35 protein-coding genes and 1 pseudogene are annotated in these 42,969 nt (G+C 42.1%); 28 read left to right on the plus strand and 8 right to left on the minus strand.

What is annotated here, in order from left to right; genetic code table 11:
- Positions 1-425: 425 nt before the first annotated feature.
- The 6 genes from JC606_RS16190 (at position 426) to JC606_RS16215 (ending at position 8,172) form a co-directional block, all read left to right on the plus strand.
- Complete coding sequence (locus JC606_RS16190) at positions 426-2,537, plus strand: LruC domain-containing protein (protein WP_137409106.1); 2,112 nt, start codon at positions 426-428, stop codon at positions 2,535-2,537.
- A 13-nt stretch (positions 2,538-2,550) separates the two neighbouring features.
- A complete protein-coding gene (locus JC606_RS16195; RefSeq protein ID WP_198778972.1) occupies positions 2,551-3,066 on the plus strand; it encodes a hypothetical protein in 516 nt (171 codons plus the stop codon).
- A 229-nt stretch (positions 3,067-3,295) separates the two neighbouring features.
- On the plus strand, positions 3,296-5,059 hold the full coding sequence (locus JC606_RS16200) for an ABC transporter ATP-binding protein (RefSeq protein WP_198778973.1): 1,764 nt from the start codon (positions 3,296-3,298) through the stop codon (positions 5,057-5,059).
- Positions 5,053-6,837 carry an ABC transporter ATP-binding protein gene (locus tag JC606_RS16205; protein ID WP_198778974.1) on the plus strand — a complete coding sequence of 595 codons (1,785 nt, stop codon included), beginning with the start codon at positions 5,053-5,055 and terminating at the stop codon, positions 6,835-6,837. Before JC606_RS16200 ends, JC606_RS16205 begins: the two co-directional genes overlap by 7 nt.
- A 586-nt stretch (positions 6,838-7,423) precedes the next feature.
- On the plus strand, positions 7,424-7,690 hold the full coding sequence (locus JC606_RS16210; protein ID WP_171731831.1) for a hypothetical protein: 267 nt from the start codon (positions 7,424-7,426) through the stop codon (positions 7,688-7,690).
- 47 nt (positions 7,691-7,737) lie between these two features.
- Entirely contained in the window at positions 7,738-8,172 is a 435-nt protein-coding gene (locus tag JC606_RS16215; protein WP_198778975.1) for a hypothetical protein, read from the plus strand.
- An 83-nt stretch (positions 8,173-8,255) separates the two neighbouring features.
- Here the strand turns inward: JC606_RS16215 and JC606_RS16220 are convergent, their stop codons facing one another.
- Entirely contained in the window at positions 8,256-8,771 is a 516-nt protein-coding gene (locus JC606_RS16220; RefSeq protein ID WP_198778976.1) for a cytochrome b, read from the minus strand.
- Between the two features lie 276 nt (positions 8,772-9,047).
- Between JC606_RS16220 and JC606_RS16225 the strand changes: the two genes are divergently transcribed.
- On the plus strand, positions 9,048-9,887 hold the full coding sequence (locus JC606_RS16225; RefSeq protein WP_004742431.1) for a tetratricopeptide repeat protein: 840 nt from the start codon (positions 9,048-9,050) through the stop codon (positions 9,885-9,887).
- 144 nt (positions 9,888-10,031) lie between these two features.
- Positions 10,032-11,288 (plus strand): peptidoglycan DD-metalloendopeptidase family protein, encoded by a 1,257-nt coding sequence (locus tag JC606_RS16230; RefSeq protein ID WP_198778977.1) that lies wholly within the window; start codon positions 10,032-10,034, stop codon positions 11,286-11,288.
- A 147-nt stretch (positions 11,289-11,435) separates the two neighbouring features.
- On the opposite strand, the gene JC606_RS16235 is transcribed toward JC606_RS16230, so the two are convergent.
- Together JC606_RS16235 and JC606_RS16240 are read right to left on the minus strand one after the other, a co-directional pair.
- Positions 11,436-11,756 (minus strand): heavy metal-binding domain-containing protein, encoded by a 321-nt coding sequence (locus JC606_RS16235; protein ID WP_004730185.1) that lies wholly within the window; start codon positions 11,754-11,756, stop codon positions 11,436-11,438.
- A gap of 45 nt (positions 11,757-11,801) precedes the next feature.
- Positions 11,802-12,728, minus strand: a complete 927-nt coding sequence (locus tag JC606_RS16240; RefSeq protein WP_198778978.1) for a LysR substrate-binding domain-containing protein — start codon at positions 12,726-12,728, stop codon at positions 11,802-11,804.
- A 91-nt stretch (positions 12,729-12,819) separates the two neighbouring features.
- Between JC606_RS16240 and JC606_RS16245 the strand changes: the two genes are divergently transcribed.
- Positions 12,820-13,827, plus strand: coding sequence for a DMT family transporter (locus JC606_RS16245; RefSeq protein WP_004742434.1), 1,008 nt, complete (start codon positions 12,820-12,822; stop codon positions 13,825-13,827).
- Positions 13,828-13,844: 17 nt separating this feature from the next.
- On the opposite strand, the gene JC606_RS16250 is transcribed toward JC606_RS16245, so the two are convergent.
- On the minus strand, positions 13,845-16,859 hold the full coding sequence (locus tag JC606_RS16250; RefSeq protein ID WP_198778979.1) for an HD domain-containing phosphohydrolase: 3,015 nt from the start codon (positions 16,857-16,859) through the stop codon (positions 13,845-13,847).
- A gap of 312 nt (positions 16,860-17,171) precedes the next feature.
- Between JC606_RS16250 and JC606_RS16255 the strand changes: the two genes are divergently transcribed.
- From JC606_RS16255 to JC606_RS16270, 4 genes are all read left to right on the plus strand, one after another.
- Positions 17,172-17,918 (plus strand): phosphatase, encoded by a 747-nt coding sequence (locus JC606_RS16255; RefSeq protein ID WP_198778980.1) that lies wholly within the window; start codon positions 17,172-17,174, stop codon positions 17,916-17,918.
- 145 nt (positions 17,919-18,063) lie between these two features.
- Entirely contained in the window at positions 18,064-18,459 is a 396-nt protein-coding gene (locus JC606_RS16260) for a cytochrome b562 (RefSeq protein ID WP_198778981.1), read from the plus strand.
- A 302-nt stretch (positions 18,460-18,761) separates the two neighbouring features.
- Positions 18,762-19,112 (plus strand): hypothetical protein, encoded by a 351-nt coding sequence (locus JC606_RS16265; RefSeq protein WP_198778982.1) that lies wholly within the window; start codon positions 18,762-18,764, stop codon positions 19,110-19,112.
- Between the two features lie 111 nt (positions 19,113-19,223).
- On the plus strand, positions 19,224-20,759 hold the full coding sequence (locus tag JC606_RS16270; RefSeq protein ID WP_198778983.1) for a PepSY-associated TM helix domain-containing protein: 1,536 nt from the start codon (positions 19,224-19,226) through the stop codon (positions 20,757-20,759).
- A gap of 127 nt (positions 20,760-20,886) precedes the next feature.
- Here the strand turns inward: JC606_RS16270 and gloA2 are convergent, their stop codons facing one another.
- Entirely contained in the window at positions 20,887-21,270 is a 384-nt protein-coding gene (gloA2, locus tag JC606_RS16275) for an SMU1112c/YaeR family gloxylase I-like metalloprotein (protein ID WP_137408380.1), read from the minus strand.
- Positions 21,270-22,202, minus strand: a complete 933-nt coding sequence (locus JC606_RS16280; protein ID WP_137408381.1) for a LysR family transcriptional regulator — start codon at positions 22,200-22,202, stop codon at positions 21,270-21,272. Before JC606_RS16280 ends, gloA2 begins: the two co-directional genes overlap by 1 nt.
- Before the next feature lie 373 nt (positions 22,203-22,575).
- Here JC606_RS16280 and JC606_RS16285 point away from each other — a divergent pair, with 373 nt between their 5' ends.
- The 8 genes and pseudogenes from JC606_RS16285 (at position 22,576) to JC606_RS16320 (ending at position 31,355) form a co-directional block, all read left to right on the plus strand.
- On the plus strand, positions 22,576-23,169 hold the full coding sequence (locus JC606_RS16285; protein WP_102431495.1) for a cysteine dioxygenase: 594 nt from the start codon (positions 22,576-22,578) through the stop codon (positions 23,167-23,169).
- Between the two features lie 185 nt (positions 23,170-23,354).
- On the plus strand, positions 23,355-24,488 hold the full coding sequence (locus JC606_RS16290) for an efflux RND transporter periplasmic adaptor subunit (RefSeq protein WP_055319410.1): 1,134 nt from the start codon (positions 23,355-23,357) through the stop codon (positions 24,486-24,488).
- Positions 24,481-25,809 (plus strand): TolC family protein, encoded by a 1,329-nt coding sequence (locus JC606_RS16295; RefSeq protein ID WP_102431496.1) that lies wholly within the window; start codon positions 24,481-24,483, stop codon positions 25,807-25,809. The genes JC606_RS16290 and JC606_RS16295 overlap by 8 nt, the downstream gene beginning before the upstream one ends.
- Positions 25,802-27,016 carry an ABC transporter permease gene (locus JC606_RS16300; protein WP_137408382.1) on the plus strand — a complete coding sequence of 405 codons (1,215 nt, stop codon included), beginning with the start codon at positions 25,802-25,804 and terminating at the stop codon, positions 27,014-27,016. Before JC606_RS16295 ends, JC606_RS16300 begins: the two co-directional genes overlap by 8 nt.
- 2 nt (positions 27,017-27,018) lie before the next feature.
- Positions 27,019-28,302, plus strand: coding sequence for an ABC transporter permease (locus JC606_RS16305; protein ID WP_137408383.1), 1,284 nt, complete (start codon positions 27,019-27,021; stop codon positions 28,300-28,302).
- 25 nt (positions 28,303-28,327) lie between these two features.
- Positions 28,328-29,032 carry an ABC transporter ATP-binding protein gene (locus JC606_RS16310; protein ID WP_137408384.1) on the plus strand — a complete coding sequence of 235 codons (705 nt, stop codon included), beginning with the start codon at positions 28,328-28,330 and terminating at the stop codon, positions 29,030-29,032.
- Positions 29,033-29,245: 213 nt separating this feature from the next.
- Complete coding sequence (locus tag JC606_RS16315) at positions 29,246-30,490, plus strand: MDR family MFS transporter (protein WP_198778984.1); 1,245 nt, start codon at positions 29,246-29,248, stop codon at positions 30,488-30,490.
- 53 nt (positions 30,491-30,543) lie between these two features.
- Positions 30,544-31,355: pseudogene (locus JC606_RS16320) on the plus strand (helix-turn-helix domain-containing protein).
- A 25-nt stretch (positions 31,356-31,380) separates the two neighbouring features.
- Here JC606_RS16320 and JC606_RS16325 read toward each other — a convergent pair.
- Positions 31,381-32,112 carry an EAL domain-containing protein gene (locus tag JC606_RS16325; RefSeq protein ID WP_198778985.1) on the minus strand — a complete coding sequence of 244 codons (732 nt, stop codon included), beginning with the start codon at positions 32,110-32,112 and terminating at the stop codon, positions 31,381-31,383.
- A gap of 379 nt (positions 32,113-32,491) precedes the next feature.
- Between JC606_RS16325 and JC606_RS16330 the strand changes: the two genes are divergently transcribed.
- Together JC606_RS16330 and tdh are read left to right on the plus strand one after the other, a co-directional pair.
- Positions 32,492-33,685 carry a glycine C-acetyltransferase gene (locus tag JC606_RS16330; protein ID WP_004742452.1) on the plus strand — a complete coding sequence of 398 codons (1,194 nt, stop codon included), beginning with the start codon at positions 32,492-32,494 and terminating at the stop codon, positions 33,683-33,685.
- A gap of 107 nt (positions 33,686-33,792) precedes the next feature.
- A complete protein-coding gene (tdh, locus tag JC606_RS16335) occupies positions 33,793-34,824 on the plus strand; it encodes an L-threonine 3-dehydrogenase (RefSeq protein WP_004742453.1) in 1,032 nt (343 codons plus the stop codon).
- Between the two features lie 111 nt (positions 34,825-34,935).
- Here tdh and JC606_RS16340 read toward each other — a convergent pair whose 3' ends face one another.
- A complete protein-coding gene (locus JC606_RS16340) occupies positions 34,936-35,973 on the minus strand; it encodes a phage integrase (RefSeq protein ID WP_198778986.1) in 1,038 nt (345 codons plus the stop codon).
- A gap of 131 nt (positions 35,974-36,104) precedes the next feature.
- Between JC606_RS16340 and JC606_RS16345 the strand changes: the two genes are divergently transcribed.
- From JC606_RS16345 to JC606_RS16365, 5 genes are all read left to right on the plus strand, one after another.
- Positions 36,105-36,479 carry a hypothetical protein gene (locus tag JC606_RS16345; RefSeq protein ID WP_198778987.1) on the plus strand — a complete coding sequence of 125 codons (375 nt, stop codon included), beginning with the start codon at positions 36,105-36,107 and terminating at the stop codon, positions 36,477-36,479.
- Positions 36,480-36,633: 154 nt separating this feature from the next.
- Complete coding sequence (locus tag JC606_RS16350; protein ID WP_198778988.1) at positions 36,634-37,683, plus strand: ComEC/Rec2 family competence protein; 1,050 nt, start codon at positions 36,634-36,636, stop codon at positions 37,681-37,683.
- Complete coding sequence (locus JC606_RS16355; RefSeq protein ID WP_198778989.1) at positions 37,680-39,065, plus strand: ABC-three component system protein; 1,386 nt, start codon at positions 37,680-37,682, stop codon at positions 39,063-39,065. Before JC606_RS16350 ends, JC606_RS16355 begins: the two co-directional genes overlap by 4 nt.
- On the plus strand, positions 39,055-39,624 hold the full coding sequence (locus JC606_RS16360; protein ID WP_198778990.1) for an ABC-three component system middle component 1: 570 nt from the start codon (positions 39,055-39,057) through the stop codon (positions 39,622-39,624). The genes JC606_RS16355 and JC606_RS16360 overlap by 11 nt, the downstream gene beginning before the upstream one ends.
- Complete coding sequence (locus JC606_RS16365; protein WP_198778991.1) at positions 39,614-42,781, plus strand: AAA family ATPase; 3,168 nt, start codon at positions 39,614-39,616, stop codon at positions 42,779-42,781. Before JC606_RS16360 ends, JC606_RS16365 begins: the two co-directional genes overlap by 11 nt.
- The last annotated feature ends 188 nt before the right edge of the window (positions 42,782-42,969 follow it).

Consider the following 42,969-nt stretch of genomic DNA (forward strand, 5'->3'; position numbering starts at 1 on the left):
GGAATCACCACCATGAAACCAAAGCTAGTGAACAGGATTGCACTCGTTTTGATTACATCTTTATTCGCTTGGAATCTACTTCTCTCACTCCTATCTATGACAAGCTGTCAAATTGAGTTACTTCATTCATCAAATTGATTCCTATTTTGAAGTTAGTGTTTATTGGGTCTAGAACCTAAGGAGAATGTAGGTAAATAAATTAATACTTTCATGATGTTAGATTTGTTTTCTAAGTTTAAAAAAACTTGGCTTCACTCTTGCTTAACCTACTTATGCAACTCGTTTTGTCGGCGCCAAAATAAAAAAGTAGACATCCTTTGTCTCGTAGCATCAGATTTTAGGGACACATTTATTTAGCTTTGCCGTTCAAAGTTTACGTACTTTTCAAGGAAATCGCCTAAGCGAAGAAGAAGTCGAGGTTAACTATGAAATACAAGCAAATTATTTATCTCATCGGAGCAATAGTTAGTGTCCCGGTCCACGCAACCATAGTGGACTTGGATTTTTCAAATCACATAGAATCAACAAATGGCAGTAGCAGTTGGGCAGGGCCGACCTACGATGGCGCCTCTATGCATTTTCTAAATGTCGGTACACACGATGGAAAAACCATAGATGCAAAGGTATCCAGTAGCGTATTTGGTGATGCGACATTTTTGTTTCATGCACCCAATTACAAAGTAGGCGCAACACAACCGTCAGGTGATATTGGTTTTCTCTACCAAACTAATTCTGCTGGTTCTGCGGGGCTGATTTATACGTTCGAATTTTTTGATGGTACTGACGGTCTCTCAGGTACGTTCTCTGTTCCTTACACCATTCCTGAATTTGAAATGATTGGCTATGACATTGATGGTGAGCCCGTTCAGTCAGAGCAAGTTCGAGTATTTAAAAGTGAAGGTTTTTACAGTTACCAGCTAGGTAGTGCGAGTGCCAGCTTGACTGCTGAAGAGAGTGCTGATGGCAATTCAGTTCTCTTCACCGGACCAGGCACCAATTATTCTGAAACTGATACGTCAGGTGCGGTTAAGTTTACCTACAAAAATACCTCTATTGTTACCCTTCAGTTTGAAACTGTTACAACGAGTGGCAGTGGCTTCCCTAACCCAATCTTTTCAGCGTTTGATGGTAACTGGGATTTAAGTGGTTTTACGAATCCGATAGAGAGTTCCAATGAGTCTGATTTCGGCGATGCGCCGGATACCTATGGAACATTACAAGCAAGCAACGGTGCGGAGCATGCTGTTTCTTCAACGCTCTATCTCGGGGCTAATATCGATGCTGATTCTGACGGACAACCGGGCGCCTTATCAAACGGTGATGACTTGGATGTTGACGGGAATGATGACGACGGTATTACGCTACTTACTAACTTAGAAATTGGGTTGGATAGTCTCATCAACGTTAACGTTGTGGGTAATGGTTACCTACAAGCTTGGGCTGACTGGGACTTGAGTGGTACTTTCGATGATGATGAACAAATCTTGAAAAACCATTCGGTTGTTGAAGGGGGCCAAGTGGTTCCAATTCGAGTGGCTGATGATGCGAGTGTGGGGACTGTACAAACACGTTTCCGTCTAGCGAGCAGCCCTAACATCCCAAGTGATGGTTACGTTGGTGACGGGGAAGTCGAGGATTACGTGTTCAACGTGACTGATCCGGGAACCACAATTCAACACTCTAACTACTACACTGCAGCGTTCGAAGATAACTGGCCTGAAGTTGGTGACTTCGATTTAAACGATGTTGTCGTTTATTACCGAACCACCATTCTGAGTAAAGACGATGCTGTATTGCGTATGGATATCAGCGGTAGCATCATGGCCTACGGTGCCTCTTATGGTAACGGCTTAGGTTGGAAATTGAGTGGCTTTGATGAGTCGGATGTCGACTTGCAGACCGCCAGAGTGCAGAAAAACGGCGCAACTCGTGTGAATATCTCACCGTTTACGGGCGAAGACAAATCGGTTGCATCACCAGGAGGTGACCTTGTTGTTGTCGCTTCGTTGAACTTAAAAAATGATATCCCTATTAACGACGAGTGTATGTTCCACCGTACCAACCCATCTTGTAATCCGTCTCTTGAGTCTGACCAAATGACGTTTAGCATCTCACTACCGTTTAACGATGACGATCAACCAACGGTGAGTTCACTTCTGCCATTAAGTGGTTTCGACCCATTCATCTTCGGTCCGGGTGAAGGGTATTACCATGGCTCTAGCTTTACTGGCTCTCCGGGTAAAGATCTTGAAATTCACACAGCGGATCTTCCACCAACGTCACGTGGTACGTTAGTAAGCGACTTTTACGGTGTGGCACAAGATGATTCAGATCCAGATAGTGGAAAATACTACAGAACTACGCAGAACATGCCTTGGGGTATCTTAATTTCATCTCCTTGGAATCACCCATCCGAGTACATTGATATCAGTGAAGCGTTCCCAGACTTTGCAGAATGGGCGACGTCTGGCGGTTCTTCTAAACCGACTTGGTATCTAAACCCTAACTCAGACAAAACTTGGTCTACTGAAGATTAATCAAGGAGGATTTATGAAACTATCAAAACTAATGCTAAGTAGTGTGACTCTTGTCTTCCTTGCAGCGTGTGGCGGAGGCGGCGGTGGTGGTGGCTCTACCACATCAGCTCCAAGCTCTGTCCCACCAGCGGATGATTCCTCATCAGGCAACACGTCATCTGCTGGCAATAACACAGTGACGTCTAGCGTCGCGCCTGCGGCACAAGTGTTGAGATCGGTTGAGCTGACCATACCGGAAGGCTTTGGTTTCTCAACTGAGAGGGAAGTCGCTGTGACGGTCGATGTCGCAAGTTCACAAAGTTCGCGGGGCTTTATGAGCTTGTACACTGAGTTTGATGGGGACGTTGTCGACTACACCTCACAAGTGTTAAGAATGCCTATTAATGAAGACACTGACTTTTCAACAACGCTATTGTTGCCCAACCATGTTGATAAAGTTTGGGTCGAAGTGTGGTACCCATCAGCATTGGGTAGCGAGGTGAGAAACTCATATAGCATAGAAAATGACCAAGTCGATGTGATTCTCTAACATGGTATGAGTGTTAGTTAGCGCTTCATATTCGAACCATTAATATCTTTGCCGCCATATTGGCGGCAAAGTTGTTTCTGCAATACAAAAAATGAATAGGACTGACGAATAATGGAATGTGGTTGATATTGTCAACTAAGTATTTTTGGTGTATCTTTACCATCGTGATACAACCCTAATTAAAGAGTATCACTATGTCGCTTTATGTCTGCCCTCAACAAAGAACGTTATGAATAAAAGACAGTTTATTGCCCATTACTTGCGCATGAATCGCACCTCGTACTTACTTGCGGTTGTGTTCATTTTTCTCGTTAACTGGTTACAAGTAGAAATCCCTCGTTATATTCAATTGGCAATAGATCTGATTGATGACGCCTCTTCAAGTGGACATCAACAGTTGCAGTCCTATGTGTGGATCGTTGTTGGTATGTCGGTTGCTATGGTCGTTGTTAGGATTCTGTCTCGCATTTACGCGCTTAACCCCGGGCGAATTACAGAAGCTTCACTTAAGACCACTCTTCTACAAAAACTGAATCGCTTGCCAAACAGCTTTCACGAGCGCTTTGCTTCTGGCCGTTTAATCTCAATCATTAACAATGACCTAAGTGGTATTCGTTTGATGTTTGGTGTTGGCTTTCTGCAATTCTTTAATGCGTTGCTCGCTCTATCGCTAACGCCGCTATACATGTGGCGTATATCGCCAGAACTAACCCTGTATTCGATCATTCCGATTTCAATCGCTTTCGTGATTTTCCGAGTTGGCTTTAAGCGCATGAAAACGCTCCATCTAGAGCATATGAAGCGCCTTCAAAACTTGTCTGCGCAACTGATGAGTTATCTGTCTGGGATTGATCTGATTAAAAGCCAGCAGATGTCACCCTGGGTAAAAGAGGAGACTGAGAAACTGAATCAGTTGTTACTTGAATGCCGCCTTAAAATCACACGTATCCAAGTCTTCTTTATGCCGGTTCTCGATTACGCCAATGACCTGATGAAAATTATTATTCTAGGTCTCGGTGGTTTTATGTTGATGAGACAGGAACTGACCCTAGGTGAAATCACTGCATTCCTAACTTACTCAGTTTTGCTCGCCATGCCGCTTATGCAATTAGGACGAATCGCGACGATTTATCAGCGTGGCATGGTCGGTATTCAAAGCGCACAAACTATTCTTAATGCCAAGATACCAGAGTTGGATGAGCAGAAACTGTCTGAGCTCGATGTGGATTCCTTAAAAGGAAAAACGTTCTCCGTTCGTAACCTTAGCTTTAGCTATCCGGGCGAGGAACGTCTGATTCTAGATGACATCAGTTTTGATATTCCCGCGGGGAAGAAAGTCGGTGTGTTAGGTGGTATCGGTGCGGGAAAAACGACGTTGGCGAACTGTTTGAACCATCACTTAGACACTCCACAAGGTTCAGTACTGCTTGGTGAGAGAGATATCACTAGCTTCTCGCGTAGCGATTTACGTCGTTACGTTAAAACGGTCACCCAAGACCCGTATTTGTTTTCAGCCACTGTTGAAGCGAATATTCGTTTTGGTAGCGCCGATACCGAGCTAGCAAAAAGCCAGGTTGATGAAGTGTTAGAGCTTAGCCAACTAGCCAGTGATGTGACGCGCTTTGAGCAGGGCGACCAAACTTTAGTCGGTGAGAAGGGCATCATGTTGTCAGGGGGGCAAAAACAGCGCCTGAGCATTGCTCGTGCTCTATTACAACCAACCGATCTCATCATTATGGATAACGTTCTGTCTGCCGTTGACTACGAGACTGAGAGAAAAATCTTAGAAGGCCTATTTAAGCGATTGGAAAATCAGTCGGTTCTTGTTGTCTCACATCGTGTTAATGCACTTGAATACATGGATGAAGTTATCGTGTTGAATGAAGGCAAAGTGATTGCTAAGGGCGACCATAAAACCCTAATGAAAACTTGCGATTACTACTACGAGACATGGCTACTACAGCAAAATGAAACGGAGGCAGCAGCATGTTAAAAGGTGTTGACCTCAAGTACCTCAAGCATTTCTTTAAGTTTGCTAAGAAATACAAAGGCTCGGCGATTTTGGGCATTGCGATGCTTCCGCTTTCTGTCATCACAAGCTTGTTGTTCCCTTGGTTGATTATTCAAGTGATCGACGTTCAGTTGAGTCATGGTGATATGGACGGGCTGTTAGAATACGTTTTCTACCTCGTTGCTGTACTAATCGTCAGTTATGTAGTGGATACCACTTACGCATATAACCTACGTAAAACAGGTCAATACACGATTACTGACATGCGCTCAGTTCTGTTTGCTCGTGTTTTGAAATTGCCACGCAGCTACTTTGACAATACACCAATCGGTGTCACGCTCTCGCGTCTAACCAGTGATTTAGAAACCATCGGTGAGACGTTTGTTCAGTCGGTTGTCGGTTTGGTAAAAGACAGCATTAACACCATTGCGCTGTTGGTCATGATGTTCTTAATTGATTGGAAGCTGACGCTGATCGTATTGATCATCATGCCTCCGGTCATGTATCTGACTGTACATGTTCGAAATCGACTTCGTGCTCTGTATAAGGTGACTCGTTCGTCACTGGCTCAAGGTATTGGCTTCTTGCAAGAAGTGCTGTTTGGTATGAAAACCGTACAGATGTACCGAGCAGAAGAGCAAGTCGAACAACGTTACCAAGGCTATACCGACGAGTTTTTGAGAGCGCAGAAAAAGATCAATAAATACGACGCTATTCTGTTCTCATTCATTTCTGGTATTACATCCATCACCATCGCGGTAATGATTTGGTACGGTTCTGAGCAAGTGATAGAAGGGGTGCTCACCTTGGGTGTGCTGATTGCGTTCATCAACACCTTAGAAAAAGTGTTCGTACCGATTCGAGACTTCACCTCACAGATTGCTTCGATTCAGAGCTCATTTGCCGCGTTCGACCATATCGAAGAGCTGTTTGTTGAACCGACCGAAGAAGAGGGGCGCAACCTGCTGCCATCAGAGAAGGTTGCTAAACCGTTAGAGCAGTTTGAAAGCCTCGAGTTTAAGAACGTAAGCTTCCGCTACAAAGATGATGCTCCGTACGTTCTAAAGAATGTCTCGTTTGTATTGGAGAAAGGGCATCAAATCGCACTGGTGGGCTCTACAGGCTCAGGTAAGTCAACGATTCTGCGTTTGATCTCGAAAACCTACCAAGACTATGAAGGCAGCATACTGCTGAATGGCATTGAGCTGTCGCAGATCTCTAGTGAAGACTCGGCACATTTGTTCTCGATGATGATGCAAGATGTGCATTTATTTGAAGAGACGATTGCGTTCAATATAGCACTAGGTAAAGAGCATCTATCAATTGCCGAGATTGAGCAGGCGGCGCGTTATGTTTATGCCGATAAGTTTATTGAACAGCTGCCTCAAGGGTATGACTTCCAACTAGATAAGAGTGGAGCGAACCTATCGGTAGGGCAGACTCAGCTTATCTCGTTTGCAAGAGCTGTTGCTCAAGGTGGACAACTTATGATGTTGGATGAGGCAACCAGCTCGGTAGATTCGATTACCGAGGATCTCATTCAAAAAGCGATGCAGCGTCTGTTTAAAGAGAAAACCGTGATTGCAATTGCTCACCGCCTGAGCACGGTACGTCACTCAGACACCATACTCGTGTTGGAAAAAGGTGAGATCGTTGAAAAGGGTAATCACCAGCAGTTAGTGGCGCACAACGGTATTTACGCCGGCTTATTGAAAGAGTCGATAGTGGAAACCAATGAGCCAAAGGCAGCTGAAGCCTAGGCTCGAATACAATCGATTTATTTGTTGCCAGCGTTCCAATAAGCCCCAGTCATCGCACTGGGGCTTATTGTTTTGAGTTGAGCATAACTTTTGTTTATAGCCGATATAACTCGCCTCACACCAAAGATTGATGTGAGTGATATAGATTCTGTATAGGTAACAAACGATAATATTAGGATACGCTTTCATTCTCAGTAAAGGACTATCGAGATGTGAGTAATAACATAACTCTATAGTTTTAGTAGAGCATGAAAAATACCGATTTTAGCTTGATCCTCTATTTTGTTGTGATGATGGAAAAGCTTTCTATCTCCAACACCGCCAAGCTCAATGCGCCCATTGCAAGCACGGATTAACCTTGAGGACTACAGGGTATAAATTCTAGTTAACTACCTGAGTAGCGTAAGGAGTGTAGGGAAGTTAGTTGTGATTTTCGGTAAATGAGTCGCTGAAAATATACATATTTTACGATCATTAATATGTTATCATCTCCCTACTACTTAAGGGGTGTCTTAAGGCATCGGGATGTATGCGAGCAAACTTACGTGCTTGTGTCAGTCACTTTCTGGCGAATATGGAATCGAAAATGTTGTTGGAAGAAGTTGTAGAAATCATTGAATTAACCGACTCAGACCATTTATCTCACGCAATGGACCTGTTTAACGAACATGGCTTTGTTTCCGCAGAGCATTTACCTTTCATGTCGGTGGTTTTTGAAACCGCACCTGAGCATCTTGCGAAGAAACTGTCGCAAATTGGCTTCAAAGGTCTAGTGCAAGTAGAGAAAAGTGAAGATGCAGCTGGCTTTATCATCGTTGACGCTGAACGAGCTCAGCTTAGCAAAAGTGCGTAATCAGAAACGCTCAATAATATCCGTTATGACAATTTGAGGTTAACACAGTGACAACAGCTACCGTTTCAGCAACAGAGCAACAGATCTCCAATGAACATGCACTTTTGGGTGTATCGTTACTAGCGTCCCAAAAAGTAGAGTTGGCGCTGTTTAATGTGATCTCTAAATTAGCAAAAACCTTGTCGAAAGATGCTCAGAAAGAGCTAGGTTTAGACTCAGAGACTTTTTTGAGAGAGAAGGGGAGTCACCAAGAGGCTACACTCAGCTTGTATGAGCAGGCGTTCGGTGAACAACTACCGCTGAAAAAAAACGAACTTAACGATTTTATTTATCATAGAAACTTAGTGACTCGCAGTTTTTGGCGAGTGACTGGTGCGGATGTTAAGGGTGGCGAAAAGCTAGCTAACCCAGAACTCTACCTAAAAGAGTTTCTTGCTAAATGTGAATACTGGCAAGTGATGCTGGATAACCAATCCAAATAATCACGCCGAAAAAGAAAGCCATAGCAGAAGTGCTATGGCTTTTTTGTTAGCCGCGATTTAAGCCCAAAGTCTCACAGTATTATTTAAATCATCATTTTTAATACATAGTTCTTAGAGACGAAGTGGTGTTTAAGTGCTGCACTGATGTGTAAAACAATTAAACAAGCTAGGGCAATACAACTGGCACGATGTAAATAAAAGAAGAAGCTGTTGATTGCTGGGTTGGTAATTAGGTTTTCGACAGTGGTTAACCAGAATAATGGGTAAGGTTGTTCCAGCATCAAATAGCCTGTACTGAACACCATAAACATGGCGAGGTACATTAAAGAGTGAGCAAGCTTAGCCACACACTTTTGCCTCTCTGGTATTGATGTTGGCATGGTTGGAGAAGAGCGAAAGTGACTCCAGATATAACGAACCACGAGCAATGGTGTCGCAACGGTCGCCAATGACATGTTAAGCACTGATAAGAATGAAAACAGCTCTGGATGACTGGTAACATAGTGCATCACATAACCAGCGATTGTGGCATAAATGATTACTGAAGCCATTACCCAGTGCAGTACACGGCTTACTAAATCGTATCTTGGATTATTCAAATTAACCTCGCTCTGATCGTTATTAATATAAGTTTCATCTCGATGCAATAAATCAAATGACTCTATATTCGCATCGCGAATTAATTATATAGAACAGTATTACTTGGTATTTTTATAATTTAGAAATTAATGATGTTGCTTCAGGTGTTTTATAATTATCAATGATGTTTTAGAGTGTTAATTCCAATATGGATAAGGCAAACTTGCCCACTTCCTAGCTTGTATGCCTATTACGAGATACAGTTAGGTTAAAGATAAATATATAAGGAATGTATAATGCTTCGAATCTTATTGATTGCAGTTATCTCAGTGTTCAGCACAATGAGTTTTGCAAGCGAAGAAGTTAAGTACTCTGAGAAAGAGTATTTGGATAGACCATTGATGGAACGCTATATCCTTGATGAGTTAAAACAACTGAGAATCGAGCAGCAGGATCTTGAAAGGCGTCTCACCATTCAGATGACGGATCGTGAGCTGGCTGTGGCGGATAAGTCACTCAATTATGCCAATGTCACCGTTACCTATTTCTTCTACATTATTGCAGGCGTGGCGTCTTTAATCGCCTTAGTGGGTTGGCAGTCGCTCAAAGAGCTAAAACACACCACCAAAGAGATGGCAGATCAACGACTCAATACTATCGCTCAAGAGTATGAGAAAAAGTTCAACGTGCTTGAGAGAGACTTGAAGCGTAAAACAAGAATCATTTCAGAGAACAACCGAGAAATCGAAATCATCAATGAGATCCACAATCTATGGTTGAGGGCGCAGAATGCTCAAACCGCGGAACAGAAAATTGAAATCTATGATGAGATTTTGAAGGTTCGTCCTGGGGACTTGGAAGCATTGACATACAAAGCAGACGCAGCGATGGAGATTCAGGAATACCATTGGGCGATGAGCTTATGTAATCGTGTGTTAGAGGTGGATGACCAGAATGCACACGCCTTGTATCAACGAGCTTGTGCTTACGCAAGGTTAGGGGCAGAAGGACAAGCTATTGACGACCTAGAGCGATCTGTCGAAGCCAGTGGCTCAATGCGAGAGTTGTTGGCTGAAGAGCCAGACTTCGAAATGCTTCGAGGCTTAGAGCGTTTTGAGGCGCTTCGTGAAGAATAAATGTTTGATGGTATGGTGGGTTTCTTAAGCCCACCATACTTTTATGCTTTATAAAGAACGGTTTCTTAACTTTCGTTTGTTTTTTTGAATTGATTGTTATGTTATAACACTTTTAAGTTCCTTGTTATAACTGCTAAGTAATTTATGAAGTACCTCCGCATTAGCCTGATTTTTGTCGCTATCAGTGCATTTTCACTTGCCGCATTGCTCTCTTTCCATCCGGAGCCGGAAAAAGAAGTTTCAATAAAAGTAACGCCTTATCAAGAACTACACATGGACGGTGAGGAACAGGCGCACCCACAAGCTAATTCGAGCTCATTGATCAAAATTCACTACTTTGTAAAAGTAGGGGACACACTGAGTAACATATTCGAATCGTGGAATCTGCCTTATGAAACGGTTCATAAAGTAATGGAAGCGGATCTTGAATCCTTGAAACTCGATACCATAAAACCCGGTGACCACTTAGAGTTGCTTTTAGATAGTGACTCCAAACAGCTTGTTGAGTTGGTGTTCCACGAAAGTCTGGTTGAGCAAGCTGCCTTTACTCGAAATGATGATGGGAGCTTCACCTATAAATTCCACGAGATACCAGGCGAATGGAAAGAAAAACTCTACGCGGGCAGTGTTCATGGTAGCTTTTCAACATCGGCATACAAAGTTGGGCTTACAACAGCTCAGATTGCCAATATTACTCGTACGCTGAAAGATAAAGTTAACTTCGCTCGTGAGCTTAGAGCCGGTGACAGCTTTAATGTACTGGTAAAAGAGCAGTACACAGACAACCACTTAACGGGAAAAACAGAAGTTCAAGGCATCTCCATTCAATTAAGAAACCGAGAAGTAGCAGCGTTTTTGGCGCCTGATGGTCTCTTCTACGATAGAGAAGGCAATAGCCTAGAACAAGCCTTCGATAGATACCCTGTCGACAGAAAGTTCCGAAGAATTACCTCATCGTTCAACCCGAAACGAAGACACCCTGTGACAGGCCGAATCTCGCCGCACAATGGTACTGACTTTGCGACGCCAGTGGGCGCTCCGGTATATTCAACGGGTGACGGCCGGGTTGTAGCGCTTCGTGACCACCCTTATGCCGGTAAATACTTGGTGATTGAACACAACAGCGTATACACCACGCGTTATCTTCACTTGAGCCGCTTCTTAGTTAAGAAAGGGCAACAAATTAAGCGAGGCCAAAAAATTGCGCTATCGGGTGCGACTGGTCGTATTACTGGCCCTCACTTGCACTTTGAGGTGTTGGTTCGTGGTCGAGCTGTTGATGCGATGAAGGCGAATTTACCGATGGCGAGCTCGATTATGCCAAAAGATAGAAAAGAGTTTTTGGCTCGAATTGCCTCTTTTGATGCCATGATCTCTGAGCCCGCAGAACGCGCGAGCTAGAGATATTTAAACCGAACTTGGCAACGCATACAAAAACGCCCCTTAGCTAGCAATTTAGCTAAGGGGCGTTTTATTGAGAATCACATCATTGGTTTCCGGGCTGCGAGGTTTGGTGGTTAGCCGGGCTCAGAATCAACCTGCAATTAGTTAAGCAACAACTACCGCTGTGCCACTGGCAGACACCATTAGCATGCCGTTACCTGTTCCAAGTACTTCGTAATCAATATCGACACCGACCACTGCATTTGCACCAGCTTCAATGGCTTTCTGTTCCAGCTCTTTGAATGCATAGTTACGGGCTTTTTCGAGTTCCTTTTCGTAGGTGCCAGAGCGCCCACCAACAAAATCACGAATGCCAGAAAACATATCCTTGAATACGTTCACCCCTAAGATAGCTTCTCCGGCAATAACTCCTTTGTAGTCGACAATGCGTTTGCCTTCGACAGATTGTGTGGTGGTAATGATCATAATGGCCTCTTGTAAGTAACGGTTCTAGTGGACGTTGTCGTTATTCTAATCTTGTGTTGTATCGCTAAGTGTCATGTCTGAATTGGCAAATTCATGTCTTAACCATGTTCTCAGTTGTAGCACACTTTCTTGTTTTAACTTGTTTTTTGGGCAAACAAAATAGAAATCTTGATGTGGGTTAGCAACGGGGGCACCAAGCTCAACCAGCATGCCGTGGCTAATGTCATCTTTTACAAACAAGCGATGGGTGACTAATACACCTAGTGAACGAATCGCGGCTTGTACCGCTTGAATCGACACATCAAACGTTAGGTTGCTGTGAAAATTTGGCATCGGGATTTGGTAATGATCACACCACACTTGCCAGTCGTGTTTTCGCCTTGGGTTAAAGACACCAATCGTGGAGTTTTGCTCAACAAGCTTTTTGACGCTTAAATTCTCATTACTTTTGAGGAGCGCAGGGCTACACACCAACACCAGATCATCATCGCCCAGTTTTTCGCTGTAGTACTGCTCCCACTCATTGGACTTGCCATGCACAAGGGCAATATCAACCCCTTCTTGTTCAATATCGAAAGGACCCGTGAGTGTTGAAATACGAATATCAAGTGAGGGAGCGAAAGCTTGAAAGTCGGGAACGCGGGGGATCCACCAGTGCATTGCAAGCGAATTCACCATATTGAGGGTGATGCGATGGTCATTGGGCGTCTTTGCTAGCTCTTCAGTGGCTTCTATCACTTGCTCCAGTGCGGGAGCAACTTTGCGATAGTAGCGTTTACCTGCGGCATTTAGAACAACACGACGACCTACTCGCTGAAATAGAGGCTTATTGACCTGCTGTTCTAAGGACTTGATGGCTTGGCTTACCGCAGAGTGGCTGACATACAATACACGAGCGGCATCGGTCATGCTGCCTGTCTCTGCGACAGCAATGAAAGCGTAAACGGATTTAAGCGGAACGAGCTTTTTCATTGGTAAGTTTTCCTTACAGTTATGGTTAATATTACTCGCTATTTTTAATGACGTCACGCTTCTAAAATAGACAGCATAGGAGGTGATAATTATGTCTGATATTACCAAGGCGACGACTTTCATGTTGTTGTCTACATTCAGTTTGTCTTTAAGCGGTTTAGTGGCGAAGTATCTATCGGAAGCGATGCCTATTTCATTACTAAGCTTCATGCGTTTTTTCTTACCTAGTTTGCTCTTATTCTTATTTCTTATCTTCTCTAAAATCAGCAGGCCGGCAGGAAGTATGTGGAAGCCATTGGTCATGCGGGCGATATTCATGGTGGCATGTCAGTGGTGTTTTCTTACGTCGTTACAAACTTTAACGCTTGTGGAAGGTGTGGTGCTGTTTAGTACTGGGCCGCTATTCATTCCTTTGTTAGAAAAATTAATGTTTGGGACCAAGATTCATACAACAACCATATTTTGTTTAGCGGTAACCTTTGTTGGTGTTGTGATGATGGCAGGAGATTGGTCGCAGTTTAAATTTGGCTCTGAGTTCTTGAGACCTGAATTGCTGCTCGGTTTGTTGGCTGGAGTATTCAACTCAGCGTCACAAGTGAGTTTGTATCGCGCTTCTAAAACCAGTCTCACGCCTGCAGAGCTCAATGCTTGGACATTTTTGGTTGCGGCAATATTGGTTATCCCAATGTTGGTATTCACCTCAATAAAAGGCACTTCTGGAGTGCAAGCAGACTCAAGTATTCTTAATACTTTAAAGACGATTGACCAAATCGGCTGGATTGGAATAGGTGCATTTGGATTGGCGTTATGTACTGTTAATACACAGATCTTCCGTTCAAAGGCTTACAAGCTTACAGAAAGTGGTTCTCAACTGGCTCCGTTAATTTTCACCAACATGTTGTTTAGTGCACTGTGGCAAGGTGTGTTTTTTGATGATGTATTTTCTACTCAGCAGTTGGTCGGTATTAATCTGATTGTCGCTGCGAGCATCACAAACACCTTGTTAGCGAAAAAGCATAGTAACTCCCGAAAAGCGACGCCTGTGAGCACCTCAAAAGCGGATTCTGTGCTCGATCTACAAGCAATAGTTAAGCGTTAAACGTTGTCAGAAACGGTTTAAAAAAGTGAGCGTATGTACTCTTTTACTTTATCGATATGTTTCGTTTCATCAACCTCGCATCGTTGGTTTGGTTCAAGGAATTGCTCGGCGTATTTGTCGTAGATTTTGTTTTCTAGAAACAGTAAATAGAGTTTGGGATCGATATGACCGCTGGTGGCCATGTCGGTCATGATATTGAGCGATTCACTGAGCAGCTTGCCTTTTTTATACGGACGATCGCTCGAAGTTAGGGCTTCAAACACATCTGCAATTGCCATGGCTCTCGACGGTAGAGGTAACTGGTCTTCGTTTAACCCTCGAGGGTAGCCCTTACCATCGATGCGTTCATGATGGCCACTGGCGATTTCAGGAATATTTTGTAGGTAAGGTGGGTAAGGGAGTTTGTTTAACATGGTGAAGGTTTGAATGATGTGGTCATTAATCATGAAGCGTTCTTCTTCGTTGAGAGTGCCACGATTGACCTTCAAATTATGCAGTTCGCCTTGGTCGTATTTGACTTCTCCCGGCTTAAGAACGAACTCTTCTTGCCACAATTCTGCTGGGTTAAAGCCATTATCCCATGGGATCTTGTGCTCTGGTTTGTCCGCAAGGAGTGGTTCCATCACTGGTAAGGTCTGTTCACTGTGATCTGGTTTAGCGTCGGCAGATTGCGACGATTTCTGCCACGACTCGTATCTCTCTTTTTCAGCCCAAGATATTCCAAGCTGATCGTCTAACGTTCGTTTCCATTGACGTTTGGCAATTTGGTCCAATCGTTCGAGTTGTGCTTCTGTCATTGATTCTCCGCCTAAATTGCACTGCGCAACGAAGGCAAACTCTTCATCGAGTGTTGATAGAGTTTGCTCGAGGATCTGTAGCTGCACTTCCTGAAGTTCACCGTTCGCCATCGCTTTCCAATAGTCGGTTTCAGCTTGCTGTTTGAGTAACTCAAATCGCATGCGAACTTCGTGGATTCGGTCGTAAATGGTCTCAAGTTTGGTTGCTTTGTCTACCACATACTCTGGGGTGGTGACTTTCCCGCAGTCATGCAACCACGCAGCTAACATCAATTCTTCCCACTGTTTGTTGTCCAGAGAGAACTGAGGGTAATAACGGTCGTCATCGATAGTCGCTTGGGTTAACCATTTGGTCAGCTCAGGTACTCGTTGGCAGTGACCGCCAGTGTATGGGGATTTGGTATCTATCGCAGAGGCTATCAGCTCAATAAAGGCGTTGAGCATGTCTTTCTGCTGCTGCATTTGGTCGATGTTGTCTTTGGCTATTTCCGCGAAGCTCAATAACTCTCTTAAAAAGGCGTGTTTATCTGCTTGAGCTTTGGTAATCGGTCTTTCATAGCCAATCGCCACAATACCAACCAACAGCTTTTCGCGGTTCAATAATGGGAACAAGTACAGGTCTGAGTTGAAGATAGAGTCTTGATAGTAGTTGAGCACATTGTCTTCTCGATTTAGGTGGATAGTCTCTCCTGACTTGAGTTTGCACAGTAACCAAGGTGTGTGTTTGATGAAGTCATTGATGTCTGCTTTAAAGGGAATGATCGCTAGGTTGGCGGCGGTATCAAATACATCTTTCTCTTCTGATTGAGTAAACAGCACTATGGTTTCGGCTTTGGTTATCAAATAGCTTTGGTGAGCGATGTTCTTGGCAAGTATCGAGAACTCCTGATTCCCTGCCGTGTCCCGAAGTAAGTTGATCAGGTCATGAAGTGTGTGTTCCATCAATTCAATGGAGTGGGCGAGGTTTGCGACCTCTTTAATCATGCTCTTCGGATAATGGGTACGACGGAAATCGAACCGAGCGATGTTATCGGTAAGCTGCATCAAGGTATTGAGTGGTTGGGATAGACGATTAGCAACCAACCATACGATACCAAAGCAGATAAACAACATCCCAATCGCGACGGCGACCTGTTTGTCACGCATCGAAATGAGATCAGAAAGTAGCTCATTATGGGGTGTTGCTTCTGCCAAATAGAGGGTCACGTTTTGGGTGAGCTCAACCGGAGTTAAGGTCAGTGCCCATGTGTTCAGGTTGTACTCGACGTTTTTGAGATTGAGGTTAAACTTTTCCTCATCTGAGATTAGCGGCCCCAATACTGAAGATTTTAACGCTTCCATTTGCTCTCGTTTGGGGATGTTGAAAAAGTTCTGCTCCTGCTCACTACCAGAGAGTTTTCCTGCACCAGTTACATTATTAGTATTGTCATGGTTAGCTTGGAAGGTGAGGTTAGAGGTCGTTAAATCCAGTTGATGCTGACCAAGAAGGTTAAAGTGTTGGTCAAATAGAGCCAGTCTAGTTTGGGGAGAATAAGCCAGCTCACTGATCTGAGAAGAGAGTGAACTCAGCGTGAAGTCAGCACCCACCACATGTTTACCATCAGCTGAACGCCTAGAAAGCGTAATGCCATTGGTTTTCAGGAAATAAAAAAGATAGGGCTCGGATAGGTGTATTGATCCATCTGGTTTTGCATTGCGATACCAAGTACGAGTCGTTGGGTTGAATTTACTCTCGCTTTGCACCGTGCTGATTACTTGGTGTGCGCCATCGAGGAAAGTTATAAAGTTCTCGCCATCCAAATTGGTGCTGCTGACCATCATGGTCGCCTTAGCAGGAGCGTTGTTTTCGGCTCTTTGCTTATTTGTACTTAAGGGCCGGAAAATTCTAAAGTCACCATCCTCCGAGCCATAGAAGAGCGCAACTAAATTAGTATTCTGTTTGAAGATAATATCAACCGACGCTAGCCAAGACTCCTTCTCGATAGAGGAGCTTTGTTGATTAACAAACGGACTGACAGCCATCACGTTCAAAGTGGTGATGACAGGCGCTATTGCTTGCTTGAACACCGACTCTAGCTTGTCACGGTGCTCATTACTTACCTCGCGAACGGTTCCTAATAGCAACTCTTGAGAGTGCCGATAGCTTATAGATATCAAAACTGCGCCGACAAATGTTGTCAAAATTAGGAAAAGGCTAGTGATGTGGATACTCAGCGGATAACGTCTTCGTCTCATCTAACACTCCAGCGTGTGAACTGGTTTAAGTATTGACGAACTTGGGTAGGTTGCAAAAAATTGGCTCAATTACCAGGTTAGCCTGTCGCTATGATAATGAAGCCGACCGATAGAATGTTGCGTGAAGGTAGAGGTGACAGTCTGTCCTGTAACTGCTGGGCAATTAGTTATAAGAAAGCGTTAGGTTAAGGTGCTAATTGTCACTTTGTGCTGATAAACTGGCTCTATTGATACCATAAGGCACTCGCTTCCAAGTTGAGGCTTTAGGTTTATTTTCTGAAAAGTTTAGATATCAATAGAGGGCATTGATTTATGGAATTAAAGGTAGACACTCACACCCATACATACGCCAGTGGCCATGCCTATAGTACATTGATTGAAAACGCTAAATCGGCAAAACAAAACGGCCTTGCTATGTTCTGTACCACTGACCATTCAGAGTCAATGCCGGGCGCGCCACACTACTGGTTTTTTAGCAATCAGCGTGTACTTCCTCGCTTTATCCAAGGCGTTGCGATTATTCGCGGCGTTGAATCAAACATTATGAACACTCAGGGTGAAATCGATATACACCCAAGTGTTGATAAGAACTTAGATTGGGTGATTGCGAGCTTTCATGAGCCTGTATTCCGTCCGTCAGATTCTGCAGCTCATACTGAAGCTCTCTTGAATGTCATCAAAGGTGGCCGAGTCGATGCACTCGGTCATTTGGGTAATCCTAATTTTGATTTCGACTTTGAAGCCGTCATTCAATGTGCGGTAGAGCATAATGTCGCTATCGAGATAAATAACACGACCCTGAAAGGCAATAGCCGCGTGGGTAGTGTCGACCGCTGCTACGAGATCGCGAGAATAGCAAAAGCAAAAGGGGCATTTATCACTTCGGGTAGTGATGCGCATTTTTGTAATGATGTTGGTGGCTTGGATCTTGTGTCTGCGTTGCTTGATGAGGTTGGCATTGACTCGAATAAGGTGATTACCCATTCACCGCAGCAGTTCTTATCGTTTCTTGCGTTACGTGGTCGCAACGAGATCCCAGAATACTCGGCGCTTGTTTAAGAGAATGTCGGCGGGTTTACATTTCGACACAATCAATTTTTGTGCCTGACGGATTTTTGTATACACTAGCCGGAAAATAATAAAGTCGAAGCGCTGCAATAATGATGGCGCTATCTTCAAAGTCACAGTTTCACTTGGAGAAACAATGAAAACTCGCCCAATCCTTTTATCTGGCCTAATCGCTGCAGCAGTAATGTCTGGCAATGCATTTGCTAACGTTGACCTTAAGAAAAACATGCAAGAAATGAAGCTTGCATTCAAACAAGCGGCAGAAGCTCAAAGCATTGAAGAGATGCAAAAACCTATCGTTCGTTTAGATACGCTAGTGGCAGAGCTAAAAACGGGTGTGTACCCAGTAGAGAAAGAAGAAAACTTCATGGAAGGCTTCAAGAAGATCAGTCTATCGATCGATAGCATTGAACAGAAGCTAGACCAAGGTGATTTCGAGGCAGCAAAACAAGAGCTGCGCACGATTGATGGCCTTCGTGAAGAGTACCACGACAAGCGTAACCCAAGTATCTGGAGCAAGATCTTCGGTTAATGGATTAATCAGGAGCGTTTGCTTGCTTAACAGTTAACAAAGCCAAACCTCAAGATTCGATTTCTAAAACGCCGCCTATATTTCCCTTTGTTGGAAAATGTAGGCGGCGTTTTTTATTGGTGGCTTTTTAGCCGGGAGATGTGCACGTACATGAATAATATGGGTTATGTTCTATTCGCGTAACCAGTTTTTAACTAAAAAGAGTGTGCGTTGGCTTCAACTTTTTAACCTGATGTTAATCTTTACGTTTACCTATATAACAAGTGCCTCATAATAAGGAAAATTTATAAAGATTTGGAATAATGCGCCGAACCTCGTTCAACCTCTCTATGTTACTTGCTACAGCGTTAAGCTGGGCTTTAGTGACATTAATGCCTGTTATCAATTCTCATGGTAACAGTGCGGGAGTGTGGGCGTCGTTGTGTACGGTCAATGGCTTTGAACTGGTTCAAATCGAAGAGGGTGAACCGAATACTCATAAAGGTAAGCCGTGTCCGTTTAGCCATTTTTCCACATTCCACCAAGATGAACTTCCAACTACACTACTCACAACTCGACTGAGTTTTATTGTCTCAGACAGCTACGCTTTTTTGGCTCTAAGCGAACGCTATTCGAGACAAGCCCCCCGTGGCCCTCCCTTTGTTACTGCTTAAACCTCACTCATTAAAATAATTAAAAAATATAGTATTAAGTAAAGTTAAACATGCCTTAGCGACTTTCTGATTTTTCAGAAGGTTCGTTTGCGCATGTCAAAGGAAATAATAATGTTGAGAAATGAATCTCAAACTACTGTGAAGGCACAAGCGACTTCGCAGTCTACAAGCAGTGCAACAAGCAGTTCGAAAAACGATATTAAAAGCAAAGAGCGCAATAAAACCCTCTACTTTCTCACCTGGCGCTGGCATTTCTATGCTGGGCTGTTCGTTATCCCATTTATGCTGATGCTAAGTATTACTGGCTTAGTGATGTTGTTTGACGATGAGATCGAACTGGCTTTCCATCAAGAGGCGATTGAAATTACGGCATCTGGTGAACCAATCAAGGTTTCGCAGCAGTTAGCGGCAGTCCAAAAGCAATATCCACAAGGCTCAGTGACACAGTTTGTCCCAAGCAAAGCGCCTGATTTGGCGAACCGATTTTCAGTTTCTCTGGAAGATGGCATATCTGTTTTTGCAACTGTGAATCAATATACGGGTGAAGTTGTCGGTGAAGTACCACGCAGTGACAGCCTGTACCAGTTAGCAAACGACATCCACGGCACGTTATTGATTGGCGATTGGGGTGACTATCTGATTGAAGTTGCGATCAGCTTGTCGATTCTGTTGCTTATCAGTGGCATTTACCTATGGTTGCCAAGAGACAATGCGAGCCGTGCAGGCTTTCTTAAGCTGAGAGTGTCATCTGGCCCACGAGTACTGATGCGTGATCTGCATGCGAACATAGGTGGCACGCTATCTCTTATTCTGCTGCTCTTTATCCTGTCTGGTTTGGCGTGGACAGGTTTCTGGGGCGGTAAGCTCGTCCAAGCATGGAGCACTTTCCCTGCTCAAATGTGGGATGATATTCCGCTGTCTGATAAGACACACGCATCGCTTAACCATGGCTCAGAAGAAGAACTGCCATGGAATCTGGAACAGACACCACTGCCGTTGTCTCAAGATAAGCCAGCAGAACACGTTCATCATGTGGAAGAGGCGTCCGAACCTCATGATCATTCTAAGATGGGTGATGACCACTCTATGCATGTCATGTCTGTGAGTAGCTTTGCCATTGATGATGTCATTGAGAAAGCACGAGCTCTTGGCTTCACGCAGTACAAGGTGAATTTCCCACGTTCTGAGACGGGTGTTTACACAGTGACAGCAAACACGATGGGCGGAGATATCATCGATCCCACTCAAGATCGTACCACGCACCTCGACCAGTATTCAGGTCGTATCCTTGGTGAAGTGACCTGGCAAGATTATAACTTTATCGCCAAGACATTAGCGGTCGGTATCTCTCTGCACCAAGGTGATATAAGTATTATCAACAAGCTTTTAAATGCCTTGTTCTGCTTGGCGTTCATCGTTGTGTCAGTGACTGGCGGTGTGATGTGGTGGATGCGCAGACCGTCAGGCCAACGTAAGCTTGGCGCGCCACCTAAGTTTGGTGATGCTGGCTTATGGAAAGCTGGTTTGGTGAGTGTTGTGCTGATTTCAGTACTATTCCCTCTCGCAGGAGCAACGATTGTGACGGCCATGATATTGGATTGGCTACTGTTCTCACGTGTTGAGAAGTTCAAAACGGCGTTGAGCTAATTGAACCAAAAACGGACTTTTTCGGCTTGAGAAGGTCCGTTTTTTATTCTGGCGGGAAGCTGATTTTTCAAGAAAGTTTAGATTTGATACAGCCTATTTTTGATAAAGCTCTATTTTTGATAAAGCTCTATATTTGATAAAGCTCTAGCGGCAGGCCGTCTGGGTCTGCGAAAAACGTGAATGACTTCCCTGTAAACTCATCAACTCGAATCGGTTCAACGTCGATTCCTTGTCCTTCTAAATAGCTTTTTACTTGTTGAACGTCCTCAACACAAAAGGCTAAGTGTCTCAATCCTTGAGCTTCTGGAAAGCTCGGTCTTTCAGGTGCATCAGGGAAACTAAACAACTCTATTTGAGCACCATTAGGGAGTGCTAGGTCAAGTTTGTAAGACTGGCGCGCTGCTCGGTAATTCTCTGCAATAATTTTTAGCTTTAAAATCTCAGTGTAAAAGCGTTTTGAGGCTTTGTAGTCTGAGCAAATAATGGCGGCGTGGTGGATTCCTTTTAGCATCAGTTTATTTCTCCTGCCAACTTTTCACCCAAGTGTTCCATCGCGTAGTCAATGAACACGCGTAGGCGAGCGGGCATATACTTGGTTTGTGCAAACTGCATAGCGATGGCGCCGTGGTAGTTACTCTTGATGGTCCAGTCATTTAGTACTTGAACAACGCTACCTTCTGTTAACGCATCTTGAATCACAAAGTCATGGAAGATGCCAATCCCCAAACCTTCTTTCACACCTTTTAGTCGCATTTGAGAGTGGTTCACTGCGTATCGACCACTGACGGAAACGGTGTGAAACTCATCATCTTTAAGGAAGTCCCAAATGTGGTCTTTGTCTGTCTCTGCAAGATACAAACAATCGTGTTCAGAAAGGTCTGTTGGGTGGCTAGGAACTCCTTTGGCTTTCAGATAGTCGGGGCTCGCACATAGCACGAGGTTTGTCTTTCCAAGCTCTTTCAAAACCAAGCTTTCGTCGGGCTTATCGGTTAGGCGGAAAGCGATGTCGATGCCCTGACGTAAAATATCGATGTCGCCATCGGCCGCTCTCAACTTGAGTTGGATTTCTGGATACTGATTTAAAAATGGAACAACAAAAGGCTGTAGCACTGAGTTTAAGAAAGCTTCAGGCGCCGCTACTGTTATGGAGCCTGCTGGTTCTGTGTGATCAGAGGTCGACAATTCAACCGCTTGCTGTGCAGCGTTAATCATGACAACGCTCTGGTCGTAAACCAATTGGCCTGCCTGAGTAATAATAAGCGTACGAGTGGTTCGTTCGAATAGCTTGACTGACAGTGCTTTCTCTAAACGTGTAATCAGCTTACTGAGCGCTGAAGGTGTCACCCCTAGCTGTTTTGCTGCCGCAGTAAAACTCCCTTCATTTACCACTAAGATGAACGAGGCGAGATCAGGAAGTAAGGCGATGAGTTTGGGATTAATCATAAGTATCCAGTTAGACTAATTTCAACAGTGAGCATAACCTTGATTGTGATTGATCTCTTCTGACTTGTGAATCAATTTCATCAATTGATACGCGCAATAGTAGCCGTGATGGAAGCCGTTCTTTTGTTGTTCCTATTTCAAATTACTCAGTTATTCAAATCTCAAGTCAATATGGCAATTCCGTTGCTTCCAATTGGTTGTTAGATGCTTTTGTTATATCAATGTAAATACTTGTGATTGTTTGTTAAATTTCATTTAAACGGTGTTAATATCCTCCAAACTTGTGCTGAATCGAATCAGCTATATTTCATCGTTCGAAGAGAACTTTTAACTTCGAGTTCGGAAGAGCAAAACATAGTTAGAGGTAAGTATTTTGCAACGTACTGATATTACCCCAACGCAATCTCCTGCGTTAGCCGCGTTAATTAATAACGATTATGAGCTTAATTTCCAAGAGTTTATGGACCAAATACAGCTGGCGAATAAACCTATGTCTCTGGCTTCCATTCGGTTCATATTGGATAACATCGAGCTGAGTAAAGAAGAGATCAAGTCGTTGGCGAGTTTTGATAAAGAAACATACTGCCGACAAAGACTTTTCAAGAATGACCACTGCGAAGTTTTAATTTTGAGTTGGCTAAATGGGCAAAGAAGTAAAATACACGATCATTTGAATACGTCTTGTGGCGTAAAAATTTTACACGGGCAAGCAACGGAAACCTTGTTTGAAACGGCGGCTAATGGCCATATTTTTGCTTCTCAGTCGACTCATTTCCAAGAGGGCAGTGTGACCGTCAGTAAAGATAATGATATCCATCAGATATCGAATCTACAGGCTGGAGATGAACCGCTCATTACGTTACATGTGTATTCGCCCCCTTTAAGCCAATTCCACCTCTATCAGCTAGAGAGCGGTAAGCCGGAGCTGCTCGACATACAACAAGAGTGCTGGGCCTACGAGATTTAAAGTGCGTTAAACGGAGACAACTTTCTACTTAAATGGTCATGATAAGGCTAAAAGGAGGCGTAGAAAGTTTGTCGTTTAATTTTGCTTTAACGCTATGCATTATAAAATTTTATACTATTTATGAACTTCGCATATCCACGGTAGTCATAGGGCTCACAAATATAAAATAATGAGCTGGATAAATTATGACTAAACGTGGGTTAGTGTCTGTGGCATGTGCCACGCTGATAGGTGGAGGTGCGTATTTCTATTTTCAAACTTCAACGCCTCCAGAAGCTTTTCCAACCCTAACGGTCTCCACGGGGACGATCGAAAAGCAGGCGGTTGCGGTGGGGTATATCGTTCCCGCTCACTCTGTGTCTATCAAATCTCAAATCGACGGGATCGTTGGTGAAATCTATGCTGGTGTTGGTGAGTACGTAACGCAAGGTCAGCCGCTTATTAAGGTTCGCCCTAACCCTACCCCGAAAGCGTTGACCGATGCCTCGACAGAGTTGATGCGAAGTGAGGCGAACATTGAGTCAGCAAAACAACAACTCGCTAATCTGCAGAGTTTGGTTGAACAAGAAATCATTCCTAAGAACTACGACGAATATGTGACTGCACGTTCCAATGTGAAATCAGCACAGGCTGACGTTATGCAAAAACGTCAGAACCTCGAATTGATTCAAAGCGGGGAGTCGACAATTGGTAACTCTCGCCTCACCTCTACCATTTATGCTCCGATAGACGGTACGGTGTTGAATCGAAAAGTCGAGGTAGGAGAACCGATTATTTCTACTGAATCGAGTCAAGCGGCAACAGAAATGATGTCATTGGCCGATATGAACAGCCTGATTTTTAAGGGCAGTGTTAGTGAGCATGATGCCGCACAACTTACCCCGGGGATGCCAGTAACGCTGACCGTTGCACCTTATCCAAGTATCGAAATAGAAGGGGTACTGACTAAGATTGCGATTCAGTCTGAAAGTCTTAACTCGACAGCTGATAGTAGTTCGGGCAAAAGTTTTGATAACGGTTTTGAAGTCGAAGTTGGCGAGCTCAAAATACCTCAAGACGTCCGGTTACGTTCAGGGTTCTCATCATCTGCTCAGATAATTCTAGTTAAATCAGAAAATGTACTCACTCTACCAGAGCGCGCACTGCAATTTGAAGGCGACAGCCCTAACGTATTAATCCCAGATAGCTCAGAACAAGGCTTCCACAAGCAAGCGGTAAAACTGGGCCTATCAGATGGTATCAATGTTGAAGTCATCGAAGGTGTGGAGTTAGACGAAACCGTCATCGACAACAGTATGATGGGGGCAGCACATGGTTAAGCCAGCGCTGTTTAGTTGTTCACAGCGATTAGACAAACCTCTGTCACCTCGTAAATCGACCCTGTTGAGTATAGGCAGCTTGCTATTAGCAACTGTACTTAGTTGTCCTTCATATGCCCTTTCTATTGAACAAGCATGGCAGCGAGCCAAACAGACGGATCCTGATTACGAGAAAGCCCGAATTGGTGTTCAACTCGGCGAGAGTTCGGTGGATTTAAGTCGCAGCTCTTTATTACCCGCTTTAAGCGCGAGCGCTTCAGCAGACTGGAGCGAGGACCGCAGTAGTTCAAATCGGTATGGTGCAGAGCTGTCTCAGGTTATTTGGGACAGTAGTCTTTGGTCTGAATTAGATAAAGCACAATCAGATTATCTGAAATCCCAGCTGGAATTGGCTCAAGCACATAATGATTTGGCGGCTAAGTTACTTCTGGTTTATCTCGATATAGGCAGCGCCCAAGGTAACTTACAGCTAACTAACAGTAAGTTAGAGGAAGGCAGCAAGCTGCTAAAAATCTTCGAAAAACGCTATCTAGCAGGCAAAGTGAAATCGATTGATGTGGAAGAGATGCGTGCTAATCAGTTGTCTGACAAAGCCAATATTCTGCGAGCAAAGGCAGAGTTAGAAAGTAAAAAGTCAGAGCTGGAAGCGCTGATAAACCAAGCTCCTGATTCGGTGGATCAAATTCGTACTGAGAATTTGGTTGAGCCTCCTATGCTGGTGGCTTCTCAGCAGCAGTGGCTTGAGTTAGCGAGAAATAATAGCCCTGAATTACTGGTTGCCATAAAAGGCGTTGAAGCGCGCAAGCTAGACAAAAAATCCGCCCAAGGAGGTTATTACCCAACAGTTAAAGGGCAAGTGGGCTATAACGACAGTGATCGGTTGGACAACGGTGAATTTAACGCGGGTTTAACTCTTAGTGTTCCTATTGATTTAAATGGTTCAACACGCGCCAAAGTGGACCAAACTTCGCTTAACTTGTTGACGGCTAAGCAGGATTTACGAAAGGTTGAAATAGACATCAAGAAGCGAATTGATCAGAACTTTACTCAAGTGAAGCTCAACTGGGAACGAGTGTTAATGGCGCATGATGTTGTAGCGTCTCGCGCAGAGGTGTTGAGTAGCAAAGAAAAGTTATACGACGCGGGTTTCCTAGAAGCCTCAGATGTTATCAATGCACATAACAGCTTATTTGATTCAAGGTTCCTTCTACAGACCAACTTATATGATTATTGGCGTCAGAGAATAGGCCTGCTACAGACAACTGGTAAATTAGATGATGAAGCGATGGCGCTGATATCTCAGGCGTTACACCATGGTTAATCTTTTTCTTCAGACTTGGCAAACGTTGTTGGCGCATCGGATGAAAAGTGCCTTGGCGATTATTGCAATTTCATGGGGCGTACTGTCTGTTGTTGTTTTAATGGCGCTAGGGGAAGGCTTCTATCGTTATCAAACGAAGTCTTTCTCATTTTTGGTCAATGACACTCAGGTTGTGTTTCCCTCTAGTACGAGTAAACCTTGGCAGGGCTTGCCCTCAAGGCGCGAAATAAACCTTGAACAAGATAAAATTGAGCTGATCCAGCAGGCTGGTTTTGTTAAAGAGGCGTCTGCTGTTTACCTTAAATGGGATACCAGCGTGACGAATACTCAAGGGCATAATATTGGCAGTATGGTGAGTGGTGTTGCTCCCTCTTATTTTCCTATCTCACAAAATAAGTTGCAGCCTGGTTCACGAAATATTTCGGTGACGGATATGGCAAACCACACACGGGTGGCTGTATTGGGTGATCGAATTGCTCAAATGGGCGGAGTCGACATTGGCGACCATATTAAGATCAACGGCATTCCATTCTACGTAATTGGTGTGATGGTCGATAATGAAGGAGGGATCTCTTTCGGTGAGAGTCGACGAGTTTTTGTGCCTCAAACTACTTATCTTGATCTCTGGAACGATAAGCCATGGCAACTGCTATTAAAGCCTGTAGAAGCCATGGATTCCGCATCGTTTAGACGTAATATTGCTAATTTTTTTGCTAAACAGATGCACTTTGACCCTACGGATAAAGATGCGGTCTATCTGCCCGACTTTAGCGAGGGTGGGGACGTGATTACCGGTATCTTTCGTGGTATTCAAATATTCCTGACGACCAGTGGCGCTATGACTATGGCGGTTGGCGCTTTGGGTGTGGCTAATATCATGTTTCTCTCTGTTACGGAAAGAACTCGAGAAATTGGCGTTCGGCTGGCGATTGGTGCAACACAGGGTTCCATCATGTCTCAGTTTATTATTGAGGGGCTTATCTTAGTTACCTTAGGATCCATCGTGGGATTAATGGCGTCCTTTGGTACGGTTTATTTGCTTGGCTCGATGGCGTTACCAGAATGGATTGGATCACCTGTTATCACGTTAAGCTCGATTGGAATGGCGTTAACGGTGACACTGATTCTGGCGTTCTTAGCCTCTTACTTTCCTGCAAAACGGGCGTCTCGTCTCACTCCTGTTGATGCACTTAGTGCGAGGGCTTAATCATGCTATTACCGATGAGACAAATCTTTCAGGAAATGTCTGCAGAAAAGCTACGACTTGGACTCACAGTTCTGGCTGTTGCGTGGGCAACCTTGTGTATTTCAGCGATGCTATCGGTGGGAGAAGGCATTAGACAAGGCGTGCTTAAAACGGCACAAAATGGCAATGGTAATTTGATTTATCTATCAGTGGGGATGGCTACGGTTGATTATGGATCTTTTCATCAGGGCAAGCCGCTGACTCTAACAGCAGAAGATACGAAAGTTGTAGAGGCTCTGCCTAACATCAAAGCTGCGGTGCCGACAGCTGTGTGGGATGAATCACTTACTGTTGGGGAGCGAGGGTCTTGGAAAAAAGCGTTAGCGGTAACGACTGAATTTCAGTCGGTGACGAATCTCAAGACACGTCCAGGAGGGCGTTGGTTTAATCCTCTAGACCAAAAGCAACAACGCAAAGTCATCGTGTTGGGTTACCTTTTAGCGGCCGATTTGTTTAACCCTAATGAAAGCTTTAGCTGGTTTGCTACTGTCAAATTAGAGGTTAATCCCGTCGGGAAAACAGTAAAAATTGGCAGCCAAGAGTTTACGGTGATTGGTGTACTAGAGAAAAACAGTGCCAAGGTTGAACAGGGAGATAGCATCAATTATTCGAGCTTTGTTCCTTTCTCTACATGGCAGCGTTTTAATATCAACGGAGATATCAGTGGTATCAACGTTCAACCTCATGATGGTGTCGACAGAGTCAAACTTGCAGATACGATTCGTCAGGTTATTGCGCGCAAACATGGTGCTAGTGTCAGTGATGAGCAGGTCGTTCAGGTTGAGGATATGTTCCTCAAACAAAAAACGATGCAACAATTCTTAGTTGGTCTGCAGGGGTTCCTTGGTGTGATTGGTTTTATCACTTTGGCAGTGGCGGGCATAGGTATTGCTAACGTGATGTATGCAACGGTGAAACGATCCACACGAGATATTGGCGTGAGAATGGCGGTCGGTGCTACTCCAGGGATGATTCGCATGCATTATCTGGTTCAGTCATTGATGACTATGATGATGGGCGGTTTATTGGGCTTAGTAATCACTTATACACTGATTGCTGTAATTCGCTCGTTAGAGCTTGAAGGCAACATGTTTTATGAGCGTCTTGGTAAACCTGTGCCTGAGCTTTCATGGTTGGTTGTCACCATTGTTGTTTTGACGTTGGTGGTTATTGGTGTCGCTGCGGCTTGGCTTCCGGCTAATCGTGCGGCGAAAGTGACTCCGATGGAGGCACTACAAAGTGAATGATGAGATCAAAGACAGCGGAGAAACCATGTCTAACAAATTCTTAGTGGAACTCTCAAATATCGGTAAACACTACTCAAACGGTGATACTGAAATACGTGCATTAGACGGTGTCGATCTCTCGATTGAGAAGGGAGAGTTTTTGTCTATTTTAGGCCCGTCAGGATCCGGTAAATCAACGCTGATGAATATGCTGGGTTGCCTTGATAAGCCGACGGAAGGGGAGTATCAGCTAGATGGAAAAAATGTTGCTGCGTTGAGTGCTAATGATCTTGCTGGTATTCGGAATCAAAAAATTGGTTTTGTATTCCAGAGTTTTAATTTGCTTGAGTATGCATCTGCATTGGACAATGTTGCTCTGCCTCTCGTGTACTCAGGGATCAAAGCCAAAGAGCGTCGTAAGCGTGCGGCGGCATTACTTGAACAAGTAGGGTTGGGCGATCGACTTGACCATAAACCGAATCAGCTGTCTGGTGGTCAGAAACAGCGTGTCGCTATTGCTAGAGCTTTGGTTAATGATCCTCAGATTATATTAGCTGATGAGCCAACAGGGGCTCTGGATTCCAAGTCTGGCGCTGAGATAGAGGCTTTGTTTAATCAGCTTCATGCTGAGGGCCGAACATTGATTATCGTGACGCACGATAATTCGCTTGCTGAACGAACCAAGCGAATCGTGACGATCAAAGACGGAAAGGTATTGTCTGACCGCAAAGGGCAACATTACTCAGCCTAGTGCGTTGATCTTTGACTAGAGGCTGCTCTATGACCTTAACTCTAGACCGCTCTTCGTTAATGGTATTTTGGCTGTGTGCATCTGCTAATGTGAAATAGGTATGGAGGTGCCATAATTAACACAGCTTTATTGAATACTCTGTATCTATTCTACTTACTCTATATACTGGCTGAATAATAATATTTAAATCAGTCGGTTATAGAGGCGTTATCTATGGATAGATCAGAAAGCTTGTTTCAAAAGCAGCGTATAAAACGGTTTAACTTTTCAGTATGGACAGTTCTGACTGGAACGTTACTCGCCCGAACAAGCTACTTTATGGCATGGCCTTTTCTGATCGTCTTTCTCTATGAAGATTACGGTGCGTCTGCGATTGAAGTCGGTACCATGCTAGCGGTATCCGCGGTTGTTGGTGCTGGAACTGGGCTCTACTCGGGTTACCTTTCGGATAAGCTAGGACGTAAATGGGTCATGGTGCTAGGCAGTTGGATTGCCTCGATATCCTACACTGGCATCGCATTAGCGAGTGAAGTGTGGCAGTTCTATGTGTTGATCATGATGACGGGTCTAATGCGCCCAATGATCGAAGCGCCAGCTAAGGCAGTCATAGGCGATAATCTCAAAGACTCCAAAGATCGTGAGTTAGCGCTGAACATTCGTTACTTCTTACTTAATCTGGGTGGCGCACTTGGTCCATTGATTGGTATCACTTTGGCTCTTTCTCAGCCACAAAACCTGTTCTTTGTTGCTGGTGGTACTTATGTCGCTTACGGTGTCTGGCTGCTGTTAGGAATTGAACGAAAAGGTACTTTTACCAAGCCAGATCCCTCTCAACTGCCTAATTTCGCCGCGACGCTTAATGTGATTCGTAAAGACAATATTTTTGTAAAACTGATGGTCGCTAACTTCATCATGATGTTTGTCTATGCGCAGGTTGAGTCGTCAATTCCTCAAGTCATAGTGCGTTCTTCAATCGCTGATGCCGCTCAACTCATTGCTGGGTTAGTTTTGGTGAATACGCTGACGATTATCGTTTTCCAGTTCCCAATGCTTAAATGGCTTGAGCACGTGCCGCTGTTTGTTAGAACTCGAATCGGCATGATTTTGATGGCGATTGCGCAAATTGGCTTTCTTTTTACACCAAATGATTGGCCACTAGGTTGGGGAATTGCTTGTTTTATATTAAGTTTAGGAGAAGTGATTGCTTTCCCAACCCTTAATGTACAAATCGATAGAATGGCACCGCCACATCTCAGAGGATCTTACTTCGGCGCGGCGGCACTTTACTCTCTTGGCTTTGCTATTGCGCCATTGCTTGGTGGTGTGGTGATAGAAATGTTGAGCGCATACTGGCTATTTGTGCTCTGCTTCATCCTATGTTTGGTGATGATTTGGTTGTACTGGTTGGCAGAGCATACTGAAGACAGTGTCGAAAGAGAGTCGATGACCCAGAGCTAGCGAGATGAGCCTTGGGTATTAAGCGACAGATAATAACTAAGGCAACGTGAGTTATGGATAAATCGAATTTTGCACAAAAGTTAAAGTATCTGCGTGAAGAAAAAGCTTTATCTCAGTAGGAGTTTGCTGAGTTACTTTCCCATTCTCACCGAGCATTTTCTGGTGTTAATCAGGTGATGGTGAGCCAATGGGAAAGGGCGAGACACTGCCCAGTTTTGTTCGTCGTTTGGGGATTGCGAGCTTCTTCCAGGTTGATTATGACTTCTTTGTTGAAGAAATGGTGCAAGTGAAAGCGGCAACGAAGAACGCCGAGCGTTCGTTTAGTGTTGATATTGGTTACGATTACGAGGTGACCAGTGTTGAATCACATAGCCTTTGCTCACTGCCTGTAAAAAGGCTTAAGTCGATTCAAGGAATGCATCAAAAAACTTACGGCAGAGATTTTATCGAAGTCGCGAGTCATTTGGGTGTGAAGAGAGAAGATATGCAGGTGCTGTGTTTTCTTTATGAGGGCATCATCATTGGGCATGTGGTTTACGACGGTGTCAGCAAGATGCTGTGCAGTGTAGGGGCCGTGAGTATTGTTATTCGTCGCAAGATCTTTGATTACATGGCCGACAACTTAGCGGGCACTGAATTCTGTTTTCCTACTCTTGATCCAGCTATGTGTCAGTTTCTTTATGATCTCTATTTAGAGCCATACATGAGTATGCTTGGTATGCCATTTTTCAAAGCTGATATTAAAAAAGTGGTGAAAAATCCCTTTTCTCAGAATATCCAAAACAAGCACGATATCTATTTCAAGTACATCCGTTACCATGACCTAAAACAGAAGAAAAAAAGCGTTGAGTTTGTTTTAAGCTAGCCCACTCCTTAGTAGAACAGAGTCATTACATGACCAGTCTAAGATCCGTCAACGGAAGTGGCTTCGAGTATAGGAAACCCTGACAGCGATCGAAGCCAAGCTGGTGGACACGTTGATGTCTATCTACATCTTCAACACCTTCCGCTACGGTTTTAATTCCAGATGCTTTACAGTAAGCCAAAGTTTGCTGGATTAGTTCAGAGCGAGAACTGTCTTCGCTATTTACAATCGACTTATCAAATTTCACTTCATCGACATCAAGGTTCATCACCTTATTCATGTCTGAGTAACCCACACCGAAATCATCGATAGAGATTTTGATACCAAGCGCTTTATAGCGTCTAACCTGTTCGCAGAGCGCTTCATCCCTTTGATCAGCTTCACTGAGTTCGAACGTTAACTGTTTTGCCTTGAATGAAGTATTCCAAAGTAGTTCACGCACCTTTTCTACATTATCTGGGTTCGCTAATACTTTCTTGCTGATATTAACGGCCAAGTTCAAATGTGCTGATAGCGACTTCACTTCAGTTAAAGATTGCTCAAGGACACTAAAGAAGATCTCTTCTTCGTAACCTAATGCGAAAGCACGATCAATGAACACACCAGGTGAAAAGACACCTTCTTCTGGAATATTCAGACGAAACAGAGCTTCTACGCCTGTTACTTTCTCTGCACTCGCTTCTACTTTTGGTTGATAAAAGCAGGTGTGCCAGTCGTTTTCGAAGGCTTCTTGAATGATGTGGTCGGATAGTGCCATGGGCTTGTTTCTCATCTTATCTTGGGCATCTGTGTAACGGCCGCACATTCTGAGAGAAACAGTAATTCACTACTATATCGTTTTGAGATTAAAAATTGAGATTTGATATGAAAGCGAAATTAGGTCGAATTTTCGGTGAACATGGCGTTAAAAAGAACAAGAGAAGGACGTTAATGTGCCCTGTGTCACTGGGATGAACCATCATTTATGCCTCAGATTCATTAATGTTTTTCCAACTGGAGGGATAATCGAAAAGGGGATGTTCAACTAGAATATAGAGATTAGTTTTACAGTGTAAATGATCGTTTTAGGATCGTTTATATCCCTACATAATGCGGCGCGCGATGCTGCTGAATAATAACTAGGAAGGAATGAGACAATGTCTTCTGCATTTTACCAACAGATTCAAAATCAAATCGAAGAAGTTAAAGAAGAAGGTCTTTACAAGTCTGAGCGCATTATCACTTCTGCTCAAAAAGCAGCGGTTTCTATCTCGACTGGTGAAGAAGTACTAAACTTCTGTGCAAACAACTACTTAGGTCTTGCGAACCACCCTGAGCTTATCGAAGCTGCAAAAGGTGGTATGGATCAGCACGGTTTTGGTATGGCTTCAGTTCGTTTCATCTGTGGTACTCAAGATTCTCACAAAGAGCTAGAGCAAAAGCTGTCTACGTTCCTAGGTAAAGAAGACACAATCCTATACACATCTTGTTTTGATGCTAATGCTGGCCTATTCGAAACGATTCTAGGCAAAGAAGATGCAATCATCTCTGATGCACTAAACCACGCATCTATCATCGATGGCGTTCGTCTATGTAAAGCGATGCGCTTCCGCTATGCGAACAACAACATGGAAGAGCTAGAGCAGCAACTTATCGCAGCTAAAGAAGCTGGCGCTCGCCACACGCTAATCGTAACTGACGGCGTATTCTCAATGGACGGCGTAGTAGCTAACCTTCCTGCTATCTGTGACCTTGCAGACAAGTACGATGCACTAGTAATGGTTGATGATTCTCACGCTGTGGGCTTCATGGGTGAAAACGGCGCTGGTACTCATGAGTTCCACAACGTTGTTGATCGCATCGATATCATCACAGGTACGCTAGGTAAAGCAATGGGTGGCGCTTCAGGCGGTTACACGTCTGGTAAGAAAGAAGTGATCGACTGGCTACGTCAGCGTTCTCGTCCATACCTATTCTCTAACTCTGTTGCACCAGCAATCGTATCGGCGTCTATCCGCGTTCTAGATCTTCTAGCAGAATCTGGTGACCTACGTACAACACTATGGGAAAACTCTGCTCACTTCCGTACTCGCATGGAAGAAGCTGGTTTCACTATGGGTGGTGCTGACCACGCAATCATCCCAATCATGCTTGGTGATGCAAAAGTAGCGGCTGAATTCGCAGAGCGCGCTCTAGAGAAAGGCATCTACGTTGTAGGTTTCTCTTTCCCTGTAGTACCAAAAGGTCAAGCTCGTATCCGTACGCAAATGTCTGCAGCACACTCTCGTGAGCAACTAGACCGCGCAATCGATGCGTTCATCCAAGTTGGTAAAGACATGGGTATCATCTAATTTTATGGCAGGTTGTTAGCGTAACGCTAATGCTGTGATGATTAGATAAGAACAATAAGATTTTTGATTCTCGCCTTACAGTTAGGCGAGATGAACTAGGTAACATTATGAAAATTAAAGCACTTTCTAAGCTTAAGCCTGAAGAAGGCATTTGGATGACCGAGGTTGAAAAACCTGAAATGGGTCATAATGATCTTCTTATCCGTATTAAGAAAACCGCAATTTGTGGTACAGACGTACATATCTATAACTGGGATGAGTGGTCACAAAACACAATTCCAGTACCTATGGTTGTAGGTCACGAATACGTAGGTGAAGTTGTTGGCATCGGCCAAGAAGTTCGTGGTTTTGAAATCGGCGATCGTGTTTCTGGCGAAGGTCACATCACATGTGGTCACTGTCGTAACTGTCGTGGCGGCCGTACTCACCTTTGTCGTAACACTACTGGTGTTGGCGTTAACCGCACTGGTGCGTTCTCTGAATACCTTGTGATCCCTGCGTTCAACGCGTTTAAGATCCCTGCGGAGATTTCAGATGACCTAGCATCAATCTTTGACCCGTTCGGCAACGCAGTGCACACAGCGCTTTCTTTCGACCTAGTAGGTGAAGACGTACTAATCACTGGTGCTGGCCCAATCGGTATCATGGCTGCTGCGGTTGCTAAGCACGTAGGTGCTCGTCACGTTGTAATTACTGATGTAAACGAATACCGCTTAGACCTTGCTAAGAAGATGGGCGTAACGCGCGCTGTAAACGTGATGGAAGAGAAGCTTGAAGATGTAATGGCTGATCTAGGCATGACAGAAGGCTTCGATGTAGGCCTAGAAATGTCTGGTGTACCATCAGCATTCAACAGCATGCTAACTAACATGAACCACGGCGGTAAGATCTCTCTACTAGGTATTCCACCATCAGACATGGCAGTAGACTGGAACCAAGTAATCTTTAAAGGCTTGGTTATCAAAGGCATCTACGGTCGTGAGATGTTCGAAACTTGGTACAAGATGGCTTCTTTGATTCAATCAGGCCTAGATCTAACACCAATTATCACTCACCACTTTAAGGTTGATGACTTCCAAAAAGGCTTTGACGCTATGCGTAGCGGGCTTTCAGGCAAGGTAATCCTTGATTGGGAATAGTCTAAATTAGGCTCTGATTTGCAAAAGGCGACAATGTAAATTGTCGCCTTTTTTACGTCTAAAACCGCTAGATAACGCTCTTTTACAGTGGCTGCCGCCATTTTGTCGCCACTAATTTGCTAAAGGATTGAGGTGAACAGCCTGCATCAAATGCTCCGGGGCAAAATGAGAATACGCCATTGTCTGCTCGATTTTTGTGTGACCAAGAATACGCTGCAGTACTAAGATATCCCCTTTATTCATCATAAAATGCGAAGCAAAAGTATGCCGTAGAACATGGGTCGCTTGCCCATTCGGAACGTGCTCAGGCAAGGCTCTTTTTATGTAACGCCAAGCATCTTTGTAACTGGTGTTAAATATCTCATGGTCGCTCACCGCTATATCTAATATCTCTTGATACAAAGATGGTGAGATAGGCACACTGCGATTCCTTTTCCCTTTTGTCTCTGTGTAAGTCAATTTGAACTCGGTTATTTGAGCGCGAGTTAGAGTGAGTGCCTCACTGATTCGTGCACCAGTTGCCAAACAAATTTTCGCAATGACAATGATTTGCGGGATTGATACCTTGATAACTCGCTTGCAGTTCTGCAGTTCATCAAAGAACTCGTCGATTTGTGGCTTGGTTAGATAGGCAAGGTGCTTATCACTGGTTTTGATCGGCTCGATTGCTTCGAGCGGGTTGGGATATTTCCACTGATTGTACTTAATCAGTTTTTTGAACATGCCCTTTAAATAAATCAGTTCAAGGTTGTGTGTGGTTGGGGATATCTCGATGGATTTATTCTTGCCCCTATAGGGGACACGAGCTGCTCTATACGCCAGGTAGTCTCGTTCTTTAAACTGGCAGGCAATTGGGTTACCTAACTCTTCAATTGTTTTGGATATGAGATCTTTGGCTTGCTTGCCTGACTTTAGAGTATGGCCATGGATGGTCCACCAATTTTCCAAAAGCTCACTCATTCTTCGGTTATCCGGTTTAATGCCCATCCAGGGCTTATCGTCAATCTCCTTCATCGTGTGAAGCTCAAAGGCTTTAGCTTCGCCTTTGGTAGCAAACTTCTTACGAACACGCTTTCCTGCTCGCCCATTTGGGTAGCATTCACAGATCCAAGGTTTGTTAGAGCCATCTTTCAAATTGCGTACTGACATAATTAAGCCTAAAATAACTGTATATAAAAACAGTGTAATTCGAGCTTAAACGTAGAACAATGTTTTATGTCGCACAACAGGCACAAGCTCGATGTATATCTCAACACATTGAAATTTAATCAGGTTTTACTATGTTTCAATCCATTCATGTGAGCGTAGGCTACAGTGCTATCAAGATGAATAGCGCTGGCCCTTTAGACTTAAGTAAGAAGAATACGGGTGAAGTATCCGCACTATTAAAGATGGGGAATGTGTTTCGGGCCCCGTTTGGCGGATTTATTGAAGCAGAGAACGTAGTGGGCTTACGGAAAGTGAAGCTGATTGATATTAAGTACCTGTGTACCGACGCGGACGCTGAAACTATCGAGTACGTGATACAGAGAGACCACTATGTAGTAGGGACTTACCAAGACCGGAAGTTGTACATTTTGCTGTTTGATGGGCAACCGAAACATCATCAGATCAAGACTATTGAGAAAAGTGTGAAGAATAACGTTTTTCTTTAACTTAACACGTAGCCTATATATACCGTAAGATATAATTTATATGTTACTATGTTCACTTAGATTAAATTGATTATATCGGATAATCAATAGCTTATGTCTGTTATTCAATTTACTCGGGGGATGAGAAAGTTGATATGTTTACTAAGGTGAAATGGTGGGAATTGAGCTGAATATATTGCAGGCGGAACATGGTGATGCTATTTGCATTAGCTATGAATTTGAAGGAAAAATCAAAAACATTCTAATTGACGGTGGACCCGCGCAAGCGTTTGAGGTTCAAAAAGTTCCCCGGGCGCTCAAGCGTTTTTTAGACGAGATTAAGCAAAAAGAACAAAACATAGATTTACTAGTGCTAACTCATGTCGATGATGATCATATTGGTGGTATTTTAGCCGGATTTAATCAGTTTGGTTACTTGAGTGAAATCACTAAGGAAGTATGGTTTAACTCGGGCAAGGTTATTTTCAATCATTTTGATAAGCCTTTAGGAGATTCAAATACTGTAACGCTAAAAAATAGTTCAACCAGTAACACGAGTATACGGCAAGGTATTAAACTTGAAGAACATTTAGCCAATAAGAATATTTGGTCACAAAGATTGTTTAAAGCGGGTGATGAGATAGATTGGTTTGGAAGTAAATTTAAAATTTTGTCTCCTTCATTACTCAAATTAGAAAAGTTACTAGTTAAATGGGAAAAAGAAAAGCCTAATCCCAACACTTCGAGAAGAAGCAATGATTATAAAGCTTCACTAGAACAGTTACTCGAGGCTGACTGCTTTCAAGAAGATAATTCAATTCACAATGGAAGTTCATTGGCATTTATTTTTGAGTGCTTCGATAAGTCGATTTTACTCCTTGGGGATGCACATCCTTCGGTTGTTATTGAAAGTTTAAAATCTCTTGGGTTTTCAGAGCAAAACCCTTTAAAAATCGACTATGTGAAAATTTCTCATCATGGGAGCAAAGCAAATACTAACAGTGACTTATTGAAGATGATAGAGTGTCAAAAATTTATTATATCAGCTAATGGTAAGCATCATGCATTGCCAAATAAACTAACTCTTGCTCGGATTATTAATAACTGTCCGTCAGCAAATATTATGTTTAACTATCCTGATTTAATACATAGAATATTTACGGAACAAGAGCTTAACAACGGTAGTTTTAGTACAGCATCATGTAAGAGCACTATAAAATTATGAGCCATGAAGCAGACTTAATTCGTAAAAATCACTCCGTCAAGGTTAACAATGGCAGTGGTGTTTTCATACAGCCAATGTCTTCTGAGTATGGATATGTTTTAACAGCTAGGCATTGCTTAAAAGTCGATAGTAATGACCTAAATAGCGCCAATATAGATCCGCATGTAGTAACTAAGTACGATGGAAGTGTCATAGATGTACTAGATTTTGTTGAGCATGATACTGAAGATATGGCAATTTTAATAGTTAAGCCAGATGTTACTCTTGATCTGAGGGTAAGTTCAAAACAATTAGTTACTAACGAAAACGTGTTCTTATGTGGGTACCCAGAAGATAGAGATTTTGAAAATTGTGGATATTCAAACTATATCTACAAAATGCACAATTATAAAGAAATAGGTAAAGTAATACTAAGTCCACAGGATACAGTCGATCATAGTAATGTACTAGGCTTTTCTGGTGGCGGTATATTCACATTAGGTAATGAAGACTCTCCAGTTTTACTCTGTGCAATAGAAACTAAAATGGATGGTAATATAAGTAGAGAGTATCATGGACGTATTGAAGCCATATTAATTAGTGAATTTGAAAAACTTATAGAAAACTCGAAAAAGAGATATTTAGGAAAGCAGTTATCTCCACTTTTACCTTTGCATTTATCAAGCTTTGATCACCTAGTAGATTTTACGTTCACTGTTCAAAGAGGTTGGGCTGATGATGATGGTTTGACTTTGCTCCAACAAGCATTAAGAAGTGTGGTCAGTGAGAAATTCAAAGTAAACCTTTACCCACATGAAATATTGACCCAGCTTCATAACTTCTTCTATGTTTATGAAAGACCAAAGTATGAATTACGATGTAGAGAGCTATGGAGTGCTTTCTTGGAGTTGCTGATAATATCAATAATAATAGATGAACCTGTAAGTGTCGATATGGAATATATTAGAAATATGCTCAAGTCAAAGCGTTTGATATATATAGGTGAGTCTGGTGTTTGGCGAGAATATATAAAAAATATATTATTTACAGATTTAGACAACCTAAATGACAATGGGATCATTGTTGCTCAAACTCTTTCTAAATCACATATGCCTAAGTTTAAAAAAGAATTTGTTAAAAGTGTTTGGAACAAATCTAATATTGGAAGAGTTCAAAATGATATTAGAAATATAAGAGTCGTTAATAGTAAAATTTCAAAAATAAACAGTGTTGTTGATTTGACTGCACTACACTGTGAATGTATTGAATCAAAAGAAGAAGTTTATGATAAGTATACTGATAAAAATTTTTTTGATACTGAAAATGAGAAGAAAATAATAGAACTATTAGCAAGTCAATATAAACCATATTTAACTGTCGAAGGTGTTGAAAGTGAAAGCTAAATTTTATTTAGATTCTGAAGCTGAAATTAGCTTTTTAATAGAGAGTTTTCCAGAAATAAAATTTCATTTATTTAAAGCAAAACTTGATGATTATTCATACTATTCGGTGATCTCTTGCTACATTGATAATGAGGAAGGGCTTAAAGATTTATGGGAAAGGATTAATAATCTTGTTGGTGCAGAGTATCTTACTTCAGTTAATGATTTTTCAAGCTGGAATATATATCTGGCTTTTATATCTAAAAAAAAGATAGATAATATTCTAAAATATACAATTGAAAATGATACCTTTTTTGTCAGAAAATTAATTTTTGATACTCCGAATAAAAAAATCACAACAGGTCAGCTTGCGAATATTTTCAACAATGAAATACTGGGTCATGATATTATTCCTGAGAGGAATGAAAATCAGCTAGAATTCAGTGAAATTAAGTATTCACGGGTGACACAAAACTTATTGAGTTCCAACCTTCCAAAAGGACGAACTAATAAAGATCGAGATTTACAAAGTGCTTGGCTAGATAAAGCAATTTTAGAGGTTTCTAATCATGAAGTTTAAACGTGTAGAAATACAAGCTTTTAAAAGTTACTTGCATAAACAAGATGGGACCTTTGATTTTACTGTTCAAGGAGATACGCCAGCAGACATTATTTCTATATATGCACCTAATGGCTTTGGAAAAACATCTTTTTATGACGCGATAGATTATTGTATGACCAACAATATCACGCGTTATATAAGAGACCCGAGTTTAGCGAACAATAATAATAGTGATGCAAAAGAATTAAACCAGAGCGGTCAAAAGCAGCACATATTAAGGACAAAATCTGCTCCCGAAGATATAGAGTCTGTTATTAAAATCACTACTAATAAAGGTAGTATTGAACGGAACGTTTCGCCTGCACGTAATGGAAGTAAGGATTATAGGTTTGATGATAAAAATACAAAGCCTGAAGAGCGTTACTTCCGTTCTGTTATGCTTTCACAGGAGGCGATTGATTCTTTCCTCAAAGAGTTGAAACCTGAATCTCGTTACAAGGAGTTCATGGCCCAGCAATTAGGTGGTGATGACAGTCATGAACAAGACCGTCAGCAGATACAGTTAATGTTAGGGAAAATCAATAATAGATTAGAAAAAATTAAAATTGAAATTAATAAAATAGAAAGTAAAAAAGAATTAGCAGAAAATAGTATTGATCTTGATTGCCTAAAAAATATTAATTTGCTAGCTTCGGATCTAAATGATAAAGGAGCCAATTTTCCAGAGTTTGACACTTCCTTTAATAAAGAGTTGAATGAAAAATTAAAAATAAAAATATCTTATTTTTGGGAAGTTTTAGAAAAAAACATTAATAAATCAAATGATGATAAAATTCAATTGGAGAGCTTAATAGATTCTTTTCACATTATTGAGTCAAAATATAAAGAGATTGGATCTTTAGAAAGTGAAGCGATTAAATTATCAAAGCAAAAAGATGATATCGAAAAGTTTGCTAAATTAAAAAAAGATAAATTATTTCTAGCTGAAAGACAAGAGCAGCATAAATCATTTTATAATAAAGTTCGTTCATTAAAAGAACGTCTTCCTGAATTTTTTGATAAGTTAAAAACAAAAAACAACTATAGTTCTAATTTAACTTGCCTTCAAGATTCGCTAACAAATAACAATAAAGAATTACAAGTAAGAAACTCAGTCTTAGAAGAGTTGAAAAGGCAGAGAAACAATATTCAAATTGAAATAAATAGTTTTGAAAAAAATAAAATTGATTCAGTAGATTATTTTTCTAAGATAGATAGCCTCGAACTTGAGATCAGTAAAAATGATCTATCAAAAATAGAGTCAAGACGTAATCAGTTAAAAGATAACATACTTGAACTAAAGTCTAAGGGAATCGAAGTAAAAAAATTAACGATTAATGATCTAGACTATATTATTTCTAGTAAATCTAATAACGATAAACTACAGTGCTTATCGAAAGAATATTCATCATTAAATTTTGAAAAAGAAAAATTAGTTGACAAACTTTCAGAATTAAATCGTTTACTTGAATCTTCTAAACTACAAGAAAATTCGATTTCCGATCTTATTAGAATTGGTTTTCAATTGATAAACGAGAATCAAGACCAACACTGCCCTTTATGTCAACATAAATATGATTCATTTTCGCAGCTAGCTGATACCATAAACTCTAATTCAATCTTGAGTGATTCTCAGCAGAGGATCCTTCGTGAGATTGAAGAGTGTCAGTATCTTTTAAAAAATAGAGAGTATAAGATTAAACTATTAAGTGATGAGTTCAATGCTGAAAAAGAAAATTACTTAATTTCTTTAAGAGAGTCTTTACAGCTTTTGATTAAAGAAAAGACTAGTATTAGTGAAAAGATTGATAACATTAATAATTATCAATCAGAGGTTAATAGGTTAAAGTACTTAGTTCTAAATAAGAATCCATTGGAGTATAAAATTCATATCGACGGTTTAATAAGAAAAAGTACTAAATCAAGCGATTTGATCGAAAAACAGATAAATGATACTGAATTAGAATGTGAATTTTATATTGAGCAAGAAAAGAACCTTAAAATTGACTTTGCTAAAGTTATTGGTCAAGTGGATAATCAAGAAAACCTATTGTCTGATGATCTTTTACTTTTGTTAGATCTCAATGTCTCTCGCGAATTAATAGAGCCTAAAATAGATAAGAAACAGTTGAAGTTAATTATTAATTCTGAGTTTAATAGACAGAAGAAGTTATATTTTGACATAGATTCAGATATTAAGATAAATGATTATGCTATAACGGATTTACTTTATCAATACACCTCTGATTTCTTCAATGAACCCTCTGCTAAGTCTGAAGAAATAAAGTTGAATATTTCTGAGGTTAACAGAGAGTTAATGGATTTACATAATTTTGTTCGTGAGTTTGATTTTGTTGTCGGCAAGCTCGAAGTGAATAATTTACTAGATGAAAATAACTGGGAGGATTTAAAGAAAAGATTCATCCACGAAGTTTCATCTCTAAATGATTCTATTAATAAAAACTTTAATTCAATAGAAAAATTAGAATTATTAAAAAATCAAACTAATAATGTTTTAAGCTATATAATGTATATCAATTCAACTGATACTTTGGTGGAGTTAAAGGAAGAGCTTGGTAAGTACGAGAGTATCAAAGATGCATTATTGAAGGATTTAAGAAAGATAAATAGCGCTTTAGAGTCGCAAATTAATCAGTATTTTCACATAGATTTGATTAATACGATTTATAGAAAAATAGATCCACATCCAGACTTTAAAAGAATTGACTTTAATTGTAGCTTTCCAGAGGGAGGAAGACCAAAACTACAAGTTTTCATAACCGATGAAGATGGTAGTAATACCGTTTCACCTACATTAAGCTTTAGTGCAGCACAAATTAATGTGCTAAGTTTAAGTATTTTCTTAGCTAAGGCTATTCATACTATGAACGATGATGAAGAAGTCGATTGTATATTTATCGATGATCCCGTTCAGTCTATGGACAGTATCAATGTCCTCGGTGTCATAGATCTTTTGAGAAATTTAAGTGTAAATCTAGGTAAGCAAATAATTATTTCAACTCATGATGATAATTTCCATGCTTTATTAAAACAGAAAATACCGGAACATTTATTCAGATCAAAATTCTTGGAGCTTGAGTCCTTCGGAAAGGTAGCCCCACATGCTGGTCAGTAAAATAAATGTTTCAGAGTGCTACATATCTAGTACAAAACTATTTATATGTACGTTATTGTGTTCAATATGGATGAATGTATATGTCAAGTTTTTAGTACCATAGCCACTTAGATATAAAAAAGGCTGCCAAATGGCCTGTCTCTTGATCACAAGTTGAGCTGATCAAGAGACTTAGCCAACTCATATCC

Source organism: Vibrio sp. IB15, from assembly GCF_016406055.1.
In the GTDB taxonomy this organism is placed as follows: Bacteria; Pseudomonadota; Gammaproteobacteria; order Enterobacterales; family Vibrionaceae; genus Vibrio; species Vibrio chagasii.

Excerpts from the sequence above, each read along its gene's own strand:
- JC606_RS16205 (WP_198778974.1), top strand. The coding sequence starts at position 5,053 with ATGTTAAAAGGTGTTGACCTCAAGTACCTCAAGCATTTCTTTAAGTTT.
- JC606_RS16265 (WP_198778982.1), top strand. The coding sequence starts at position 18,762 with ATGCGCCGAACCTCGTTCAACCTCTCTATGTTACTTGCTACAGCGTTA.
- JC606_RS16365 (WP_198778991.1), top strand. The coding sequence starts at position 39,614 with ATGAAGTTTAAACGTGTAGAAATACAAGCTTTTAAAAGTTACTTGCAT.
- JC606_RS16330 (WP_004742452.1), top strand. The coding sequence starts at position 32,492 with ATGTCTTCTGCATTTTACCAACAGATTCAAAATCAAATCGAAGAAGTT.
- JC606_RS16240 (WP_198778978.1), bottom strand. The coding sequence starts at position 12,728 with ATGAAAAAGCTCGTTCCGCTTAAATCCGTTTACGCTTTCATTGCTGTC.
- JC606_RS16280 (WP_137408381.1), bottom strand. The coding sequence starts at position 22,202 with ATGATTAATCCCAAACTCATCGCCTTACTTCCTGATCTCGCCTCGTTC.
- JC606_RS16305 (WP_137408383.1), top strand. The coding sequence starts at position 27,019 with ATGCTATTACCGATGAGACAAATCTTTCAGGAAATGTCTGCAGAAAAG.
- JC606_RS16210 (WP_171731831.1), top strand. The coding sequence starts at position 7,424 with ATGTTGTTGGAAGAAGTTGTAGAAATCATTGAATTAACCGACTCAGAC.
- JC606_RS16235 (WP_004730185.1), bottom strand. The coding sequence starts at position 11,756 with ATGATCATTACCACCACACAATCTGTCGAAGGCAAACGCATTGTCGAC.
- JC606_RS16300 (WP_137408382.1), top strand. The coding sequence starts at position 25,802 with ATGGTTAATCTTTTTCTTCAGACTTGGCAAACGTTGTTGGCGCATCGG.
- JC606_RS16250 (WP_198778979.1), bottom strand. The coding sequence starts at position 16,859 with ATGAGACGAAGACGTTATCCGCTGAGTATCCACATCACTAGCCTTTTC.
- JC606_RS16230 (WP_198778977.1), top strand. The coding sequence starts at position 10,032 with ATGAAGTACCTCCGCATTAGCCTGATTTTTGTCGCTATCAGTGCATTT.
- tdh (WP_004742453.1), top strand. The coding sequence starts at position 33,793 with ATGAAAATTAAAGCACTTTCTAAGCTTAAGCCTGAAGAAGGCATTTGG.
- JC606_RS16200 (WP_198778973.1), top strand. The coding sequence starts at position 3,296 with ATGAATAAAAGACAGTTTATTGCCCATTACTTGCGCATGAATCGCACC.
- JC606_RS16195 (WP_198778972.1), top strand. The coding sequence starts at position 2,551 with ATGAAACTATCAAAACTAATGCTAAGTAGTGTGACTCTTGTCTTCCTT.
- JC606_RS16270 (WP_198778983.1), top strand. The coding sequence starts at position 19,224 with ATGTTGAGAAATGAATCTCAAACTACTGTGAAGGCACAAGCGACTTCG.
- JC606_RS16325 (WP_198778985.1), bottom strand. The coding sequence starts at position 32,112 with ATGGCACTATCCGACCACATCATTCAAGAAGCCTTCGAAAACGACTGG.
- JC606_RS16295 (WP_102431496.1), top strand. The coding sequence starts at position 24,481 with ATGGTTAAGCCAGCGCTGTTTAGTTGTTCACAGCGATTAGACAAACCT.
- JC606_RS16340 (WP_198778986.1), bottom strand. The coding sequence starts at position 35,973 with ATGTCAGTACGCAATTTGAAAGATGGCTCTAACAAACCTTGGATCTGT.
- JC606_RS16255 (WP_198778980.1), top strand. The coding sequence starts at position 17,172 with ATGGAATTAAAGGTAGACACTCACACCCATACATACGCCAGTGGCCAT.
- JC606_RS16315 (WP_198778984.1), top strand. The coding sequence starts at position 29,246 with ATGGATAGATCAGAAAGCTTGTTTCAAAAGCAGCGTATAAAACGGTTT.
- JC606_RS16225 (WP_004742431.1), top strand. The coding sequence starts at position 9,048 with ATGCTTCGAATCTTATTGATTGCAGTTATCTCAGTGTTCAGCACAATG.
- JC606_RS16245 (WP_004742434.1), top strand. The coding sequence starts at position 12,820 with ATGTCTGATATTACCAAGGCGACGACTTTCATGTTGTTGTCTACATTC.
- JC606_RS16310 (WP_137408384.1), top strand. The coding sequence starts at position 28,328 with ATGTCTAACAAATTCTTAGTGGAACTCTCAAATATCGGTAAACACTAC.
- gloA2 (WP_137408380.1), bottom strand. The coding sequence starts at position 21,270 with ATGCTAAAAGGAATCCACCACGCCGCCATTATTTGCTCAGACTACAAA.
- JC606_RS16345 (WP_198778987.1), top strand. The coding sequence starts at position 36,105 with ATGTTTCAATCCATTCATGTGAGCGTAGGCTACAGTGCTATCAAGATG.
- JC606_RS16355 (WP_198778989.1), top strand. The coding sequence starts at position 37,680 with ATGAGCCATGAAGCAGACTTAATTCGTAAAAATCACTCCGTCAAGGTT.
- JC606_RS16190 (WP_137409106.1), top strand. The coding sequence starts at position 426 with ATGAAATACAAGCAAATTATTTATCTCATCGGAGCAATAGTTAGTGTC.
- JC606_RS16290 (WP_055319410.1), top strand. The coding sequence starts at position 23,355 with ATGACTAAACGTGGGTTAGTGTCTGTGGCATGTGCCACGCTGATAGGT.
- JC606_RS16260 (WP_198778981.1), top strand. The coding sequence starts at position 18,064 with ATGAAAACTCGCCCAATCCTTTTATCTGGCCTAATCGCTGCAGCAGTA.